Source organism: Ruegeria sp. CDSC068 (genome assembly GCF_059610545.1).
The window spans coordinates 1-57,671 of the sequence record NZ_JBXWNV010000015.1; the positions used below are offsets into that span (position 1 = coordinate 1).

Genomic DNA, 57,671 nt, shown 5'->3' on the forward strand with positions numbered 1-57,671 from the left:
TGCCCGGCCTGTGGGGGCACCGCCCCGGCTGACAGAACCACCACGTCCGTGAAAAAACGCGGCACTAAATCCCTGCGACGCAAGTGCTGTAACGATCCGGCGCTGCGCACGGTCCAGTTCCCAGGTTGAACAGAAATATCCACCATCTTTGCCGCTGTCGGAGTATCCCAACATCACCTCGATCACATTGCCACCTGACTTAAGGCTGCGGCGGGCAAGCGGAACATCCAGAACATCCAGCAGAATTGCTGAGGCGTTGCGCAGATCACCGATCGTCTCGAACAGCGGCACCACAGAAATATCAAGTGTCTCTGATCCGAACCCGGCATAGCGGGCGAGAAGATAGACACCCAGGATGTCGTCTGCCGAGCGTGTCATCGACAAGATGAATGGTCCGACAGCTTTGGGATCCGGCCCTGTTCGAACAGCGTGCATAAGGGCTAGTAAGGCTAGCAATTCCTGCGCCTGATCACTCAACCCGTCACGCTGAGGATACTGCAGGTTCTGGTCTGCCAACTCGGTGCGCAGACGGGTCGACCATTTGGGTGTTCCGTATTTGGGCGCAGGTTCGAATGCAGACCAGATTTCTGCCAGAACGCTAGTCGTCACAGTCGAATTCTGCCGTATGTCCAAGGTTGTGGTACGCAACCCGAATACGGTTGCCGCCCGGCGAAGAGGTCGGATATGCCGCCTTGTTAGAATATCGGCGTTTACTGCACAAAGCGCCTCATCAAGCGCGTCGAGATCACACTCGAACTGCGAGATATGCTGATAACCGGCACTTGTCAGTCTTTGGCGGACGGCATTCAGGGCCTGCCGAAACGGTTCGTTCGGGTTGCGGTCATTCTTGGGTGCGCGGTTGATAATTGCCTGCAACCGTTCACCGTGAGGTTCGGGCAGTGGTAGGATCAGGGCGCTAATGCTCAGTTTTTGCGCGGCTTTATCAAGAGCCTGACAGTAGAGATCAATCGCTGTCTCGCGCCCACGTTGCAGAGCCAGTTTGGTCATCTCAGAGGTTACATTCGGGTTGCCGTCCCGGTCACCGCCAATCCAGCTATGAAATCGGACGTTGGGCGTCACATTTAAAGTCTTACCCAAAACCTGCATACAGGCGTGATCGAACCGGTCGATGACCTGTGGTACAGCATCGAATATTGCGTCGCGGAAAAATTGCAAACCCCATTCGATCTCGTCACGTAAACTGGGACGTGACAAGCGTAATTCTCCGGTCATCCATAGTAGGTCGATCTCGCCTTCCAGATCATTCAACAATGTTGAACGTTCAATTGGCGTCCAGCGCTGAGATTCGAGGCTGACCAGGATACGATAAATCCGGCGGTGAATTTCAAGAACGGTGACGCGTTTGGCTTCGGTCGGATGAGCCGTTAGCGTGGGGCCAGTCATTAAACTACCTGCCAACTTTTCGGTTTCCCCAACACTAAGATTAAGGTCCGACAACACTTCGGCAAATCCACCTTCAACCGCTTGGGCACCTTTTTGGGTTTCGATTTGTCGACGATCCCGCACATCTGCGTTTTCGTCGATGATGCGCAAAAGCTGAAACCAGATCGACAGGGCCTGCAAATACGGGATTGCGGCCTGGCCAGTTGGAATGGGGGGCAGCGGCTTGGCTTCGGCCCAAGAAGCGACATGTGGCGCCCTTTTCAAAAGGATGTTTCGCCATAGCGTGCGCAATTCAGTCCGAAGACCGTCCGCGTACGCGGACGGTGGAAGCGACGGCTGGGTATCCTGAGCCAACGCTTGCATCAGATCACTTTGTCTCTTGGATTTTTGCCATTGAAGAAATCATTGAGGTTTTCAATGACGCGGAACCCCATAGCTTCGCGTGCTTCTTTAGTCGCGCTTCCGAGATGTGGCAGCATGACGAGGTTGTCACATTGCAGCAGGTCCGAGCTAATGCGGGGCTCGCCGTCAAAAACATCCAGCGCCGCGCCGCCAATTGTGTCGAACATCAGGGCTTGGATCAGGGCGTGCTCGTCGATGACCTCGCCGCGCGCGGTGTTGATCAGGAAGGCGTCGGGTTTCATCAAGTCGAGTCGTCGACCGTTGATCAGGTGCCGGTTTGCGGCCCCTCCGGGGCAGTGCAGCGAGACGAAGTCGCATTGCGGCAACAGCTCATCGACAGTATCCACCTGAGTGGCATTGCACTTGGCCAAAACGTCGGGCGCCACCTGGCTGCGATTGAAAATAACGACGTCCATACCAAAGCCGTGATGGGCGCGGCGGGCCATTTCCTGCCCGATGCGGCCATAGCCGATGATGCCCAGGGTCTTACCGCTGACCTTGGTGCCGACCAGATGCGTGGGCCGCCAACCGGTCCAGTTTCCGGCGCGCAGCTCGCGTTCGCCTTCGCCAGCGCGGCGCGCTACCATCAGCAGCAATGTCATCGCGATATCGGCGGTACATTCAGACAGAACGTCAGGCGTGTTTGTCACGGTCATGCCAAGCTCGCGGGCTGAGGGCTCGCAAATGTGGCTGTATCCGACTCCGTAATTGGCCAGAATTTTGGTCTGTGCTGCGGGGACGTCCAGCGCCTCGGCGCTGAGCGTATCGGTAACGGTGGGCAGCACCGCATCATAGTGTTTCAGGGCGTCGCGGATTTCAGCCGGGGACATCGGAGTATCCCCGGTATTGAGTACAGTGTTGTAGTCTTCGGCCAGTCGCGCCTCGACGGCGGCGGGCCAGCGACGGGTGACAAGGACTGAAGGTTTGGTCATCACGCAGCCTTTCCCATGACGCGGGCAATGGTCTTTCCAATCACAGCCGGGTTTTCAGCAACGGTCACCCCCGCCGCCGACAAGATTTCGACCTTCTCCGAGGCACTTTCGCCAAAGGCCGAGATGATCGCACCAGCATGACCCATAGTCCGACCTTTGGGCGCGGTCAGACCTGCAACATAGGCGACGACGGGCTTGGTTATGTTGTCGCGGATGTATTCTGCGGCCTCGGCTTCCTGCGGGCCGCCGATCTCGCCGATCATGGCAATGACTTCAGTGTCCCTGTCCTGTTCGAACCGCTCAAGGATATCGCGGAACGAAGACCCGTTGATCGGGTCGCCGCCGATCCCGACGCTAGTTGAAACGCCGATGCCGTGTTCTTTCAGTTGGGCTGCGGCCTCATAGCCGAGCGTGCCGGATCGACCGATGATGCCGACATTTCCGGGCAGATAGATGTGGCCTGGCATGATCCCCAGCAGAGCCTTGCCGGGGCTGATGGTGCCCGCGCAGTTGGGCCCGGTCAGCACCATGCGCTTGTCTTTGGGATAGCGGTACATGTACCGCTTGACCCGGATCATGTCCTGCGCCGGGATACCGTCGGTGATACAGACGCAATAGCGGATACCCGAATCTGCGGCCTCCATAATGGAATCGGCGGCAAATGGTGGCGGCACGAAAACAAGGCTGGCATCGGCACCGGTCGCCTCAACGGCCTGTTTGACGGTGTCAAAGACCGGCACGCCCTCGACGGTCTCGCCGCCCTTGCCGGGGACAACGCCGCCGACGACATTAGTGCCGTAGTCCAGCATGTCCTTGGTATGGAACCGTGCCATCCGTCCGGTAATGCCCTGAACGATAACACGACTGTCGCGGTCCAGAAGAATGCTCATTAGACAGCCCTCATCTTGGTGTTTTGGGTCAGATCGTTTTGCCACGCGCCAACAGCGCGTTCGGCGGCTTCCATCAGGGTGGTGGCGCGGATGATCGGCAATCCGGATTTGGCCAGAATTTTCTGACCTTCCGCGACATTGGTGCCGGCCAGCCGCACGATGACAGGGATTTCAAGCTCAAGTTCGCGTAGCGCCTGAACGACGCCCTCTGCGACCCAGTCACAGCGATTGATCCCGGCGAATATGTTGACCAGCACCGCCTGCACGTTCTTGTCTGACAGGACCAGACGAAAGGCCTTGGCCACACGTTCGGGTGAGGCGCCACCGCCGATGTCCAGAAAGTTCGCAGGTTCGCCCCCCGCCAACTTGATCGTATCCATCGTGGCCATGGCCAGACCGGCGCCGTTCACGATACAGCCGATATTGCCGTCAAGACCGACATAAGACAGGCCGCGATCCGCAGCGCGACTTTCGCGTGGGTCTTCCTGGCTTTTGTCGCGTAACTCTGAGATCTGCGGATGCCGGAACAATGCGTTGTCGTCAAAGCTCATCTTGGCATCCAACGCCAGAACCCGATCGTCACCGGTGATGACCAGCGGGTTGATCTCGACCATGGTGGCGTCCAGATTGCTGAAGGCGGCGTAGCAGCCCTGTAGCGTGCGCACCATTTGCTGCACCAATTTCGCCTCAAAACCCAGTTGAAATGCGATTTCGCGCGCCTGGAATTCCTGCAGGCCCACGGCTGGTTCGACGATCGATCGCACGATGCTGTCGGGGCGTTCGGCCGAGATATCTTCGATCTCCATGCCGCCTTCCGACGAGGCCACGATCATCACCCGCTGGCTGGAGCGATCCAGCACGAAGCCCAGATAAATCTCGCGATCAATCGGCACGGCGGATTCAACGTAGACACGGTAGATGCCCTTGCCTTCGGGACCGGTTTGATGCGTAACCAACCTACGTCCGAACATCTCGTCACAGGCTTCATGGATTTCGTTCTCGGTGTTGCACAGTTTGACACCTCCGGCTTTTCCTCGGCCTCCGGCATGGACTTGAGCCTTCACGATCCAACGATCGCCCCCTAGCTCGCGCGCCCGATATGCCGCTTGTTCGGGACTGTAGGCCAGCGCACCCGAAGGTACGGCGACGCCAAAATTCGAAAGAACCTCTTTCGCCTGATATTCGTGAATATCCATCTGCAATCTTCCTCCCGTTCATGCAGTGCGGTCAGGCCGCGATCGACGTGCCGTAGCGGCTTTCCAGCAGCGCTTCGATGGCTTCAAAATCCACTGTGCCACCCAGCTCGCGGATCGCCTCGCCAAACAGTTTTACGATGCGGCTGATCGATTGGTGGTTCAGTTGGTTCAGGATGCCGATGCGCACCTGTACCGGGGCGCTGAGTGTCGGCCAGATGCCAAAGCCACGCGCGCGGCAGTTCTGTACCAATTCCATTTCGCGGCCAGCCAGTTCTGTGGGCAGGTTCAGCACTACGAGGCTTGGCATGTCCGAAGTGACATCGCAGCCCATCGCGGTGACGGCGTCACGCAGGACGGCCTCATGCGTTTTGTAGGAATGCGCGCGTTTAGCCAGTCCTTCCTGCAAGGTCAGACGCAGAGATTCATGGAACGCGGCGACGGCATAGCCCGAATGGGTCCGGTGATAGGTGCCTTTCTCAACATCCTGACCGTCGACAATGCCCCAATGGCGGGCCTCGAAAATCGGATTGTGGACGTAAGAGTAAGCACCGGTTGTCTTCAGCGCCTCGATAAAGGCGTTGGTGAAGCTGACCGGCGCATAGGTCAGGGGCAGGCAGCATAGGCCTTTTTGCGGGCACGAAGCCCAGCCTGCGATGCCGGGGAAATCGTCGATACGAAAGTCTGCAACACCCAGCGAAGACACGGCATCAATCAGACCCATGGTGCCATGATTTTCACACGCATCCGAGAATCCCTGTACATCGTTGACACGGCCGGAACCGGTTTCCCAATGTGCCATGAAAGCCCATTTCGGCTTGTGTTCGGCCAATGCGACCTCGACCATCTCACCGGTCACGGGCTGGCCATGCGGAATTTCGATCACGGTGACGCTGGCCGCAATGGGATCAAGTGGATTGGCGGCATGTTCTTCAGGTGTGGCTGCCTTAATCCGAAGGGTCAGCGCGTCAATGCCGGAAAAGGTGCCATTGGTGAACGCAACCACCTTGTCGCCAGGCATAACGGCCGAGAACATAGTGTCCAGCGCGCTCCAACCGGTGCCAGCAACCGCGAAGGTATAGGTATTGTCGGTGCCCCAGATTTTGCGCAGCATGTGCTTGCATTCGATCATGCCGCGCAGGACGTCACCCTGCATGTGATCCGCAACACCCGCATTTGCAAAGGCATGCAGAACGCGGGCATCGGTATTGCCTGGTCCGGGTCCCGCAGCCAGTGTTTCCGGAATTTCGAGCGTCGGGTAGATTTGAAACGTCATTGGCGATCCTCCTCGGCGACGGGGTCCGTAATGCGCCCCGTCTGTCGCGTTACCGAAAAGAAAAGCCGATCCTTGCGTTAGGGCGCAACGTAACTTACTACTGCTTTAGGGTAGCTATTTGGGTGGGAAAAAACCTACCCATTCTGGCAAATATACCGATGTATACCGGAAACTTACCTACCCAACATGGTAGTTCTTGGGTAAATTAGGTGGAAAATCAATGCTCGACACAACGCCCCCTCCGATCGACATCATGCTCGCCAACAACAATTCTCTCGTCCTCTCGGCGATGTCCGAAATCTTTGAGAGAGACAAACGATTCTCGTTGGTGGCGACATCTGCAACTGCCGAAGGTTTCCTTGGGGCAGTCATGCGTGTGCCGGTAAAGGTCTGCGTAGTGTCCTGGGAACTGCCAGCTTTGGGTGCAGCCAAACTGATCGAAGTGCTGCGCGAACAGGAAAATGCACCGCGTTTTGTGGTCTATGGTGATGAGGCAGGTGATGTCCCTCGGCTGGCCATGCAAGCAGGCGCCGCAGGGTTTGCACCTCGTTCCGGTGAGGTTGAAGGCCTGCTGGAGACATGCGTTGATGTTGCCAAAGGTAAGATGGTTTTCCCATTTATCGATGTACGCACGGTGCAACATAGCCCTCTTCAGACCTTGTCGCGCAAAGAGCGGGCTATCCTTGAGGCACTGTCGAAGGGAATGTCCAACCGGGAACTGTCGAAAGAGTTACAGATTTCCACCAATACCGTGAAATTCCACCTCTCGAATATCTATGAAAAACTGTCAGTTAGAAACCGGGCGCAAGCCATCGCTTATTACTATTCAGCCAAATCTTCTTCAGATTAGGCTCGTAGGTGATGTGTCGAGACAAAATAGAAAAACCTGCTCATTGCAGCAAGGATGAACACCCGCTCCACTTGTACTTAAATGTACAAACCGGATTGGACTGGACGTTCAGCTATCTCATGAAACGCCCAAGGTAGCTTTGGCCAGAAGCGCGTAGGCGACCCAAAATGAGGTCGACCAAGTACCGTGTTACAAGAGGGTGCCCTTGCGCAACATCATGAATGCGTCGTCGGTCAATATCAGCGCTCAGATGAAGTCTGTCACATCATTTCTTCGATCTTGTGATGATCAAATGCTCTGCAATTGCCCGGCAAGACGTTGCCATACTTGCTCACTGAATTCTGACTGCACTGCAGCCAATCGGACCATTCTGATTGTAAGTTCTTGTGCAGGCAGAGCATCGTCAACGCGTACAAGCTGCCCCTCTGCAAGCGGACTGGCGGCCAAAGAATAGGGCAACCACGCAACGCCGATTCCATCCAGGGCATATTGTAGCATCGCGAGCGTCAGTGCGGTCTCTGCTCTGGAGGTGATTGTAATATGCTCAGGCAATCGCGGCGCGACCAATCGGGAAAACACTTGCCCAAGGAAGACATCAGGCGGGTAGACTATCGCGGGAACGGTCTCGCCAACCAATTCCTCACGCATTGCAGGCGCGCAAACCGGGATAAGAATATCTCTGCCAATCGTCTTGGCCTCAAACGCATTTTCGAGATCTCGCGCACTGCCATCCGAAATAGTGTACATGATCGCGAAATCGACCTCTTTTGAGATCAGCTGCAACAGACATTCGTCCTGATTTCCCGATCGGACTCGAACCGAGATAGCGTCATTTTCGGTCAAGGTGCGGACTACTTTTGGCGAAACGGTTGTCGTGAGAGCATGTTGGCACACAAGAGACAGAGACTTGTTGGCCCTATCACTCGCTGTTTTCAAAGTATGACGTAGTTTGTGCAGCCGCGTACTCAGCTCACGCAGCTCAGGCTCCAAAGCCTGTACACCCGGCATCAGAGATACGGGTTTGCGACGGCGATCAAATAGGGTCGCACCGATACTGTCTTCGATAAGCCGTACCCGACGGGTAAAGGCAGATTGGGTCAGCAACCGCTTGTCCGCAGCGCGGGCCAGAGATCCGCTGTCCAACACGGCCAATATATCATCGATCCATTCCAAACGCATGTGAACCAGTTACTGCAATGCTCAGTAATATGCAAACTTTGCAACATAGAAGCCACATTTCGAATTAGCGGAGCCGTATCTCACATAGTAAATTGACGGAAACCAATATTAGGAGCCATGTTATGCATCTCGCCCGCTTCCCCCGCCTTCACCTGGCTCATCTTCCGACACCGCTTGAACCGATGAAACGGTTGTCGAAAGAACTGGGTGTCGAGATATGGATCAAGCGCGACGATTGCACCGGCATGTCAACAGGCGGCAACAAGACCCGCAAGCTGGAATTCCTAATGGCCGAGGCGGAAGCGCAGGGCGCGGATATGGTTATGACGCAAGGAGCCACGCAAACTAACCACGGTCGTCAAACCGCAGCCTTTGCCGCCAAGCTGGGACTTGATTGCCATATCCTTCTGGAAGATCGCACCGGATATCAGGACGGAAACTACAACACGAACGGGAACGTGCTGTTGGATCATTTGCACGGCGCAACAACCGAAAAATTTCCCGGTGGTCACGACATGGCGGGCGAAATGGAAAAGGCCGCCGAGAAAAAACGGACAGAGGGCCGTAATGTCTATGTTATTCCCGGCGGTGGATCTAACCCGACCGGGGCACTTGGCTATGTGAACGCAGCCTTTGAACTTTTGGGGCAAGCCAATGACAGTGGTTTGCGAATTGATCGGCTGGTACACGCAACAGGTTCGTCGGGAACGCAGGCTGGGTTGGTGACAGGAATGTGCGCCATGAATGCGCAGGTACCGGTGCTGGGTATCGGTACAAGAGCGCCTCAACCAAAGCAGGAACAGATGGTTTATGACCTCGCCTGCAAAACAGCCGAAAAGCTGGGTTGCTCAGGCGTGGTAAAGCGCGAGGACGTGATGGCCAATACCAACTATGTGGGCGAGGGCTATGGCCTTCCGACCGAAAGCGGCATCGAGGCGATTGAGATGTTTGCCGAGCTTGAGGGCATTCTTCTGGACCCCTGCTACTCTGCCAAGGGCGCAGCGGGCTTAATCGACCTGGCCCGCAAGGGTGAATTCAATGACCAGCGGATCGTTTTCCTGCACACTGGAGGTGCTGCGGCCCTTGGTGGTTATGATTTTGCATTCGACCACAAAAACCGATGGGTGAATGTCTGAGCAATGACATTGCGCCCAATTGGCATTCTAGGTGGCATGGGTCCCGAGGCCACCATCCTCCTCCAGCGTAAGCTGGTGGAGGCCGTGCCAGTAAGTGATGACCGCGATCACATCCCGCTTCTGATTGATATGAACCCGCAGGTGCCGTCGCGGATTGATCATCTGATTGAGGGGAAGGGCGAAGACCCGGGACCGACGCTTGCCGCAATGGCACGCCGTCTTCAGGGCGCTGGCGCCGCTGCGCTGGCAATGCCCTGCAACACGGCGCATCACTACGCCGACGCGATCACGGATGCAGTGACCGTTCCTTTGTTGAATATGGTGAAACTGGCTGCGGATCATGCTGTCAGTGAACTGGGGGCCGGTGGATGCGTTGGCGTGCTCGCCTCACCCGCAGTGCGCCGTACCCGCCTTTTCGAAACGGCATTGCAAACCCGCGGGCTATCGATTGTCTGGCCAACGGATAGTGACAGGCTGCTGACGGCGATCCGCAGAATTAAGGTCGACGGTCCAAGTGATGACGCGCGTGAAACACTGCGAACGGCCTCAATTGCATTGGCCAAAGCGGGGGCAGATCTGCAACTTGTCGCCTGCTCAGAATTCTCGCTTATTGCCGATGGCGTCGCGGATGAGGTCAAAGCAGCGGACACGATTGATTTGCTGGTCCACGCGATCATTGAGTTTTCTCAAATAGGCTATCTTAGCGACGCAGACTAGAGAACTGCGCCGCGCACAGTAGCAGCTCGCTTTGGAAGATTGACGTCACAAACGTTCCCAAAGCTGGAGCGCGATTTGATCAAAGCCGGATGGATTGGAAAAGGCTGAAATTGTCAACGTCGCGCTCCACGCATCATCACCGACTGGCACTAGCAAGCCTTGATCAAGTTCTGCTGTAATTGCCGTTTCGGGCATCCAGGCAACGCCGCTTCCTGTCATCAATCGCCGCTTAATGGTCTCGACAAGGCTGTCGACATAGATCGTCTCGGTATTCAGGGATTTCCGATCAATGGTGTTTTCTACGACCATTCCCAGAAACGAAGACCGGTCATAGGCGAGATAGGGGATTGGCGGGCCGTCCTGTCGTGCAAGATCCCATCCCATAGTGCGCGCTGGTTCAACAGCCGCCACCGGCACCAGACGATCCTTTACCAGATCCTTACGTTCAAATGCGGCCTCATCAATCATTGGCGAGACTGAATGATGATAATAACAAAGCAGGATATCCACCGCGCCTTCGATCAAAAGATCACAACATGTGCTTAAGGAATCAGACAAGACACGTGTGCGTAATTCGGGGATTTGCCTCTGCAACTCGTCTATCCGGGTTGCCAGAAAATTAACGGCTATGGTGTGAAGAACCGAAAACCTGATGAACCGGCTATCGCCGCGATCGGCATCCCGTAACGATTGGCGCGATTCCGATAACTGAGACATGGCCGCCAGAGCAACAGGCAGGAACTGTTGTCCGGCCTCTGTCAGCTGAACAGGGTAAGTCGCTCGGTTGACCAGGGGCAATCCAACCCAACTTTCCAAAGCTTTGATTCTACGGCTGAATGCGGATTGCGTGATGTTTCTTTCGTCGGATGCGCGGGTGAAATTCAAGGTCCGGGCAAGACATTCAAAGTCACGTAGCCAATTCAGGTCCAATGTGTGCTCCAACATGTCAACAGACGTGCTAGGCCAGCATAACGCAAACTATGCAAAGATTGAATAGTTTGATGAAATGTTTGAATTGGCTCTGAGAAAAGCTCTTGATCTAGACTTCAGGGCAGGGTCTGGCGGTTGGTCTTCTTTTTTTTCCTTCCGTCCGATGTTGCAGCCAAAGAGATATTGGCTCGACCCTATTGCGCAATAGGAAAGTCGAACGACGGAAAAAACGACGCCGAAACACGGCGCATTTCAACAGAGGAGAAAACCATGAGAACCAATCTGAAAACGCTGGGAATCGCAGCCGCGGTCAGCATTTATGCGATACCGGCTTTCGCAGCCGAAGAGGTCAAAATAGGTGTGCCATCCTGGACCGGGGCGCAGGCCATTGCACACGTGCTGGGTGCGGTGGTGGAAATGCGTATCGGCGGCAAAGTTGAATATGTGCCCGGCAACAACGCCACGATTTTTCAGGCGATGGATCAGGGTAAGGGCGATATCGACGTGCACCCCGATGTTTGGCTGCCCAACCAGGAAAGCTTTACCAAGAAATATGTAGACGAAGCGGGCACAGTAACTCTGTCGTCGAACCCCTATGAAGGCAATCAGGGTTTCTGCGTTAGCAAGGATTTTGGTGAAGCCAACAACATAACCGATATTGCGGATTTAGGCCGCCCCGATGTTGCCGCGCTGATGGACAGTGATGGCAACGGAAAGGGTGAAATGTGGATCGGAGCGCCGGGTTGGGCTTCGGCCAATGTGAACGAAGTCAAAACCCGCGACTACGGTCTGCTTGATTTCATCGAACCGGTCCGCGCTGAGGAAAGCGTGAAGACCGCGCGGATCAAGGATAGCATCGCCAAAGGCGAAGGCTATGCCTTCTACTGCTACAAGCCACATGCGGTCTGGTACATGTTCGACGTTCAAATGCTGAGCGAGCCGACTTTCGACCCGGCAAAATACGTGATGGTTCAGCCCTCGGACGATCCGGATTGGTACAGCAAATCCAGCGTTGCGACCAAAGACGCGCTTAAGAACGTTCAGATCGCGTGGTCCAACACATTGCCGGACCGTTCTCCGGCAGTTGCTGACTTTTTTGCGAATTTCGCCCTGACGGCGGATGATGTTAGCGGTTTTGCCTATGAAATCAGCGGTAAAGGTCGTGATCCGGCAGAAGTTGCCCGCGAATGGGTCGAGGCGAACCCGGATCGCGTGGACGCCTGGCTGGGTCTCTGATCCCACTTCCAGAAAAAAGGGTGGCGCCAATTGTTGGCGCCACCCAAGCACAGTTCTCTGGGGGACACATGAGCGACGATACCGTTATTGAAATCTCGAATGTCTGGAAGATATTCGGCGGCAGGCCCGAGGTGGCGCTGCAGGCGATCCGCGATCGTGGGTTGGACAAGTCCCAAGTGCTGGCCGAATACAACTGTGTTGTCGGCGTCGCTGATGTCAGCCTTTCGGTAAACCGGGGAGAGATTTTTTGCATCATGGGTCTGTCAGGTAGCGGGAAATCCACTCTGGTCCGCCATTTCAACCGACTGCTGGAGCCCACTGCAGGTAAGATCGAAATCGAAGGCACCGATGTCATGGCCTTGGGGCCAAAAGAGCTTCAGCAGTTTCGCAACAACAAAATCGGTATGGTGTTTCAGAACTTTGCGCTGATGCCGCATCGGTCGGTGTTGGATAACGTGGCAATGCCACTGGAAATCCGGCAGGTCAGCAAGAATGAACGCATGCGTCAGGCTGCTGCTATTCTCGATATTGTCGAACTGGGTGCCTGGGGTTCAAAGTTCGCACACGAGCTGTCCGGTGGCATGCAACAACGTGTGGGCCTGGCTCGCGCGCTGGCAGCCAACCCGGATGTTCTTTTGATGGACGAGCCGTTCTCGGCCCTTGATCCTTTGATCCGGCGGCAATTGCAGGATGAATTTATCCGCCTGAGCAAGATCCTGAAAAAGACCACGATCTTCATTACACACGATCTGGATGAGGCGGTCCGCATCGGCAATCGGATCGCGATCATGCGCGACGGAAAGGTGGTGCAGATCGGAACAGCCGAAGACATCGTCATGAACCCCGCTGATGACTATGTGGCTGATTTCGTTGCGGGTATTTCACGCCTCAAAGTGGTGCGCGCCCATGCGGTCATGCGGCCAATTCCAGAACATATTGCGGCCCATGGGCCGCTATCGGCGGATGCCCCGCGCGTGAATGAAGGCGAAAATCTGAGCACGCTGATAAATCTGGCAATCGACAACAGCAGCGCAATTCTTGTGGAGGACGGCGGCGTGGATGTTGGCGTCATAACCCGTGCCGATCTGTTGCGCACCGTGATCGAAGGGACCGAAGTGTCATGAGCATTTCTGAGTTGAACCCGCTGGAAGATACCGAAAGCGAAGCGGCTCTTGCCTATGCCGAAGAGCGGCGTGAAAACATTCGCACCTTTGTGCGCACCAGCCCTGACTACTACATCCGTAATTTCGACAAGATTGGTGCGTCGTCCCGCTTTACGCCAACTTTCAATCTGATGGCCGGATTGTTTGGCCCGGTCTGGTTCGGCGCGCGGGGTCTGTGGTCATGGGCGTTACCATTTCTGATCCTCGAAACAATAGCATTTGTGCAGATTGCGCGAGGACTGTTCGGCGATCTGGCAGCCGAGGCAATGGAGCGTATTGCATCGATTGAAGGGACGCTTGAACTGCGTCGTCAGCAATTGGCGGCGGCTATCGAAAACAACTCGGACAAGATCGATGTCTATCAGCGAACGGTGGACTCGCTTGAAGAAAACATAGGGGGTATCCGTGCCGAGGCCGAGGCGATGGCCGCTGAAGGTCCTTACATCATTCTGACCGGCCTGATCATACTGATCATCGTCAAACTGATACAGTCTCAGGTGGCGAACTGGGCGCTTGAGGCACGTTTCTCGGAATGGTTATCAGACCGTTCGATACGCTCGGCCATGCCGGTATCGCAGATTGTGTTCAGCGCGATCTTCATGGCGCTGATCGTCGCCGCAGCGATGATGCACTACAGTTTCCCCGGGCGCTTTTCGCTGCTTAGCCATTTCCCGACAGACCCAAACATCCGCCTGACCAGTATCACGTGGGTGGAAGATTTCATCGCCTGGTGCGTACGCAACAGCGAGGCTTTTTTTGACGGGCTGACATTCGGAATCCGCACTTTGCTGGATGCGCTAGAAGTCATACTGGTCCAGACGCCATGGATCGTGATCGCGAGCCTGATCATTCTGCTGACCTGGCTGACCGCTGGCATTAGCACGGCGATCTATTCAGGCGCATTTCTGGCCTATATGGGCCTCTTGGGTTTCTGGGAAGGTGCCATGACCACGCTGGCCTTGTTGGGGACAGCGGCGTGTTTGTCTATTGTCATTGGTATTCCGCTGGGCATGTTTGCTGCACGTCGCCCACGGTTCTATGCGTTCATCCAGCCGATCATGGATTTCATGCAAACCATGCCGGCCTTTGTCTTCATGGTCCCCGTGATCGCGTTCTTTGGTGTCGGCAAGCCGGCGGCGGTCGTGGTCACCATGATCTTCGGCGGCACGCCAGTGGTGCGCCTGACCGTTCTGGGCTTGCGCGGTGTGCCCGAAAGCGTGCGCGAAGCGGCGATCAGCTTTGGCGCCAATAAGTGGTATCTGCTGACCAAAGTTGACCTACCGCTGGCAAGCCCGTCTATTCGGGCCGGTATCAACCAGACAATCATGCTGTCACTGGCAATGGTTGTCGTGGCTTCGTTGATCGGTGCTAAAGGGCTGGGTGAGGACGTTCTGGAAGCGTTGCAGTACGCGAATGTTGGCCAAGGTATCCTTGCAGGATTCTCAATCCTTTTCTGTGCCATGATCCTAGATCGGATTGTGCAGGGCGGCCGGAAATGACACCCGTTGTATTTGTCCATGGGTTCCTGGGCGGCAGTCGGCAATGGCAAGGGCAGGTCGATGCGTTGGCAGGTTACGATGTCGTCACGCTGGACTTGCCAGGGTTTGGTGAAAATGCGCAGCTTGATGCCCTCAGCAGCATCTTGGGTTTTGCTGATTGGGCGCTGAATGAGTTGAAGATGCGTGGCATCGAGAAATTTCACCTGGTTGGGCACTCGATGGGCGGAATGGTCGTACAGGAAATGATTGCCCGCGCACCCGAGCGTGTGGACCGTTTGGTTCTTTATGGCACGGGTTCTGTGGGTGTGCTGCCTGGGCGGTTTGAAACCATTGATACTTCAAAAACGCGCGCCTGCGCCGATGGACCGCAAGCGACGGCCCGACGGATTGCTGCAACCTGGTTTCTCGAGCGGGAACGGGCTGTGACCTATGAAGATTGTGCCGCGATAGCGGAGCAAAGCAGCCTGAAAGCCATACTCACGGGTTTGGATGCGATGCATTCCTGGAGCGGTGCTGAAAGCCTGTCGGCGATCCAGGCCAAAACGCTGGTTCTTTGGGGGGATCGTGATCGTACCTACCCATGGAGCCAGACTGAAAAACTGTGGCAGTCCATTCCAAACGCCAATCTTGCGGTGATACCAGAATCTGCACATGCGACACATCTGGAAAAAGCCGGACTATTCAACGGAGTATTAAGTGATTTTTTTGGTGCCTGCTGACCTATCGTGACCAAAGTAACCAAGCAATAAATGAAATTCTGCTGAAGATTTGGTAATACACGAGATTAATCGCCACCGGGGCAGCTGTGCAGTGAAACAATGTCTACTCTGAAAAATTGCATAGATCTGTTTTGGTCAACGTGAGTTTCGGGTATCTTCGTGGGCCAGAAGTTGATGTAACAACACTACTTCCCAGGCAAGCAAGTGTTCCGAAGCGACGCTTGAGTGTGAAATTCTCATGAATTGTTACAGACTTTCATTTCACAAACGCGCATTGCGTCGCGTTCGTTTAAGCGGCGTCCTCCTCCGGTGGTTCTTTGGCTCCGGTCATGAAAGCCACGGCGTCGGACATCGTGTAGTCCTTGGGATCAATCGTGCAGAGCCTTTTGCCCAGCCGGTGCACATGGATGCGATCAGCGACTTCGAAGACGTGCGGCATGTTGTGGCTGATTAGTATGATCGGAATGCCACGTGCCCGCACATCCTGAATAAGTTCGAGAACTTTCCGGCTCTCCTTCACCCCCAACGCAGCCGTCGGTTCATCCATGATAATGAACTTGGTCGCAAAGGCTGCGGCGCGGGCAACGGCCACACCTTGGCGCTGTCCACCAGACAGAGTCTCGACCGTCTGATTGATGGATTGAACGGTCATCAGGCCAAGTTCGGTCAGTTTTTCACGGGCGAACTTTTCCATCGCGGGGCGGTCAAGCTGACGTAGATACTTGCCCATGAACCCCGATTTCCGGATCTCACGCCCCATGAACATGTTGTCCGCAATCGACAGGGCAGGAGACATGGCAAGTTGCTGATAAACGATCTCAATCCCCATGTTCCGGGCGTCGATCGGTGAGGTGAAGTTCACCTTCTTCCCTTCGATCAGAATATCGCCCTCATCCGGGATCGTGGCGCCGCAGATGGCTTTGACGATGGATGATTTGCCTGCACCGTTGTCACCGATAACCGCGAGTATTTCACCCTGACGCAGTTCAAAATCGGAATGGTCTATGGCGGTCACATGTCCATAGCGTTTGACGATCCCACGGCCCTGGACGACTGGGGTAGTGTCTGACATTAGCCCGATACCTTTCTGATCCACTGGTCGACCGCGACCGCTGCGATGATGAGAAGTCCGATAAGAAGGAAGGTCCACTGCGCATCCGCGCCCAACAGCCTCAGACCTAAGGTGAACACGCCGACGATCAGTGCGCCAAACAGCGACCCCAGAATGGATCCGCGCCCGCCGAAAAGGGAGATGCCGCCGATCACGACCGCTGTGATGCTTTCGATATTGGCCAATTGGCCAGATGTTGGTGAGACTGACCCGATGCGGCCGATCAAAGCCCAGCCGGCAAAGGCACAGATCAAACCGGATAGCATGTAAACAGACATGAGTGTTCTGTGGACGTTAACGCCGGATAGCTCGGCTGCTTCCGGATCGTCGCCCACAGCATAGACGTGTCGCCCCCAGGCTGTGTGTTTAAGCGCGTAGGCCAATACAAAGATCAGGACGAGCATGAATAGGACGCCAACAGTGAATGTTGCACCGCCGATGCTGAATTTGGTGCCGAAAAATTGCAGAAATGGGGCGTTTGCCTCGATATCCTGGCTGCGTATCGTCTCGTTTGCGGAATACAGGAAATTTGTTGCGAGAATGATCTGCCACATTCCAAGCGTGACGATGAATGGGGGAAGTTTGACGCGGCTGACAAGCCAGCCGTTGAGAGCACCGATCAGGGTTCCGACGCCAAGTCCGCACATGACTGCGATAGGCACCGGTATGCCGTATCGGAACGAGAATTGTCCCATGATAACAGAAGAAAAAACCATGATCGCGCCCACACTCAAATCAATGCCTGCGGTCAGAATGACGAGGCTCTGTGCGGCGGCCACGATACCGACGATCTGAACTTGTTGCAGGATCAGGGTCATTGCGAAGGGTGAAAAGAATTTTGACCCCAAAAGCAGGCCAAAGATCAAAATCGCTCCGACCAGAACGATCAGAGGTACGAGGGACGGGTTGACGTGAAGCAGATGCTGAAGCTTGCCCAGCACACCACGCCGAGGATCGTCAAACTCTGCCACAGTGTCGGTTCGACTGGTGGCAGTTTCAAATTCTTGGGCGCTTTGGTTCGCTTCGGACATATCTCCCCCTTTTCGTGGCTGGCTTCGTGACCACGAAATCAGCTTACAGGAAGTTTCAGTTTGCTGGTGAAAGGAATGGTAAGGCGCCCTTGCGCGCCTCACCTGATAGGTCTGCGTTTAACCCCAGCAGAGCTCCAAACCTTCTGCGACCGAAATTGACTCCACGCCGTCAACGGGTTGATCGGTGATTAGAGCAACACCGGTGTCGTAGAAGTCTTTTCCGGGTGTATTTTCCGGCTTCGTCCCTTCGTCGGCCCATTTTTTGACGGCCTCAACCCCCAATGACGCCATCAAAAGCGGGTATTGCTGGCTTGTGGCCCCGATGACTCCGGCCTGTACGTTCTGTACGCCGGGGCAGCCGCCGTCGACCGAAACGATCAGCACGTCATTTTCACGTCCGATGGATTTCAAAGCCTCGTACGCGCCCGCCGCTGCGGGTTCATTGATCGTGTGAACTACGTTGATCGCTGAATCCTTGGCCAGAAGGTTCTCCATGGCACGGCGCCCACCTTCCTCGTTGCCGTCGGTCACGTCACTGCCGACCAGACGTGCATCCGTTTCGTCGCCAATAACATTGGGATCCGCCAGCTCCACGCCAAAGCCCTCAAGGAATCCTTGGTTGCGCAAAACGTCCACAGTTGGTTGGCTGACATTCAAGTCTAGCGTCGCGATCTTTGCGTCCGCGGCAGCATCGCCCATCTTGGCCTTTGCCCATTGTCCGATAAGCAACCCGGCCTTGTAGTTGTCCGTCGCAAATGTGGCGTCGGCTGAATCAATCGGGCTAAGGGGTGTGTCCAGCGCGATTACCAACACACCGGCGTCTCGCGCTTGTTTAACGGCGGGTACGATTGAACTTGTGTCGGATGCCGTAAGCAGAATTCCTTTTGCACCGTCGAGGATGCAGGTTTCAATGGCCTGAACCTGGGTCTCGTGGTCACCATCGATTTTACCGGCAAAAGCTTTAAGCGTCATGCCAAGCTCTTCGGCCTTGGCTGTCGCACCTTCTTTCATTTTCACAAAGAAGGGGTTGGTATCGGTCTTAGTGATCAGGCAGACGGTTTCCCCGGCAGCGTGAGCAGATGCAGCACCAAACGTGAGAACGGTCGCAGATGCGGCTAGCTTGAGTAGACTTCTCATATTCTCCTCCCAGAAAATTGTTGTGGCCCCGCGCGGCGCGCCGGCAAGACTCGCCTCCATCCCTTAATGAAGGTCCTGTTCAAGAAACTGTGATTCTGGCCTGCCTGTCAATAAATAAATAAAGTTTATTTATTAATTTGCCCGAGCGCCTTTTCATAAGAAAACAAGGTGGTTATGTTCAGGGTTATGGAGAAAGAGGCGCTAAAAATACTGACCGGCGGGGTAAGCCAAAGCGGTGTTCGCGATCATAATGAACGTCTGATTTTGACGGTTTTACAACGACATGGACCGACAGCAGGTGCAGATGTCGCACGGCTGACGGGCCTGTCCCCACAGACCGTATCAATCATTTTGCGCAAGCTCGAAAAGGACGAGATTCTCAAGCGTGGAACTCCTCTGCGTGGAAGGGTTGGTAAACCGTCGGTTCCCATGGAGCTCAACCCGGAAGGCATCCTGTCAGTCGGGATGAAGATCGGTCGGCGCAGCGCCGATCTGCTCTTGATCGACTTCACCGGCAAGCCCCGCCAACAGATTTCAACGACCTACGATTATCCGCTGCCCGAGGCCGTGTTCGGGTTTCTGGAAACAGGTTTGGAAACGCTTCTGGCCCATGAGCCCCAGAAACTTCGCGATCGTGTCTGCGGGATTGGTATTGGAACTCCATTCGAGCTTTGGAAATGGCATGATTTGTCGGGGCTGGCAGCCAAGAAATTCAGCTCTTGGAAAAACGTGAACTTCTTCTCCGAGGTTGCCAAGTTCAGCGACCTACCGGTATTTGTCGTCAATGACGCAACAGCCGCTTGCCACGCCGAGCACCTCTATGGCCGAGGGGCTGAATATCGCGATTATTTCTACTTCTTCATCGGTTCGATGATCGGCGGCGGGGTTGCATTGAATGGCACTGTGTTCGAAGGCAATCAGGGCAATGCTGGCGCGTTGGGTGCGATGCGCACCACAGGGCCATTGGGCGAAAGCCAGCAATTGATCGATAGCGCTTCGCTGTTTTTGCTTGAGGACAGGCTGATCGAAGCGGGTGTTGATCCGGGTATTCTTTGGAAATCGCCACAGGATTGGAGCAGCATTTCCAGGTATGTCGAACCATGGATTGGCACGACTGCACAGGAATTGGCCAAGGCCGCGCTTTCAATTTGTGCTGTCATCGACTTTGAGGCCATTTTCATAGACGGCGCGTTTCCGACGAATGTGCGGGAAGAACTGGTCTCACGCGTGCGCCGCTATCTGGTTAATCAAGACAAACGCGGATTGATCCCACCAGTTGTCGAAGCCGCTGCGGTTGGAAAAAACGCCCGCGGTATTGGGGCGGCCAGCAGCCCGATTTTCCGCCAGTTTTTATTGAACACGAATGCAGGGCTTTCTGGGATGTAACCGAAGTCCACGCGCTTGTTTCGCGCACGGTCAAGGACTTGGGTGCCAAGTCTGGGATACATTATTGGTCAGGACTCGCGGCCGAAATACAGGACCAAAACTAAGCGAAGACTTTGGCCACGTCATCGCTAGTTTCTTTTTCACGCGCCAGCATAAGAGCGATGCTTGTCAGTCCGAAAACAATAAATGGCAGCATCAGCAGATTTTCAAGCCTTGGGTATACGGCGTCAATTTCTGACAAACGTTCGAACAGATGTGTGTGAAAGACCAATGCCCGAGTGGTGAGCTTTATGATGAAGATCGCTGTTACAACGACAAAGAACTGCAGAACAATATTCCAAGTTCTGACGGGTTTCCCAAAATCTGCCACGCTAAGCCGCGATGAACCAAGTACAACTGCAAAAAACCACATGACGATGGAACATTTTACCGTAATCGGTGTTGTCGGGCTATTTAGAACAAAGATTGACCCCAAGATTATTCCACTGGTGGTAAATGCAAAAACAGAAGCGAGTGCGCGGGCAGAAAAATGAACTTTGCGCAGCGCGGTTAAATCGTCGGATACATCTTCATCAGGCATCGGCCAGAGCGCATGAAGGCTGCCCATAATGCCCAGACAGATGTACAAAGCTCCACATCCCAATGCGAGAACCGCTGCCATGTGGGCTGGAGCCAGCCAAGCCACCAAGGGTGCGTTAAATGCGACCACCCCTGTCAAAGTGATCATGACACCGCCGAACAGGCATACTGCAACCTGAATTAAGATATGTCGGGCCTTATAGGGCGCGACGATCTTTTCGTTCAATCCGGGTACGCTCAACAATGCGAGGATGGCGACAAGGCCGGCAATCGTGAAGTATGGAACAATGCCCAGATCGGATCTGGTATTCCAATCAAGCTGTTGCACCAGATACGACACTGACAGTGCGACTGTCAAAGTGGTGATCGCGATGACAATTCTCAGCAATAAACGATGAGCTATTAGTATAAACCAATTCATAGGTGGGGCTTACTCGGGAAACTTGGCTAAACTACGACGTGTTTGTTTCTTTGCGGCGCGACCTGAGTAACCAATCAATTTCTCAAGACCATTCCCAAAATCATGTTTGTTGAACGTTTCTTCCCAGGTTGGCATTGAGGCACCTGTCGTGGACGGTGCGCCGCGATCTGCGGTTTTCCTGGTTCCAGATTGGTGCGTAAGCGGTACTTAGTTTGACCCAGAAGGTCCTATAGGCAAACACTGACTCACGTCGCGGTTTTAGCGGTGTACGATGAAGGCATATGCCTCACCTTAAAGCTGCATTGAAACGCTACACGCTGACACAGAGATCTTGTGCCAAAACCAAGCGAGATCAGTTAACAACTTAAGATTGCGTGCCGGCTGGCATTCTACTATCGATATGCACATGAGCCGTTATTTGCGATTGATTTACTTAACCAGCATTTTCTTTGTGCCGCATTTGACAGCCGCCCTAGAGGCTACCGAAAACCCCGTTGAGATCGGCGAAAGTGGCGAAGCCTTTCTGAAGGCGATAAGATTAAGCCGTGTCGATGCAGATGTGGCCTACTTCGACCCGGCAAGCCCTCCGCCCCCAATGCAGACAACGCAAGAGCCGCGACCACCCTCTAGTTCAAACCAATGGTCGGTGGGCGGCGATGTGAATTTCGCGACACTGCTTATTTCCGCCGCGATCCTGATGATGATCGCTTTTGTCTTTGTCCGCTACGGCAGCGGCTTTGCCGTCACAATCGGGCGCGAGCGAGAGAATACGGAAAGCGGGCGTGACGGACGGGTGCCGCGTGCGGGGTTAGGAACGCCGCCCACTCCGGGCAGCTTGAATGCGATCCTGCGCATAGCGGACCGGCGCGAAGCTTTGATCCGGTTGGCGCAGGCTGCCCTGGGCGCGGCGATCAAAGCCAATGGGGTGCTGCTGCAGCGCAGCTGGACCGCGCGCGACGCGTTGCGCCACTTGCCAGAGGACCAACGGTGTCTTGGCGCCCTACGCAATTTGGTTCTGGCAAGCGAACGGGTGCATTTTGGGGGGCGGGACGTAAGCGAGGATGACTTTCAGGCCCATGTCGCGGATATCCGCCCGCTGTTGACTGAGGTCCCCAAATGAACTCCTCAGCGACCGAAGAAAAAAGGCGCGGCCCCAGAATTGAAACCCTGATTATTCTGGGTTTCGTCGCGTTGCTGCTGTTCACGATCTTTTACGTTATATCACAACGCCAGCAGGTGCTGAGAAGTTCTCCGACGGGGTTTGACGGCCTGCGGATCTGGCTAAACACGAATGAGGTAAGTGCGCAGAGCTTTCTGGGGGGCTGGCAGGTCGATCAGGATACCATTGGCCTGTTGGTGCTGCCGCTATTTGACACTGTGCTGGATGAGGATCGGGTTCATCCGCGCACAAAAGAAGAACTGCTGTTACAGCAGGATGAATACGATCTGCGGCTTGATGCGGTGCTGGAAAAGGCCAGTCGGGTACAGACCCTAGTGATCTTGCCCAAATGGCGCAGCGGGATGCGGCTAACCGGTCGGGCACATCCGGTCTTGATAAGTCGGCAGCAACAGATCGAAACACTGCTGCAACAGCTGACCGGTCAAAGGGGTGCTCGGATCGAATATGCGCGCACGCCTTTTACGGATTTCGACTATTTTGATGGCGAAGACGTTCGGCAATCGGCTCAGATCTATGCGGCACAACTGTTCACCGGGGCTGATTGCTCTCCGCTGATTGGTAACTCGGATGCGATGCTTCTGGCGGAATGCCCGCTGGCGGTCGGTGCGGGGGGCGCACGGGCGTTGGTCCTGTCGGACCCCGATTTGTTGAACAACCATGGGCTGCGCTTGGGCGATAATGCCATTGTCGCCCGCAATCTTCTGAGCGCGCTCGCCGACGAGCGCAACGTGATGATCGACTACAGCCGCGAGGTCTGGCTCTCGGACCCCGAAGAAACCGTGCGTTATGAACGTAGCTGGGCCGATCTGAAGCGATTTTTTGGCCCGCCTTTTCTGACGCTCTGGCTGAGCGGGGTATTGGTGTTGGCTCTGTTTATCTGGCGCTCATGGCAGCGTTTTGGCCCGGTGCAGGTTGAGGACGGTGTCAACACAGGCGCAAAATCGCTGGCGGTGCGAGCACGGGCACGTCTGATGCGGCTTTCGGATCAAGACGGGGCTTTGGCCGGTGAATACGCAAAGGCCCGGCTAGCGGCATCTGCGTCGGCTTTGTTTGGCCCGGCGCTTGCCCATCACTATGCTGAACCCAAGGTCTTTTTGGGCTATGTGGCGCGGCACAATCCGGATCTCTCTCGCGACCTGGAAACAGTGTTGAGGGATATCCGGAACCTTCCACATCGGATCCCACCGGCAGAGGCAATGCACCATGTGGACGAACTTGAAGCGCTATTGGAGCAGATAACGAATGACACTTGAAACATTGCGCGCGCGCTCGGACGCGCTGCGTGCCGAGATCGGGAAGACGGTGCTGGGGCAGGAGGATGTGGTCGAACTGCTTTTGGTCTCGCTTTTTGCGCGTGGCCATGTCTTGCTTGAGGGGCCGCCGGGCACCGCCAAGACCCTGTTGGCGCGCAGTTTTGCCGCTGCACTGGATCTGGAATTCGGGCGTATCCAGTTCACCCCCGATCTGATGCCAGGAGACGTACTGGGCACTTCGATCTTCAATTTTCAGACCAATGATTTCGTCCTGACGCGCGGCCCGGTCTTTACCCAGGTGCTTCTGGCGGATGAGATTAACCGAGCGCCTCCCAAAACGCAGGCTGCGCTCTTGCAGGCGATGAACGAACGGATGGTCAGCATTGATGGCAATGATCACTCCTTGGGCCGTGAATTCATTGTAGTCGCTACCCAAAACCCGATCGAGCAACAAGGTACGTACCCCTTACCAGAGGCGCAGTTGGACCGGTTTCTCTTTAAGCTTGAAATCGACTTCCCGCCCGAGGCAATCGAAATGGCGATCCTGCGCCAGCATGCCAATGCCCCGATCGAAAGCGGTATGGAAACGGATGTACTGTCGAAGACCCTGGATGCGGCCGCCCTGGCGGAATGCCGGGCACTGATCGACGGGATTATCCTCGATGACGATATTCTTGCCTACATCCTGCGGCTGGTCCGGGCGACACGGGAAAGCGCCGAGATTGCTTTTGGTGCCTCTACCCGCGCGGCAGATGCACTGGCAGCGGCTACGCGGGCACAGGCGGGGTTAAACGGGCGGGATTTCGCAATCCCGGACGACGTAAAACGGCTTTTCGTACCAGCGTTACGCCATCGAGTAGTTCTGGGTGCCTCGGCCGAGATCGAGGGCCGAAACTCTGCTATGGTTCTCGAAAACATCCTCAACCAGATCGAGGCTCCCCGCTGATACGCCCATCTACCAGATTGCTGAGCGCCGCCTGCGTCGCCCTTGTGTTGTCGATTCTGGGACTTGCATTTTTCGGCGGGTTGCGTGAATTGGCGCTGGCGCCGTGGGTCCTGTTGGCGCTTTTGTCAGCGGCGGATCTGCTGATGTCCTTCAGCCGTCGAAAGCAATTGGTTTTCGACATGCGGCCCGAGATTTTTGTGGGCGAAATACAGGCGCTAAAATTGCAGGTTCCGGACGCTCCGGAAGACTTGCAGGCGCGGCTAGAATGGCCAAAAGGATTGAGCGGGGCGACAGAGCTCGAGTTCAAGATCGGACCGGATGGGACTGGATCAGCCGAGATTGGCTGTCGCGGCGTGCGGCGCGGCATCTGGGCTTTCGAACATCTCTGGCTTCACTGGTCGTCACGCCTGAAGCTTTTTGATTTCGTGCCACGATTGGATTTCGCGCTGGAAGTTCGGGTGGTGCCCAATATCCGGATGATTCAGTCGGGTGAGATTGCCACGACGGTGCAGTCCACGCTTTATGGCGTGAAGGAAAACCGTGCCATTGGCGAAGGGTCCGAATTCCACCAGCTTCGTGATTTCGTACAGGGTATGGACGTTAAATCGATCGACTGGAAACGTTCAGCCAAACGGCGGGGGCTTGTAGCCAAAGAGTTAAGGGCCGAGCGCAATCACCACGTTATCGTAGCGCTGGATAACGGCTATCTGATGCGCGAAGAGATCGCCGGTTTGCCCAAGATTGACCATGCCGTTACTGCCGCGCTGGCCGTGGCCTGGGCGGCGGCAATTGGCGGTGATCTGGTGGGGTACTACGCCTATGACGTGCGTCCGCGATCTTTTGTGGCACCACGGGCGGGGCGACAGACCTTCGCGCGCCTGCGCAGCTGGACCAGCGAGCTGGCCTATGTAGGCCACGAGACCAACCATACCCTGGCCCTGACTGAATTGAATGCCCGCACCCCAAAACGCAGTCTGATCATCATTTTCACGGATTTCATCGACACGACTTCGGCCGAACTTCTGATCGAGAACATCGCCATTCTGTCAAAGCGTCATCTGCTAGTCTTCGTCACCATCCGCGACCCAGAGGTCGAGGCGCTAGTGGAATCCGCACCCAAGGATCTGGATGGGGTCGCCACGCTGGTGGCCGCGAACCAGACGATCAGCGAACGTCGTCTGGTGTTGGAAAGGTTAGCACGTTTGGGGGTTACGGTGCTGGATGCGCGTCCCGATACGGTGACTGCCAAGCTGATCTCGACCTATCTGGAAATCAAGGCGCGGGAGTTGATCTGATGGCAGAAAGCGACCTCATCCGCTCGGCCCGGTTCCGGAAAGAGCGAGAAGCCGACTGGCGTCGTCTGGAAACTTTGGTCACCCAGGCCGAGCGTGTCGGACTACAGCGAATGGATTTCGCGGCCGCTCGCGATTTGGCCGCGCTTTACCGAAATGCGACCACATCCCTGGCCATTGCCCGCGAAATTTCGTTGGACAAGGCGCTGCTGGACTATCTCGAAGCGCTGACCGCACGCGCCTATCTGTCAGTCTATGCCCCTCAGGAGCGTCTGGGCGGGCTTGTGCGCAAGTTTTTTGTCAGCGGCGCGCCGATTGCGATACGTCGATCCTGGTTGTTTATCCTGATTGGTTTCCTGTGTATGGGGCTGGGGGTTTTGGCGGGATATCAGATGTTTCTGGAAAACCCGGCTTGGTATCATGTTTTCATGCCGCCGGAACTGGCCGGAGGGCGCGGGCCAACATCTACTACCGAAGAGCTGCGGCAAGTGATTTATGATCAGGATCCCAGCACCTCGGGACTTGGGGCCTTTGCCACTTTCCTGTTCTCGCACAACACGCGCATCGCGATCTTTGTGTTTGGCCTTGGGGTATTCCTGTGTGCGCCGGCGGTCTTGCTGACCTTCTTTAATGGCCTGTCGCTGGGCGCATTTTATGCGCTGCACGTGGAACGCGGTCTGGGCAGTGATCTTGGGGGGTGGTTGTCTATCCACGGGGTGACCGAGCTGTCGGCAATCTGCATTGCATGCGGCGGTGGGGTGCAACTGGGGGCAGCGATCCTTTTTCCGGGGAAAAGAAGCCGCCGCGCTGCTTTGCGCCACGCGGGCCGGGATGCCGTAAAGCTTGCGCTGGTGGCGGCCTTTATGTTGGTGGTCGCTGCCCTTGTGGAAGGGTTCGGGCGCCAGCTTATCCAGGACAAAGCCATAAGGTACGTGATTGGCTGGGGGCTGGGACTATGCTGGCTGGCCTGGTTTGCCTTGGGCGGTAGGGTGCGGCGATGAAACTGTGGCGACGCAAAGACAAGACGGCAGCCCCATCGCTGGGTGAGCTGATCCCGCCCGAAGGTGTACCCATCCACCTTGAGGTGGCCGGGCTAGGGGTGCGCCTTGCCGCGCAGCTTACAGATGTGGGCATTACGCTGATCGCCGCCGTCGCAGTCCTGATATTGATCATGTCCCTGGGTATTGGCACACCTACGACGCTGCTTGCTATCGGCAGTCTTCTGTTCTTCGTGATCCGGGTGCCCTACTACGTCATCGCCGAACTGGCGTGGAACGGTCAGACATTGGGAAAGCGGTTGATGAAGATCAAGGTCGTCTCACATGATGGCCGATCGCTTAGCACGCATGCGTTGGTGCTCAGGAACCTTATGAAAGAGGCTGAGATTTTTCTGCCCGCAACCCTGCTGCTGACACTTGATACCTCATCACCCGTGGCCTCGGGGCTGGCACTGGCCTGGATACTGGGGGGGCTATTTGTGCCGCTGTTCAATCGTCACAGGCAAAGGCTGGGCGATCTGATGGCCGGTACACATGTGATCCACCTACCGGTGCCGGTGCTGTTGACGGATTTGGCTCAGGTTCCGGTCGGCGAGACGGCCGCAAAAACGCGTTTTACCTTTCTGGCGCATCAGCTTGATCACTACGGCGCATTCGAATTGCAGACCCTTGAAACGCTTTTGCGGGCGCAAGAGAAAAGGCGCGCGTCGGGTCCCTCTCAGAATGACAGGGCCACCATTGAAAGCGTGGTTGAAAAGATCCGCCAAAAGATCGGCTACGCGAACAAAGTTCCCGAGGCCGATCGGCTGAAATTCCTCCGGGCGTTCTATAATGCGCAGCGTGAACATCTTGAGAAACGCCAGTTGTTCGGCGAACGCCGCAGGGACAAGCACTATGCGGTCGACGATAACTCTTCGTAATTCATGTCAATAGCCGCCCCTTTTTTGCCCAAAAATTGGCTTGGAAAGGCCGCTCTCAAACTCAATTACCGGTGTCATAAAGATACTGAAGACAACCTTAGATGATCATCATACACTAGCCGAAACACAGAGTAGTATTGAGGATAAAACAGTGGCCAGCACAACAGAACACACGGGCAGCGAGGCGCTCGGCGTCGGGAGTATCGTGGGCGAGAGTTTCTCGATCCTGTTCAAAAATTTTATCACCGTCATCCTGCTAGCGCTGGTGCCGACGTTATTGAGCTCAGTGATTGCGGGTATGATGGTCGGGGCCGATGTGGCGTTGGGTGCGGCAGACCCCGATTTCAGCACCTCTTCCGGCGTCACCACCTGGGTACTGACGATTTTGCTGCAGGTCGTGTTCTATGCCCTGACGACCGCTCTGCTGGTGCAACTGGCATATGACGCCAAACTCGGACGCCGCCTGCAGGTGGGTCGTTATTTTGCACCAGCTCTGCAAGCTGCTATCCCGGTTGCGGTGCTGACGACGGTCGCAGGAATTCTGACCGGGTTTGCAACGCTTGCTTTGATCATACCCGGTCTTTGGGTTTATGCGGTTTTTTCGATGGTTGCGCCTGCCGTGGTGATCGAGAAAGCAGGATTTGGCGGGCTTGGGCGCAGCGCGGCTTTGACCAAGGGATACCGCTGGCCAATTTTTGGCGCTTTGCTTCTGATCGGTATCTGCGCCGGGATCGGTGGTTTCCTCGCCAGTTTCGCCGCCGGTTTGCTTGAAGGTGTCGGAAGCTGGGCAATGACGGCAGGTTTTTCAGTTGTTGCAGCTTTTGGTGCGGGGTTGAGCGGCATTTCAGTCGCTCTGATCTATGCCCGTCTGCGCGAGATCAAAGAAGGCGTGAGCGTCGATCAGATCGCATCTGTTTTCGATTAATCAAGTGAGGTTACAAAGGGTGTGATCACCCCTTGGAGGCCGAAGGCGCTGGCTTGCGCCTTCGGCCTTCTGATACGCTTGGCTGCATTGAACAGGTAGCGTGGATTCGCGCAATCCGTGCTTCATTTTGTAACCGAGGTTTTTGGGCTGGACAGTTTTTGACAATCTTGCTTGGCTGCGTTGCACCACTCTCATTTTTTAGGAGATTTCAATGCCCCAAGCATCCGACACCAACCGTCGCATAGTTCTTGCGGAACGCCCCACTGGTCGCCCGGACAAAAACACTTTGCGGCTTGAAATCACAGACATTCCAACACCCGGCAACGGAGAGATGCTGGTGCGCACGGTGTACCTGTCTCTGGACCCTTACATGCGGGGTCGTATGAATGACGCGAAATCCTACGCTGAACCGGTTCCGATCGGTGGGGTCATGACGGCTCAGGTTGTGGGGCAGGTAGTGGAATCGAACCTCGAAGGGTACGAAGCCGGAGACTACGTTTTAAACACGAGTGGCTGGCAGGATTATGCGATCTCAACTGGTGAGCAGGTCGTCAATCTTGGCAAGACGCCGGACAATCCGTCCTGGGCGTTGGGTATCCTGGGAATGCCCGGCTACACGGCTTATGCGGGGCTGCTGAAGATAGGCGAACCAAAACCTGGTGAAACCGTTGTCGTGGCGGCTGCGGCTGGACCGGTGGGCGCAACCGTGGGTCAGATCGCAAAGCTAAAAGGGTGCCGCGTGGTGGGTATCGCGGGTGGCCCGGAAAAATGCGAACACGTGGTAAAGAACCTTGGGTTCGACGCTTGTGTGGATCACCGCGCGGCGGATCTTTCGGGACAATTGCGCGACGCGTGCCCTGACGGCATTGATGTCTACTTCGAGAATGTCGGTGGCAAGGTGCTGTATGCGGTCTTACCGCTTTTGAATCCGTTTGCGCGTGTTCCGGTCTGCGGCGTCGTGGCCTGGTACAACTTGCCGGGTTTGCCGGACGGACCGGATATGGGCCCGGTGATCATGGGTACCTTGTTGCGGATGAAGGTCAAAATGCAGGGTTTCATAATTTTCGACAATTTCGGCCCCGAGGTTTACGCCGAGTTTGTCCGGGACATGACAGGATGGCTGAAGGACGGCTCAATTACGTATAAAGAGCATGTGGTTGAAGGTCTTGAAAATGCTCCGGTTGCATTTAACCAACTGCTGGCCGGAGAAAACTTTGGGAAAATGGTTGTAAAGGTGGATTGAGCCAGGGCAGTGAAAGTTGGTCCTTCCAACTCAGACCCTAATTCGTTCGCAAAACGCATGAGTGTCAAATTTCAAAACTATGTAGAAACCTGGCTCAGGACTCTCTGATCTTCGTCTGGGTGCATGATTCCTGATTGAAAAAATTCGAGCGGTGAATTTGCCAGACTTTTTCCGGCGGAGTGACGAGCGGTAGGCTCCGTCCGGAACCTTTCTGTCCCAAGTTTCAAAGTAAAGCTCGCGCCGATGACTGCTGGGTCCTGAGTGGACACGATCAAAGAAGCCCACGCGATCATTGAATCTGGCCGCATGATCGGCAAACTCGTTGTTGCATTTTAATCAGAAAGACCAATGCTCCATGACAAACGTCCGGAAACTTGATGGGGATTACGACTATATCATAGTCGGCGCGGGCACGGCCGGGTGCGTTCTGGCCAACCGCCTGACAGAAAACCCCAAAACGCGGGTGCTGTTGCTCGAGGCCGGCGGCTCAGACAATTACCACTGGGTGCATATACCGGTGGGGTATCTTTATTGCATTGGCAACCCGCGCACGGACTGGATGATGAAAACCGCCCCCGAGCCGGGCTTGAACGGTCGTTCGCTGGTTTATCCGCGTGGCAAGGTGCTGGGGGGATGCACCTCGGTCAACGGCATGATCTATATGCGCGGACAGGCAGCGGACTACGATCATTGGCGGCAGCTGGGCAATGCCGGATGGGGTTGGGATGACGTGCTGCCCTATTTCCTGAAATCCGAGGATCACCATGCCGGGCCCGCAGACATGCATGGGCACGGAGGGGAATGGAAGGTCTCGAAACAGCGCTTGGAATGGGGCATTCTGAAAGCCGTGCAGGAGGGCGCTAAGGAATTTGGCATCCAACCGCGCGCAGACTTCAACAATGGCAGCAACGAAGGGACCGGATTTTTCGAGGTCAATCAACGCAACGGTGTGCGTTGGAACACGGCCAAAGGCTTTTTGCGCCCGGCGATGAAACGGCCCAACTTGCGCGTTCTGACCCATGCTGAAACCGAGACGCTGTTGTTCGATGGCAGGCAGGTGACGGGCGTACGCTACCTGCACAAGGGCGTTCAATATGACGCCTATGCCGGGTCCGAGGTCTTGCTGGCGGCGGGCGCGATCAACACGCCCAAAATTCTGGAATTGTCAGGCGTGGGCCGGGGCGATGTGTTGTCTGAACATGGCATCGTCTTGCAACACGAAAGTCCGGGCGTGGGTGAGAACCTGCAGGACCATTTGCAAATCCGCACTGTGTTCAAGGTCAGGAACGCAAAAACCCTGAACACGATGGCGAATTCGCTGCTTGGGAAAGCAAAGATTGCATTGCAATACGGCCTGACGCAATCAGGGCCAATGTCGATGGCCCCCAGCCAATTTGGGATGTTCACAAAATCCAATCCCGATCTGGCCACACCCGACCTGGAATACCATGTGCAGCCGCTGTCCACCGACAAGTTGGGTGATCCGCTTCACCCTTTCCCTGCGATTACTGTCTCGGTCTGCAACTTGCGACCTGAAAGCGTGGGCACCTGCCATATTCAGTCGAAAGACATCGAAGAACAGCCTGATATTCGCCTGAACTACCTTTCGACTGAAAACGACAAACGCGTTGCAGCGAAATCCGTGCGACAGGCGCGGAAAATTATGACGGCGAACGCTCTGAAACCCTATCAGCCTGAAGAAATCCTGCCCGGCCCGGCGATGGAGTCAGAGGAAGACCTTGTGAAAGGTGTAGGTGATATCGCCACAACTATTTTCCACCCTGTCGGCACCTGCAAAATGGGCTCGGATGCAGCTGCTGTGGTCGGCGCGGATCTCAGGGTGCACGGACTGTCGGGATTACGGGTGGTTGACGCATCTATCATGCCAAAAATCGTATCCGGCAATACGGCCTCCCCGGTTGTGATGATTGCGGAGAAAGCGGCAGATATGATCCGCGAAGGAACTTGATAAGTGACGTATATTGCGCATTGCGGATGTAAGCCACGAAACCGTGCGGCATCTCCTTCTCTGCTCACCCCACTGAATGTTCCGAAAAGCCTCTGTTTCTCAGTGCGTTGCGCAAAGATCCATCCAGCAGAAGAACGGCTGGAATGACGAAGGCCATCATGCCCAGCCCAATCAAGACAAACCGGACTAGATCGTGGGCTTCCGAAAACAGATTTAGCCTGTCTGCGAAGAAAATGGGAATGCAAGCCAACGCAAGCGCCGGTAGCACTGCCCAAGACCTGCAGAGGATGATATGCCAGTGAATACCGGCGTAACGCTTCATGATGATTGCGTTGATCGAAAAGACAATGAGTGAAGCCACGACTTCGGACAACGCAATTGCGGTTATGCCGAAAGACGCCGCCGACAGGATCGCGGCAATCGTGATCCCTGAATACAACGCCATAATCCAAGGTAATTTCTGAACTTGACCAGCCAGCGTTAAAATCGCGGCGCTGGCATTGCCGCTGCAACGGATCAGCGCAGCAACAGCAAGGATACGTAGAACCGGTGTTGCGGGCTCCCAACCGGGTCCCAAAATCCCGGCTGTCAGCGTATCCGCCATGAGGAACACACCGATAAACAAGGGAACCGCCCCATAAAACAGAATGGGAAAGAAGCGCAGCGAAAGTGCCCCAAATCTAGACGTATCGCCATAAGCATCACGGCTGCGGCGGAAGAGATTCCATGACAGAATACGGGTCGGTTCGCTGACAATTTCTTCAAATGCCGCGACAATGCGCTGCGCCGCACGATAATATCCGGCTGAGGTTGCGCCCAAAAATCCACCAATAATCAGGGTTGCGAAATAGATACGAACATTTACCACCAGACGGGTCATTATGATCTTTTTGGAAAAGGCCACTGTATCCGTAAGCGTTTCACGCCCCATGATCTCGGGTGTGGTTTTACTTACAATCAGACCACTGACGCTCCAGATTACGGCGCCGCAAAGCCGTCCCCATGCCAGCGCCATAACGCCAAACCCTTGATACAAAGCCCAAATCGCGACGGCCAGGTTCGCAACGTCCGCAATCGGCGTGATCAGCGCTGCGGTCGTCAACCGGTCCTGCCGGACCAAAACGCCATTGTATGCAGCACCCATCGAAGTGAAAAACACACCGACTGACAAAACCTGAAGAAGCGGCTTGGCAACGGGGTCAGAAACTATGCCCCCGATAGCGCTGCCGCTCAAAACACCCATCGCAGCGATCGTAAAACCGCATAGAATTGCCACAAAGAGAGTTTCGCGAATGCGGTCCTCGGGCCCATGCCATTGCATGATGTACTCTGACCATCCTGCCATTGAAACTTGTGTCAGGATAACGACCATTGCCGCAGCCAACGCAAAAACGCCAAACTCGGCAGGAGTCATCATACGTACGGCCACCAAGAAGATCGCAAACTGCGTCAACTGGGTAAAAATCTTGGATACCGTGGTCCAAACCCCGCCACGCAACACGGTATCTTTTTTTTGGGCTGGCTGTGTCATTGGCTCAACCTGTCCGACGCACCGGTTCTGGCGTCAAAGTTGGGCCATTGTTGGCCGCCGCCATTCTCAGCAGGACAAGCAGATGACAAACCCAGCCAACATAGGCGACACCACGCGTCAAATCTATCGCAACGGGTGTTTTCCAAAACGTCCCTCCATTACGTGGCCACAGGGGCACGCAAACGTTCCGTCCCCCGAGTTGTGCTTGGGCTTTGCAGGATATCGCGGTACAGAGACAACAAGGCGTCGCACCAAGCTTGCGAAGACAATGAGATGTGGCGCGCGCCCGTTTTGGCATTCGAAGCCATTTGCGCGACCCAATCATCGTCAGCAGACAGGCCGGCCAATGCTGCAACCAGCGCATCCCGATCTCCGGCGGCAAAGCTCTCGCCCATCTCTTGAGCGCAAATGTCCCGACTAATTAGCAGGCTATCCGATGCCAGAACCGGAACGCCACATAACAAAGCTTCGACCGGTGCCAAACCAAATGGTTCGGGACCCAATGTCGGCGCTACCAGCATCCTGGCTTTGGCCATGGCGCGCTCCAACCCGGTTCGATCTTGCCAACCATCGAACCGGTGTTCGGGAAAGTCGACCTTTAGTTTCGCCAGATCCAGACCACTGCCCACAAACCGCATTTTGACACCGGCACACCGTGCGGCCTCGGCCAATAGGAAGACCCCTTTGTACTCGTGCAGATCGCCAACGTACAGAAACTCACTGTTCTGATGGCATGGCACCGGATCTGGAAAAAGAGGTTCTGACGGATTGGCTAAAGCGACTACCGGGCCGGGCGTGCCGTCCGGAAACAATCGGTGTTCCATACCCGGGTGGATTAGTAAGGTCGTGACGTCCGGCAATAACTTGCGTCGCGCTCGGTTTTGTAGCGCTTGCCGTGACACCCGCCAGATTTTCTGCCCGTAGCTACGCTTGTCACAGTTATGCAGTATGCATGACGCGGACATCGCAACGCGTGGACACGTGTTTTGCTGGCGAAAATCAAAAAACGCGCCATTGGGACAACTCAGAAAGTAGTCGTGGGCGTGCATGACTGCGCGGCTTCTCACCGGCTTAAGAGGGCACAAAAGCGACGGCGACAAAGTCTGATGATACCCATGGACATGGTAGATGGTGCCCGGGCAGTCATTTTTTTTGATCCAAGTGGCTAGCCGCCTTCTAACCCTACGATTCCAGAGCCCCGACGCGGCTGCGGACAGTCCACCCTGATCCAACAAGCTTTGACCACCCATAGATATCAGCTCGACCCCAGTCGGCATCTGCCCCCCATCGTCGCCACAAAAAAATGTAACAGGGATGCCCTGTCTCGCAAGCAACCGGGCCTGAAGAACCGCAAGCTTGGAAGCCCCTCCGCGAATTTTTGCGAAGTCACTAAGTACCACCACGCGACTTGGAGCTGGGTTCGTCATTCGAACCGCGCCACTTTCTCAGGGTTAATCCTGCCGCGCGCCAAGTCGCCAAAGGCATGCAGGTTTCCTTTCAAGCGCCCCAACCGATCAATTTCAGGCTCGGAATTGAAAGACCTGACAAAGTTGCTCGCCAAGTTTCTACACATGATGTTCAGAGCGCGATTAAACGCCATCGTCCCTTTTCTATGCAGATAAAGCGGGTTGGCAATTTGCGAGTACCCAACACGCAAGCCGCTTGATCGCCCAACCTTGGTTCCTAAATGGACACCTCGCAAATTGCTCGATCGAACGATGCGACCATGCGCAGACATCTGGCGTGAGAAATCTACATCCTCAAGCCAAGCGTAAAGCTTGAGCCGCGTATCAAAGAGTATTTTGTCCAACAAAGCTGGTGCAGCGCGCAGCGCCATGTTGCAGCCATAGCAATTGTAGACGTCAGTAATTTCAGAAGTAACGGTGGGCGCTGTTCGCGAGACCATTTCCAAACCTCGCAAGTGGCTGATTCCCGGGCCATGTATTCCATCTGCCAAAACTGTCCCTGTCGCCATGACGACGTCGGTCCGAGACTTGAACAGATGTTCTAGGTTGGCCAGATAATCCGGCGCCATTAGAAAATCGTCATCCAAATACAGCAGGACATCTTCTTCCTGCAGCATGCTCAAGGCTGTGTTTCGTTGAATGCAACAGCCGCGTTCGCTTTGAACGATGCAAACTGGGAATGGCAAATTGGCAATTTTATGCGCGTCAATATCGTCGGCCCGCGCAACAACTACGATCACGAGGTCTGGAAATCTTTTTTGGCGCGCTATGTCCAAAACTGTGGGAACCACAATATCCGGGCGATTTGTAGTCGGAATGGAAACAATTAAACGCATAACGCTAACACACTTTAGACATAATATTGCCGATAAACCGCCGCCACAGCCTGCCTTATTGACAGGTATTCGTACTCAGCGTAGCCGTGGTGGTAATGATGAAAAAGAAAAGTCGAGCATAGCAAATGGCCCTCGTTCACGAGAATAAAACGTTGCGTTTCAACATCATCGAAATGATCGAATCCGCGTCACCTAAGTTACTACGCAGGCTGGTGATTGGCGGTTGTCTCCTCTTCTGGTTAGTCGTGGTTTTGTTCGTTTTCTTCTGACCGCAACCCAAGATTTCGCTACCGAGCACCATCGCTCATGATCATCACTTTTATCGTCTTGAGAATGATTTTGAGGTCGCGTCCAAATGACCGGTTGTTCACGTAATAGACATCCATCTGTACTCTTTCGGCATAGGTCGTGTTGCTCCGCCCACTGACCTGCCAATACCCGGTAATCCCTGGTTTGACCGAAAGATAGTCACTGAAATGCTCGCCATAGTGCGACGCTTCTGCAGCAACGACCGGGCGAGGTCCGACAATCGCCATATCACCCACTAAAACGTTCCAGAATTGCGGCAGTTCGTCCAAGCTCGTCTTACGGAAAAACTCGCCGACCGTCGTAATCCGCGGGTCATCATCCAGTTTCTGTTGAGCTTCCCACTGAGCGCGCGCTTCGGCGTCAGATTCCAAGATCTTCGCCAAACGCTCTTCGGCATTCCGTGCCATCGTTCTAAACTTGAGGCAGTTGAATTCTTTGCCATCTCGGCCGATGCGTTTGTGCCCAAAAAAAATCGGCCCACCGTCCGTTATCAAAATAACAAGTGAGATCAGAATGAGAAAAGGAGAGAAAAAGATCAGCGCAAAAAATGCAAACAAACGGTCAAACAACGATTTGAGAATAGTGTCTGAACCACCGTTGTACTTCTTTAATCGACCAGAAGATGAGCCACCGAGCAATGAAGACTCCACCTCAGCCCCACGATTAAAATTCGTTCTCATTACACAGCCAATCGTTAATACAATACACAACACGCGCGACCCGAAAAACATTGGCCCGCATTACAATTCCCCACCATTCAAAGTATAAGTAAATCCCTGCCCAAGCCGCAACTTTTTTGTAAAATCGAGGAAGGGCAGCAGGCGTCCTGTGGATAACCTACTTCTTTAAGTCAGTTTGTCGCCATAAGATCAACAGTACTCAAGTTTACCTCCGGACTGTTCCTGACAAAAAAATCCACCAAAGCTATACACGATTCGAAAACCCTTCGGCAGATGCTGCAAAGGTCTCAGTCGTGTAGCCTTCGAAAACCTGTTCTCGGGCAACAACGCACAGCCCCGAAACCGCCATAAGAAGCAGAGTTGGATCCGGTGTCGTTGCTGAAACTAACATGGCTGTCAATAATGTCAGCGCGCAAACGCGACCAGCGCTAAACAACCGTAGCGTGCCGCGATCGGCTCCTGTAGCTGGCAAACCAATTGCGCTGAAAATGAACATCAAAAAAGCAATCGTTCCGGGAAAGCCCACACTTCCTAAAAGAACGGATGCAATGCCATTCCCCCGCACTGAGCCGACTCCGGCCCCAAGCCCCCAGGTTTGGAAGAAAGTATCAAACCCAGCCGCAGCCCACGCGCCGCGTTCCCGTCCTGATAGGGAATCTTGTTTGGAAAAAACCAAACGGTCTAGAATATCTGAAACGCTATCCATCACGAATGGCACCAGAAGTAACGCACTGATCGCAATGGCGAAAAACGAAACACCTATGACCATGAGATGCCCAAACCCACGAGACATACTGAAGCCCAGAAAAACTCTGAAATGCAGAGTCACGAAGAATACCCCTGCGGCAAGAGCGGCTATGCCTGTGCTGGACATGGCAAGCACGGCGCCAACAAAATTGGCTGCTGCCAAGATGCCGTGGCTTTGCGTTCTGACAACCAAGTAAGACATAAAAAAGTAAGTAAAGAACGCAGCCGAAGCGGCCCCATAAGCGGACGCTTCGGCATATCCTCCGATCACCCTACTGAACGGCCCCACCAGATGTTCGTTTAGAAGGGTATAGTCGGCAGTTCTGACTAGGCTCAAAACCGCATCGGCACCCAGAAAGTCTAAGAGTCCAAGAACCACGTTAAGCGAGGCGGCCCAAACCAGTCCTTTTTCAATGAACTCTGCCCCGCGCCGTCTGGCGACAAAAACTGTCGCTAGAAAGAAGGCAAAGGACAGCAGGATATAGACCGATTGCGCTATGTTGGAGTTTGTAGGCCGTAGTGGCAGCATTACAGAGCTGAAGAAGTTACTAACCTGTGGCCCTCTGTTTGTCACCGTCATCGGGAAAACAAGAAACTGCCCCTCGAACAGGCGCACTAGGACGATTCCGGAGAAAACAGAGTACAACGCAAAAACAAGAAGATAGACACCCGACGGGGGCAAACGGAATTCTGCGGACCCAGGCGCATGCGTAATCCGCCGTAAGATCAATAGAAAGATCGAAAGAATTGCCAATAAATTGGCAATGATCATTGAGAGACCACCGGCAACCAACGCTGCGAACATCCCAAATGGGATGACCGCTATGGCCATCAAAATCCCATTGTCAGCATTTCGTGCGCTGAGCCAAAGCCACAATAGCAAGAATGCGGCTGCAGCAGGATAAACAGCCATTTTCGTCCTCGCTTACAACCTCGGAGCGTGAACCCCGAACGGAACATCTATTAAATTGGTCAAATTCACTGTTTCGTCTGTTACTTCGACAAGCATCGTTGCCCGAATCGGTTATCGGCAAGCGGCATATCGAAAATCGTTCTCTGTCAAAGTAACTGAGCATATTCAGATCGCGAACCGAAAGCACTAACACTCCAAAATTCGAGCGGCAATTGCCAACTTTCCCTCATAATGTTTCCGAAATGTTAACAGTAACGAGCGCATTTTGCCTTTGGGTTTTCCCGAATCCGGTTTGAAAGTAGTTTGGCGGAGTATTTTCTTCGGGCTCAGAATTCATACTGGCGGTTTTTCTCGCTTTTTGTGCGGTGGTAAAATTTTGTTTAGATCACGAGAAACCCTAAAATTTAGCTTAAGTCTTTTGAAACGTGGGATTGGGCTCCCGGTTTCAGCAGCTTGGGCTCGGCTAATGACGACCGGCATTCGCCCCCCGGCCATGGTTGGCGCTTATCCAAACTATGCAACGGCCGCAGGTAAAGCCCACGGCAACGGGTATAATGATAAGGACGTGGCACAGGTGAACACCGACCTGATGCGCAAAACCGTTGTTTGGGATTATCCGGTCATTCATTGGATTAACGAAGTTTTTAGCGAAGGAATGCACCTGCTGGATGCAGGGGGGCATTTCGGGTCGAAATACATCGCCTTTCGGGATTTGTGTCCAATCGACAGGTTGCAGTGGACAGTTTACGATTTGCCCATAACTGTCGATCTGGCCCGCGCCGCACAGGAGAGTCAGGAGTTACCTGCTGAAATTGTGTTTCAAGACGACCTTGCGAAAGTTGGTCAGATAGACGTGTTGCTAGGGTCGGGCCTGATGCAATACTTGGATATTTCTCTGGCTGAATTGATCGGCAAGCTCGACGCCCCACCCAAATACATCTTGCTAAACAAAGTCGCGACTCGCTGTGGCCCGACCGTTGTAACTCTGGAAAAGATCGGGCCTGGCCGGGTGCCTTATCAAATCAGAAACAGAAATGACTTTGAAAAAAACCTAACCGAAATGGGCTATGTAATACGCGATCAATGGGACATCCCATCTCTTGGTCGTATCATTTCAACGCATCCCGGTTTGGGCCCAAGTGTCAGCCGAGGCTATTTTCTGGAACGACGTGAGTAGGCTCGGACGATCGGATCACCGGATCGCCACCGAAGCTCGACAGGGCCGCCTGTATCGCGCAGGGCCAACGCGCCGATCCAACCCGGCGCAGGTTCGAAATGAGTTAAAGTCCAACGTAAAGGGTCGTCGTCTTCAATCCGCGTCAATCGAGGAGGGACGTCGGGCGAGAGGGTCACGTCGAAAGAATCAAGGGGCATGTACAACCCATGCCCCAGTGATTTCAGAACAGCCTCTTTTCTGGTCCAGCAGCGAAAAAACCCTTGCAACCAATCCGACGGTTGCAAGCACGACAACTCGGCGTATTCCGCTGGAGAGAAATGATGTTTAGCCACCGCATCTTCGATAGGTCGCACCAACTCGATATCGAGACCCGGATGGGCATACGAGCACACTGCCAATGCAGCCCGACCACCAGAGTGACTGAGGTTAAACCCAGGGCCATTTTGCAAATACGGCTTGCCATGCGGCCCGTACTCAAACTCGACCGCCTTGGCGTCAAGACCAATGTAATCCGCCAAGATTCTCCGCAATCCGGCGCGACCTACAATGTACATGCTCCGATCACTGGATTTGACAAAACGATCGGCCCTTCGCAGTTCGTCAACCGACAGTTCCTTACTAAAATGATCAAGGTGTTCGTCTGCTTCTTCCAGAGACCACAGCCAAAGATCCACACTGAGCACGCAAAAAATCCTTCCTTCTAATACCGAAACTACTCGTGGCGAACCTAGCAAGTCGATAGGGTGTTTAAATGAAACGCAAGGTTGTTCTTGTTATCTGTTCCGTGATTGCAATTGGTTGTTTAGTCCTGATGGGCAAAACCCTTTTGGACAAAAACCGAAATCAAATCGCGTGGTGGGTACAAGCTGGTGCACCGGATTTAGCGGATGTTATGGTGACGGTGCCTGACGGCGTGCGCCTGGCGACGGATGTCTACCTTCCGGCTGAATCCGGCCCGCGCCCAACGGTTTTGATGCGCCTTCCCTACGGCAAACGAACCTACGGCGAAGTGCGGTTTTGGGTTGGAGAGCTGACGCGCCGGGGGTTCGCTGTGGTCGCTCAGGACATGCGCGGACGGTACGGATCAGAAGGGACATTCGCCCCATACCCCAACGAGGGTCCGGACGGCGCGGCCACGCTAGATTGGATCATTAATCAACCGTGGTCAAATGGACGGGTTGGAACACTGGGTTGTTCAGCTTTGGGTGAATCCCAACTCATGTTGGCGGCTCAAGGACATCCAGCCCTGCATGCCATAGTTCCAATCGCAGCAGGCGGCGCAATCGGGTCAGTCGAAGGGAAGAACGCTTATTTCAGTGCCTTTGAAGGCGGAGTCTTCAACCTGGCAGCCAGCGTCGGCTGGTTTGGTACAGAAGGCGGCAAAACCGCACCCAAGTCTGGTTATCATCCAATTGATCCGGGCGATGTTCTCGATGGACTTCCTGTCGACGGCCTAGTCGCACAATTGCGCTCGGACGAGACTGATTATGAAGCGTTTTTGCAGAACTTCGATAACCCTCAATACTGGCGGGACGCCGGCTATATCACCGGCAACGAGGCGTTCTCGGTACCTGCACTATTCATTGATACCTGGCATGATCCCGGAATAGATTCGAGCCTAACTCTGGCTGAAACTCTGCAAAATGCGGGCGCATCCGTAAATACTATCATCGGCGCAGGAACACATTGCAACTACCTCGGTACGGACGGTGACACGGTCGTTGGGGATCTACCAGTCTCACCGGATCGCCGCATCGGCTATGTTGATCTCATTAGCCGGTTTCTGGCTTGGCACCTGGGGGACGGACCCGCCATTGATTTACCCGAATACACCTATTTTACACTCGTGGATAACCAGTGGCGCGAAGCCAACAAATGGCCGCCTGCCGACGCAATTCAAAAGCAGCTATATTTGAGCGCAGGTCAGTCATTGCTCTGGAAAAAAAGCGCAATTTCAGACTTAAAGAGTAGCTTTTTGTCCGACCCCGAAAACCCTGTTCCCTCTATCGGTGGCCCGCTTTGCTGCACTGGAAATCCCGAGGATCGAGAAGGGCCCGTGTTGCAGAACTCGATCGAGAAACGAGACGATGTGCTGTTGTTCTCATCCGCACCGCTGGAACAGCCAATAACAGTCGCGGGCCCAATCCAAGCAAAGCTATGGGTCACCATTTCAACTCCGGATTCCGACCTAGTCTTGCGCATTTCGGATGTAGATACACAAGGAAATTCGCTATTGGTGCAAGAGGGCGCATTAAGGTTGCGATACAGGGGTGGATTTGAAACACCCGAGCTGATGACGCCAGGACAGATCTACGAAGTAACAGTCGACATGCGCCAAATCGCCTATAAGTTCGAAGCTGGTCATCAAATTCGGTTACATGTGGCCGGAACCAACTTTCCGCGCCTTTCAAGAAACACCAATACAGGCGGGCCAATCTATTCTGAAACAGAGGTCCGATCGACAGAGATCACTGTGCTCAGTGACACTAACGAACCCTCCGCGCTGATCCTGCAAACCCTGCCGAATTGAAATAGGTCAAAAACAGCGAAGCGCTTAGACGGCCCAATCACTAAGGACAGCGTCAACGACGTTGGAGAACTCACGTCGAAACCGTTCTGCACCGAACCCGCTTGCGTGTTCGCTAATGTCGCCGGAATTAAAATGCGCGCGTTCAAACCGATGAATAGTCTCCACAATAGAACTGCTTGATTGATCGTCGAAGAACAGGCCTGTACGGCCCTCAATAACACTGTCGCGCACACCGCCTTGGCCGTAGGCCAACACAGGTGTCCCGCAGGCCATGGCTTCGACCGGGACAATACCAAAGTCTTCTTCGGCTGGGAATATCAACGCTTTCGCAGTCTGATACAGACCCGGCAAGTCTGCACTGGGGACCCGACCTAGCAACCGAACATTTGGAGGAAGATTCTGCTCTAACTCGGACCGCTGGCTACCATCACCTACGACAACCAGTTGCCGGTCGAGATCACGAAAGGCCTCGATGACCAAGTCCGCTTTTTTGTACGGAACCAGTTCAGAGACAAACAAGTAGTGGCTGCGTCTATTGGTCTCGTCAGGTAGGTGGTAGGCATCAAGATCGACCGGCGGATGCACAACTTGTGCGTCACGATGATAGTAACGCCGTATTCTCTGTGCCACAAAATTGGAATTGGCCACAAACTTGTCGACTCGGGCCGCAGTGCTGACATCCCAAATTCTAAGCCTGTGCGCGAGATGCGAAAAGTACATCTTTTCAATCCGTGACAACCGCTTGCTGTAGGCACCGTACTGATCCCAGATGTATCGCATCGGTGAATGTGCATAGCAAATATGAGGCGTACCCGGTGGTGCGATGATACCTTTGGCCGGCCCGCTTTCGGATGAAATGATCAGGTCATAACCCGACAGATCCAGTTCTTCGAGTGCCCGAGGCATAAAAGCCAGGTACTTTTGATAGTGGCGTCGCGCGCCCGGAAGCCTGGCGATGAATGTTTCATGGATGGGACGGCTTTTTAGCCGAGGCGACAGTTTGTCTGGATCGGCAACATGCGTGAACAGGTCAGCTTGAGGAAATAGGTTGACCAATTGTTCCAACACGTGCTCGCCACCGCGCATACCAGTCAACCAATAATGAACAAGGGCAACTTTCATAACATCACTGTCTTACAAACACTCAAATCAATAGTTGTACTTGTACGAATAGCTCCCAAGATCACGCGCTGCTGCATCCTGGCGACGTACCATTGTCATCACCGTTCCAAACACCGGTTGCCCATTCTCCTCCAACCTCGCAATCGAGCTAAACACCACCTTGGCCGGTGTCTTGCCACTACGCACGGCGACCAGGGTTGTGTCGGCATGTTTGGTCAGCAGAATTGCATCTGACAAATACAGCACAGGCGGCGCGTTTACGATGATGACGTCGTAGCGAGCACTTACTCGGCTTAACAAGCCAGCAAACAGATTAGACGACAGCAAATCCGCAGCGCTCGCGGTTTCAGACGATGGTGAAATGACATCAACGCCAGCCAGATCGGATCGGATGGGTAAGTCCTTAATCTTTGCATTTCCATTAAGGTATTCCACCAAACACGGCCCGTCGGACGGTAGGTCCAATGTTTTTCGTACATCCGGATGCCGAAGGTCAGCATCCAACAACAAAACGGATGTTTTCGAAGTGCTGATTGCCCGCGCCAAAGCACAACATAATGACGATTTTCCTTCTGCCGGAACAGAAGACGTAATCATTATTACTTTGGGCTGACGGGATTTCCCCAGCCCGAACAGGCTCGTGCGAATGGTGCGCACGTTCTCCATGAACTGTGATTTTTCCACGCCTGACAGTTCTTGTCGCAGCCATCTGTATTTGCTTCCAAAATGCCGGACGTATGGGATCAAAGCCAGATTGCGGCGCTGTGTCAGTGCTTCCAATTCATCCGCTGTGTTCACCGGCGACCGCGCCAGATTTCGCAAGAATACGAAAGCAGTGGCTGCAGAAAGGCCGAAAACAAAGGCCGCGATCATGTGCAGGGTCTTGCGCGGACCAGAGGGGACAGACGGAACCTCGGCCTGACCAATAATACGCGCTTCTGGAAGCTGGAAATCCGCCTGTGCGCTGGTTTCCTTGAAGCGCGAAAGAAAGTTTTCGTAGACTAGACGGTTGGCATTCGCCGCCCGTTCCAGTTGCCCTAAACGTACCGAGGCCTTGGCCAGTGAATCCGCCCTCTCAGATACAACGGCGATCTGGCTCCTCAAAGCGTTCTCTCGATTGGTGGTCACGATAACGTCACCCCGCATTTCTTCGATCCTACGCCTCAATTCGGTATCAATCGATTGGTCAATATTCGCGATTTGCGCGTTAATTCGAACCATATCCGGATGCCGACGCCCGAGGGTGCTAGCCAATTGAGCCTGATTTGTCGCCAATTCTGTTCTTTGCTGGGTCAATGTTTCCAATAGCGGTGAGGTCACAACGTCTGATACTGCGCGTAAGCCGCCAAGATTTTGTAGCGCTTTAACCTGAGAGAGGCGCACTTCAGCATCCGCGCGCTCGGTTGAGCTGCCGACCAATTTAGTATTCAATTCGGCCAATAGCTGGCTGATGCTTTCTTCATTGCCATCCGCGATTTCGATCATCTCTGCCTTGAAATCAACCACCGCTGCGTCTGCAGCTTCAAGTTGAACGCTCAATTCAGCCAACCTGTCAGATAGCCAAGAATTGGCGCGCAATGTGGCATCCATTTTCGAGTCAAGCTGACTGTTAATGTACCGGTTTGCGATGGCGTTGGTTATGTCTGCAGCAAGCACCGGATCGGTGCTCTGGAAACTCACTCCAATCACATAGGACACCCCAATCTGCGTTACAGACAGATTGTCTCGCACCGCACTGATAATCCATGAACGTAGCGTTTCTTCGGGCAATCGCGCAGCGACCACATGTGGCGGATCGTCTCCGCGCAATAGACGTTTGGCCCGGCCGAATAGGCCTTCGCTGCGCTGTTGGCGGGGGTCGTATCGGGGATGCTCCAACAAACCCAATTCGTCAACAACCTGGCCAATCAGCACGTTCGACCGCATCGTCACGACCTCACCGGCCAGGACCGAGCTGTTCAGATTAAGGTCAGAAACCACTTCCTCGACAGGCGATACACTTTCTTCGCGCGTGTCGAGAATGATCTGCGAATAAGCGGTGTAAGTCGGAGGAACAAAGAGCAGATAAATGAACATCGCTACGGCGCACCCGATGGCCGCTGCGGAAATCAATCGTGCATTAACCCGTAAAATCGAGAACAGATACATCACGTCGATAGATTGGTAAGCTAGGAAACCGGCATTCGATTTGGCAGCGCGACCCACTTCGCGCGGGTTGGACGACTCCGGGTTTCTACGCACATTCATTGTAGTTCACCCAACGTTTCGGGTGGTTTCACCACGATAACCAGTAAGTCGCCCGGCGAAAGCTCGTCCCCGGGTCGCAACAGTAGCTTGCGAACCCCGTTGTCTTCGCGTCGGCGCACTTGGAATTCGAGCAGCATTTCGCTCTCCAAACCAGAGGCCGCGTTCATCCACTGGTCCAAAAGCCCCAATCTGTCTTCGATAGAATTTCTGTTTGAAATCAGCTTCTTGATCTCGTTCCAGATCCGCTGGGATTCGTTGAGCCGCTTCTGCTCCAGATCCGAAGCGAACTGGGACAATCGTCCCTTGAGAGTTGCAAGTTGCACCAATGCCTCGGACTGTCGCTCGCGTTGATCCAACAGACTGCTTTCTGCCTGGGAAGTCTTAAGCTCAAAGTCTCGGACATCAAATTTTGGGATCAAACCTCGGGCCGCCAGATCAATCATTCTCTCCAGTTCTGTCTGAGAAACATCCACAATCCTTTGCTGCACGACTTCGCGCTGCCGCAGGATGGCGATCTGGCTTTCAGCTTCGGACACGGCCTGCGTCAGAAGCTCATGTTGGGTTATCGCATTCCGCGTCTCCAACGTGATGACCTGATCTTCACTTGCTTTATGTTCGTCAAACAACTCTCGGTTCACTGCCGGGCGCAGGTCTGGCGGCAGGTTAGACCAATTCAAACTGTCCTCGCCTTTCAACAATGCCTGAGCCCGTGCATATTGGGCGGCCGACAATGCAAGATCGTATTCAAGGCTGTTCAACGTGCCTTTCAGATTTCTACGCTCTAGAACACGGGCTTCTTCGTTGTTTGCAGAAATCGCTGGACCCCCAGCCAAACCGACGGCTTGTTCTGCAGTCATGAAAGGCTGGTAGTCGAAGTTTCCCGGATTCTTAACATCCCCCAAAACCGAAATCGGCCGGAAACTTGCAACCGAAAGCTCGATCAAGGGGTCCACAAAAATTTCATTTTTTACGTAGGTGCGATGAATTAAATCCCTCGCATCGCCAACCGCAATAGAAGATACCTGTAGACCGCCGATGTAAGGTAACTGCACCTCACCATCGAGGCCTACAGTAAATCGCTGCGGTGGTTCATTATCATCGAGAATATCCAGCTCGAGCTCGTCACCCACGTTTATCAGATATCCATCAAAGGTTGTGGCCCGGCCAATACCGCCGACCATCACTGCGCTTACAAAAACGGAAACAGCGCACAGGCTACGCACGAGATTTCGCGCGGAAGCTAAATCAGAACCCTTAAGCCAAATCATCGAATCGCTTACAACTAAATAACAACTGTCACATGATAGCGAATAATTGTGCCCTGTCAGGAGCATTTCACCCCGTGAGTTGCGAAGTGCGGGCTTAAACTTATGATTGTTGTACGGCGCCTGTAGTATTTAGCGAGTTTTATTTGACTCGCGCGACTGCGGCAGAGAAACTTGGATTGTGTAATTAGTACCCGCATTTTGCCCTGTTCGCCGCATGCCGGGAGTTTTTTGGCTCGAAATAGCTTGCGAAACGTTTTTCCGCGTCCAGGGTGATTGGGTTTAGCGGAGCGATTTTATGAAGGCATTGAAGCAGCAGCAGATAGTCGGAACCTTTCCCACTTCTGTTACCCAAAAACGGTGCTGGTTTATGGAGCAGATTCACCCCGGTAATAAGGGACTGAATCTAGCCATACGGTGGGAATTGCGAGGACCGGTAACCAGCGACATGGTTCAAACTGCGTTCCAGAAGATCATCGACCGGCATGAGATTTTTCGAACACGTTTCGTAGAACAAAACGGGGAGCCTGTGCAGGAAGTCTTCGCACATGTTGAATTCAAACTCGATCTCGTTGATATCCTTAATGTCCCCAAAGCCGATCGCGCAGAGCGAATTAACTCGATTGCCATTGCACATTCAGAACAGCCATTCGACCTGTCTGAACCCTGTCTCTTTCGCGTTGCGATGGTTCCAATGGAAACTGAACGCGCAGCTCTATTGATTTCGGTACATAACAGCGTGTTCGACGGATACTCCATCGGTGTCCTGGGTCATGAACTGGGCGTACATCTCGAAGCGCTGCAGACTGGTACCGATCCTGATCTGCCAGAATTAACACTGCAGTACGGTGACTTTTCTATGTGGCTTTCTGATTACGAACAGAGCGGTGCCATGGATGAAGAGGAAGAGTACTGGAAGCAAACCCTCGGTGGCATGGAATATTTCGAACTGCCGCTTGATCGACCGCGTGCGGCCTCAGAGCCCGAGCCGAAGTCATTTGCCAGGGAACTTCCGCAGGACTTCGAAACCAACCTTTCTGAAACCGCAAAAGAGCTGGATACCTCAGTCTTTGCCCTGGGCGTTTCCGCTTTCAGCACGGCGCTAGAACGGTTTTCGTGCCGCAATGACGTAAGCTTTGCCATCCAGGTTGCAGGCCGAACAGAAATAGATTTGGAACCACTGATCGGGATTTTCACTAATCCCATCGTCATGCGCCTCGACATTGACGCAAGCAGATCAGTAATCGATCAAGGTCGCGCTGCTCGTGAGGTCGTAAATGGCGCCCTGGCACACCAGACATTGCCCTTCGATAAGCTGGTTCAGGTACTAAACCCACCGCGAGACCCGTTACGTATCCCGTTGGTTTCGATCATGTTTAACCTTCAGCGCGTTTTCTTAAACGAAAGAAAATATGGCGATATAGAACTGGTTTCGATTCAATCACACTCACCTGGTACGCTTTACGATCTCAATGTAAACATTATAGGTCGAAATTCAGGATGGCGTCTGGCGATAGACTACAATGCCAATCTGTTTGACGAGTCCACTATTCAGGCGTTTTCGGACCTTTTGCTCGAGGTGTTCCAAGCCTTGATGCGACGCGACCCCGCTCCGACCTCAGCGATAGCAGCAAATCGACCCACTAAGGTAAAAAACCCTCCGCTAAACCTGAATGGTTTTACGTCACTTGCAAAGCCAACACCGTCCCCGAACAACGTTAAACCTCGACTGGCCTCCTTGTGGTCCGACATTCTTGCGCTGCCTGTTGATCACGTCAACGGAGATTTCTTTGATCTGGGCGGTTATTCCGTACTGGCTTTGCAAATGTTGTCGCGCGTAGGAGAGACTTTCGAGACCAGACCAAGTCTGCACGCGTTTTTGAATGATCCGACTCTGGACGGGCTGGCCAATCTACTGGGACAGACCGAACCTGTTGCAACAAAGCATCCAACGCCGCGAGACGAAACAACGCCCGATTCAATCTGGTCTCTGGTCGAACTCAAATCCGCGCCAGAAACCGCGCCCATCTTGCTGACGGTTAATCAACCATTCCTTTATCAATCACTGGGCAAAGAGATCGGAGCAATTTGTGCTGTTGCCAATATCGGTATTGCTGATCGGGCGCAGCTCAATGCACTATCTCAAGCCGGATTCGACCCGGCGATTGACGAAGCGGCATCAATTGTTCAAGCCCGATATTCAGGGCGCGACATACTTTTGTGCGGGCTTTGCGTCGATGGTCGTGTCGCGTTTCGGCTAGCTAAGCAACTAACTGCTTTAGGCGAGCGGGTGCGTTGTGTTGGTATGATTGACACTTGGGCCCCCGGCGCAATTGGCAAGTTTACACGGTCTCAACGCATACGCGATAAATGGACCATTAGAATGCGCAGGCTTCGGTATTACCTAAGCCTACGATGGCGTGGAAAGATCAGTACAACAGATCTCCTCGGTCAGAACGATTTTGCACAGCGTATTCTCCAAGCAACAGGGCTCGCACCACCGGCGTCTCCAACCGAAACGCTGGTCGACGACACCGTGGATGCTTTAGTAAGTCAAACGCGGGCCTACAGCTTTGAACCCTATGACGGCGAAGTTGTTCTTTTTATCACAAGATCTCAGGCCATGGTTCCTGAAGATGGCGTATTGGGATGGTCGGAGCTGCTTTCGGCGGACACAGCTGTCTATCCGGTGAATGGCTGGCATGGTGACTCCCTCATGCGATCGGGCTTTGGCCGAATATCCGAAGTCTTCGATGCGAAGGCACGCCGATTGGAGAGCGACAGTGCAAAATGAAAAGCTTAAAGTCGCACTGGTAACACCACCGGGACTGCTAGGCTTGCAGGATTGGCAAGCGATATTGATCGACCGATTGCGAAGTGATCCCCGGTTTGAAGTTACGGGTCAGATTGTTGGCGGAATTGATCGGCGGGACCGTTCAGGAACACTTTTGATGCGCTTGTTAATGCGGGCCGAACAGGTTCTGGCCGCGCGACGTATTCTGCCTTATGATACTCAGCCGGCCGCAGATTTCCTTAGCACTCTACCGGTCACCCAAGATCAGGCCGACCTTGCGCTTGCGCTTGGCCCCGCTTCGCTGACAAAGTATCAGTTGGCCCAGCTCCGTTTCGGAGAATGGACAGTTGCATTTGGCGGTATGAGCGACCCATTCAAGGCTGCCATGACAACTGGAGCGGGCCGCGCCCCCCATGTCCAGGTCGAAATCCATTCGAGATCCTACGAAGACCCAACTCAACGGGTTTTTCGGCAAACCAGCTACAACCGCAAACCTGGCAGTGTTTTGACCGGAGCCTTTGTAGCTGAAAAGTCGATCCTCTTTCTGTTCCATGCAATGAATGAATTGGCAGAGCGTCGCAGTGTGCCTGAAACCAGGCAGCTTCCCGAGGCTACCAAGGCAAAACCTGACTTTGAATCCTCTCTCGTCTATGCATTCAACCTTGTAAGTGACGTGACAGAAAAACTGAAATCTGAACGCCTTGCACGAGCCGGACAAATCAGAGAGTCTTGGCAACTTGGCAGTTCATCCGGTCCGGTCTCAGGGTTTCATCCAGGAAAGGCAAAAGGCCTGCCGCGATCGTCTTGCATAATGGCCGATCCCTTCCTGTTCGAGCATCAAGGGCAACAATGGGTTTTTTTCGAAGCCATGAATGCCGAAGATATCAATGGTCGCATAGAGGTGGCGCGTCTGGAAGGAGACTGTCTCACCGAACCCGTTACCGCGTTGAAGTGTACTTATCACCTTTCCTTTCCTTTCGTGTTTCGGGCCGGAGACTCAATCTTTATGATGCCCGAAACCCAGGCAGCCAAACGCCTTGAGATATGGCGTTGCACCAAATTTCCAGATGAATGGGAATTGCATGCCACAGCATTCGAGGGTCAGTACTTAGCAGATTCCAGCATGTATCTTGGGGATGATGGGCGGTGGTGGCTGATTACCAACTTATCTGATCATTTCGCTTTTCAGGATCATTCCAGCGAACTGTATCTGTTTGAGGTCGATGGCCCGGATCTGAAAACGATCAAACCTCATCCAAAAAATCCGGTCGTGTTTGGGTCAAACTGCGCCAGAAACGCAGGGGCGATCATCCGGCAAGGGGATCGGCTATTCCGGCCGTCGCAAAACAACAGCCATGGCGTGTACGGTTTTGGCCTGAACCTCATGGAAATTATCAAGCTTGACGAAACAGAGTACGAAGAGCGGTTTATCCGGCAGTTCACGCCCAAGGATCGACCTGGTGTCAAAGGCATGCATCATCTGAGTGTTGCCGGTGGCCAGATCGTGATGGACTGGAGCAGCGCAGAATGAAGTGGAACCTCGCGATCTCAGTTGTGTTTCTGGCGGGATCAGCCATCGCCGACGAAGATGAGTTCAATCTTGGCGTACAAACGCATCTGGAACAGGGATGGAGCAGAGCCGCCCTCGATCTGGCGCAAGATCTGGGTGCGACGCACCTTCGTGATGAGATTGGGTGGGCCACGGCGGAACAACGACCAGGCGTTTACAATTTCGCGGTCGCGGACAAGTACATGTTGCCGCTGATTGAAAAAGGTATGGTACCGCTTATCGTCATCACCGACAGGAATCCTTTGTACGACAACGGTGATACGCCGCACAGTAAGGAGGGTCGCGAAGGTTTCGCCGCCTGGGTAAGCGCCATTATCAGCCACTATGGAGTCGATAATTTAAAGATCGAAATCGGGAACGAATTCAACTCGAGCGATTTTGTCAGAGGTCCATTTACCCAGAACCCACCGGCATATCTGGCTGCACTGGTTCGAACGGTACACACGCGCCTGGAGCAGGATCATCCCGATGCCAAGATCATCTGCAGCGGCTTAAACACAATTGCGATCGGGTTCTATCGTGAATTTTTTCGTCAGGGCGGCCTGCAAGCCTGCGATGCGATTTCCGTGCATCCTTATCGCGACAACCCCAATACCGTCCTGCCAGAACTGAATCGTCTGAAGGCCTTGATGCAGGAATACGGTGGAGAACGCCCAATCTACGTAACCGAGTTCGGCAATTGGTTTGAAGATCAGAATGATGCACCTGATTACATGATCTTGATGGTGACACAAATGGCGGCATCCGGGATAAACGACGCGTATTGGTATGCGTTGCTGGATGAGCCTTGGTGGCCCAATATGGGCTTGCGTACGCAAAACGCTGAAAAACGAAAACCCGCAGCGGACTCATTTGAGTTTCTACAGCGTGAGCTCCTGCCATTCGGCCGTCCTGTCGCAAGCGAAACGATTGAACCAGCGCGGATCTACGAATTTGGAAAAAACGGTGAAGCTTTCGTCGCGTGGGGCAGCGGCGTACTCGAAGTGAAAGGAGTGGCTGAGTTTTTTGACGCTCGCGGCCGCCCCATTGATCCTGTGAACACTCTGACAGATTCGCCAATTCTGATCATTGGACAGAATCTGAGTGTCGAGTTGTCAGTACAAACAGTACACGCGGACACGCGATACCAGTTCAATCAGCCACCATGGAGCTACTTTGCCAGACGCCCCAGCATCGGTCTGGTTCCGCTGGAAATCATCGATTGGTATTGGCCGAGCTACCGCGGCGCACCTGATCTTTCGCCTCTTCGCATCACTGACGATGGCGTGACGACCGCGCGGTTCAATGGCAAACCTTACACCGCCATAGAACGATTTACTGCACAAATGGATGGTCGATTTATAGTGAATGGGCAGTGGAAAGCCTCCTCAGAGACCGAACCATCGCGCCTGTCTATCTTGCACAAGGGAACACCTGTTCACGAGGCAGAAGTTACAAGTGATGGCTATGTTTTGCCCGAGATTGAATTGGAATTGCAATCTGGTGACACGGTGGATTTCGAAATCGCACCTAATGGCCCAAATGGCGATGGATCCGTAAAACGCCGGATCAAGATATCAGGGCCACCCGTTTCGCATCCGGGTGGCTCCGAAAATCGCTTATAGTCCCCGGCGGGCACCACGACGATAGGATTTCAGCGAAGGTTTGCGCGGTGCGCTGTCCTCCTCTGCCCGATTGTCAGCAAATGCGGCAAGGCGCGCAATTGAGGGGTATTCCAATAGGTGTCTCGCCTCAACGTTCAAATCAGCATCGATCATGCGCGCGGCAATACGGAATACTGTTAAGGAATCTGCGCCCAACGCGAAAAGTGTTTGCGACGTTGAAATTTGATCGATACCCAGAGCGTCTTCCCAGATTTTTGCCATTTTCTTTTCCGTCGGCGTACTGGGCTCAGTGTACAATGCGGTGACTGTCGCAACAACGTCCGGATCAGGCAGAGCTTTGCGATCCAATTTTTCGTTGCCGGTTTTGGGCAAATTACTGAGGAATACCCAAGCAGTCGGCACCATGTAGTGCGGCAGCCGTTCGGCCAAAGCCGTAGTCAGGCTTTCCGGTTTGGGATCATGTCCTGGCTCGGCAACGACATATCCGACCAGCTGCTTGTCTCCACGCGGCGAAGGACGCAAAGTCGCGGCGGCCGCCTGAACGCCGCGCACCGCGCGCATTGCCGTTTCAATCTCTCCAAGCTCGATGCGGAATCCGCGCAATTTGATTTGCCCATCATTGCGACCCAACACTTGGATTGTGCCGTCGACCAAACGGCGGGCAACATCGCCGGTCTTATACAAAAGACGTGGGTGCCCGTTCAGGGACACTTCACGAAATGCTGCTTGTGTTAGATCGTCGCGTCGGAAGTACCCCTTCGCCAACCCTGTACCACCAATGTTCAGTTCGCCCTCAGCCCCGATTGGCAACGGCTGGTCGTCAGGACCAAGCACATGCAATTCGGTATTGGCTATGGGATGACCAATCGTAATCAATTCGCCCGAATGAACCTTTGAAACAGCAGACCAGATCGTGGTCTCGGTCGGGCCATACATGTTCCACAGATCCGCGCCGCTTTCCATCAACCTCTCTGCGAGATCGGCTGGCAAGGGTTCACCGCCCGCCAACATGGTCAAACCTTTGTCAGGCCGTAACCCAGCTTCAAGAAGCATGCTCCACAGCGTAGGCGTGGCCTGAATATGCGTGACATCGCCACGCTTCAAGCGTTCGACCAATCGGAACCCGTCCAGAACGTCTTCTTGTGCCGCGATAACCACTCGACCACCCTGCAGCAACGGCAGGAACAGTTCCAGAACCGAGATATCGAACATCGTTGTAGTCACTGACAACATTACCGATTGCGGGTCGAAACCGGGTTCGTACGCCATAGACGTCAGGAAGTTGATCACCGAGCGATGGCCGATCTCAACCCCTTTTGGCGTGCCGGTAGAACCCGAGGTGAACATCACATACGCCGTTGGATCAACTCTATCTGCGATGATCAAAGGAATGCCACCCGCTCTTACTTGACTCATCTGAAGCTCAGGCAGATCAAGACCTTCAGCGCAGTCGGGTAGATTGGCCTGATCGTGCAGGACGGCAGAAACATCTGCCGTCTCAAGTATCATGCGCAGCCGCGATGCGGGTTGAGCGGGATCAATCGGCACGTAGGCGTTGCCGCTTTTCAGAACGCCGAGCAAAGCTGCCAGGCATTGTGATGACCGAGACATGGCCACGGCAATCCGGCCGCCGGACCCGCGGACAAGGGCCTGGATGTCAGCGGCGACCGCATCACTTAGCCGGTCAAGTTCCGTGTAGCTGAGCTGTCCCAGATTATCCTCAACTGCGATCGCGTTTGGATAAGTTTTGGCAGTTTCCGAAATTAGCCTGTCGAGCGTTGTCGCCTGTGGCAAAGCCTCGCTCGTTCGATTCACAGTCTTCAGCATCCACTCGAGCTCGTCGGCGGGCTGAACGTTAACCTTAGACAGAGGGCGCGCGGAATCCTCTGCCAGTTCGGAAAGAACTGTCTCAAAGTACTTCAACCAACGCATCACCGTGTCTTCGTTATAGACGTCAGTGTTGTAGTCGACATCCACTCGCAGACCGTCGCGACGTTCGATCACGTTAAAGAACAGGTCGAAATTCACAGCTGTTTTAGGGTTGGGTGCCGACGTCATGCTAAGCGGGCCCATATCTACGGCCTCGCCCAGTCGTTCCAGATTGAACTGCACTTCTGTGAGCGGCAACCGGTTCAACGTGCGCTCGATATTCAGATCGCGAACGAGTGTTCCGTAGGTATAATCCTGGTGGTCAAATGCATTCATAACCTGATCACGAACCTGCGTCAGAAAGTCAGCAACCGAAGCATTCCGGTCTTGAACGGCGCGGATCGGCAGAAAATTGACGCAGTGACCAACCATTTCGTTGTTGTCCAGCAAGGCCTGCCCGCCGGTTGGCACCCCAATGACCAGATCATGAGACCCGGTCAGCCGTCCTAATACAATCTGCAACGCGGCAAACAGCGTTGCAAACAGCGTGCAACCTTGCGCGGCACCGGCCTTACGGGCCGCTGACGCGACATCTCCCGATATGCGCGCCGTGCAAGTCGCACCGGAGAATGTTTTGATTGCAGGTCTAGAATGATCTGTTGGTATATCCGGCAATTCAGTAGGTTCTGAATATTGTTCTTCCCAATAGGCGCGCGTCGCCGGTCGCACATTTTTACCGGACTGAGTGGCGGCATAGGCAGCGAAAGACGGGGCCGGCGGAAGGTTCGCCGGCGTACCCGAAACCTCTGCTTTGTAAAATGCCACCAGGTCCGAAGCCAGTACGTTGTATGACCAGCCGTCGCATACGATATGGTGTGCATTGATGATCAGAACATGTTCTTCCGCCGACATCCGTGCAACGAAAGACCGTATGGGAGGCCCCGAAATCAAGTCGATTTCAATCGAAGAGTCTTCGCGCACGAGGCTGGCCAACGCAGCCTCTGAATCTTCTTTGTCACTCAGATTATGAAGCGTAAGCTGCAGTTCGAATGGATCGACAATGTTGAACGTCTCACCGTTTTTGGCAAAGACCTGACGCAACCCATCATGCCGTTCAATTACACGGTTAAGCGCCCGTTGTAAGGCGTCTTGGTTCAATGAACCCGTTAGACGGAACGAGGCGCTTTCATTGAAACTGCACGACGCTTTCTCTCCCAGTTGACTGGTCATCCAAACTTCGCGCTGTGCTTCGGTCAGGGGGATACCTTCGGTTGGCGGTTTGGCTACCGGCGTTGTAGCGACGGGTTTGGCTTTCCCGTCGCCGACAAGGATACCAACGCTTCTGAGCGCATCGACGGATTGTTCAAACGCGTTCACAACCGCATCGAAGTCCTGTTCAGTATGGGCAGTCGTAAAGAAGCAGGCATACCCGACCTGAACATGGATACCGGCCATCTTCATGAGCGGGTAAAACAGGGCGGCATTGGGATCGAAGTCCATTAGTTTTGGAACAAACCAGCTTGAATAGCTTTCGACCAATTGCGGCAACCCGCGCGCTACAAGAATGGCATTCATCCTGCCGACTGCATCAGCCGTGCGGGCGGCCGTGCGCTGCCAAAGATCGGACCCATTTGTGCCCATATGTTCTAGCGTTGCGTCCACCGCGGCAACAATCAACGGATGGCGAACGAACGTTCCCGCAAAGAAGGTTGGAGAAACTTCCGGGACCGAGTCATCACCGAACTGCCACATGCCGCCGTCGAGTGCATCCATAAACCGGGCTGAACCCGCCAGCATGCCAATTGGCATACCGCCTCCGATTACCTTGCCGTAGGTTGCCATGTCGGCCTGGATATCCCACTCGCCCTGCATTCCCCGGGCACCAACCCGGAAACCGGTCACAATTTCATCCATGACCAAGGCCGCACCGCTTTCGTGTGTGATATGGCGCAGTTCACGCACAAATTCCTGAGGGCGTAGGTTTGGGTTCCGGCTCTGTACTGGTTCGACAACAATAGCAGCGACTGAGCCAATATTTTCGCGAATCCATTCGATGCTTTCTGGCGCGCCATACGGCAACACAACCATGTTGGACAGGCTCGAGCGCGGAATTCCCGGTGTAATCGGCAGAGCCGCAGGGTCGCCACCACGTGACTTGCCTTTGACCAATACTTCGTCGAACTGGCCATGGTAGTCACTGCCAAATACCACGATCTGGTCGCGGCCTGTTACCGTTCGTGCAATGCGCATTGCTGCCATCACAGCCTCGGACCCGGTGTTGCAGAAGGTAGCACGCTCATGACCTACAAATTTTGCAAAGCGTTCCAGAACTGGGCCGGCGAGATCACATTGCGGCCCAATTGCAAAGCCACGTTCCATCTGACGTGATACAGCATCAATGACAAAATCCGGCGAATGGCCAAAAGCTATAGGCCCGAAACCACTGACCAGATCTATGAATTCATTCCCATCGATATCCCACAGGCGCGCACCTTTGGAACGATCGGAAACGATCGGGAACACCAACTCCTTCCATTCAGCGCGAAACCCTGCTGCCGTGCGTGGGTCGGCCATCACAGACCGGTATGTCTGTACATACTCTTTGGATTTGGCGTGTCGCTGGCTGTAACTGGTTGCCAAGTCTCGCGCAAAGGCCAGTTGCTCGGACGTAAGGTCGCCGCCGGCTGCATTGGTTGCACGTCCGATCGAAAAGGTGCCTTTGCTCGCCGCATTTTTGGGCAGCGCAGGAACTGCTGGTTTAATCGCTGTCTCAACTTTTGGTGTACTGGTCACAGCAGTAGGTGCCGCTGTCTGAGCTCCAGACAAAGCCTGAAGCTGTTGTGCAAAAAGTGACTGCATGGCAGCGACCTGCGCCTGCATGACAGCAGCGACTGACCCATCACCAATCGGTGCGGCGGGCACAACTGATGGTGGCAATACCGCAGGAGCCACGGGTTCCGTAGCGCTTTGCGTGACCGTTTGTGTGGCCTCCGGTTCAACCGAGGGAACAGCCGTTTCGGGGGGTAGGCTTTCATCCAGGTAATCAACGAGCGCCTCAGCGGACGGATAGTCGGACATCAATTGCCGGAATGTC

The 57,671-nt window shown here is 54.3% G+C and carries 43 protein-coding genes (1 of these 43 running past the window's edge); 22 read left to right on the plus strand and 21 right to left on the minus strand.

Annotation, left to right across the window (positions count from 1 at the left end; translation table 11 throughout):
• From AC2FID_RS21235 to AC2FID_RS21255, 5 genes are all read right to left on the minus strand, one after another.
• Window positions 1-1,668: phosphoenolpyruvate carboxylase (locus AC2FID_RS21235; protein WP_496838588.1), on the minus strand; the 1,668-nt coding region annotated here is incomplete at its 3' end.
• 98 nt (window positions 1,669-1,766) lie between these two features.
• Complete coding sequence (locus AC2FID_RS21240) at window positions 1,767-2,738, minus strand: 2-hydroxyacid dehydrogenase (protein WP_496761479.1); 972 nt, start codon at window positions 2,736-2,738, stop codon at window positions 1,767-1,769.
• On the minus strand, window positions 2,738-3,628 hold the full coding sequence (gene sucD / locus AC2FID_RS21245) for a succinate--CoA ligase subunit alpha (RefSeq protein ID WP_496761480.1): 891 nt from the start codon (window positions 3,626-3,628) through the stop codon (window positions 2,738-2,740). Before sucD ends, AC2FID_RS21240 begins: the two co-directional genes overlap by 1 nt.
• Window positions 3,628-4,824 (minus strand): malate--CoA ligase subunit beta, encoded by a 1,197-nt coding sequence (locus tag AC2FID_RS21250; RefSeq protein WP_058273745.1) that lies wholly within the window; start codon window positions 4,822-4,824, stop codon window positions 3,628-3,630. The genes sucD and AC2FID_RS21250 overlap by 1 nt, the downstream gene beginning before the upstream one ends.
• A gap of 31 nt (window positions 4,825-4,855) precedes the next feature.
• Entirely contained in the window at window positions 4,856-6,097 is a 1,242-nt protein-coding gene (locus AC2FID_RS21255) for a pyridoxal-phosphate-dependent aminotransferase family protein (protein ID WP_496838590.1), read from the minus strand.
• Window positions 6,098-6,317: 220 nt separating this feature from the next.
• Between AC2FID_RS21255 and AC2FID_RS21260 the strand changes: the two genes are divergently transcribed.
• Window positions 6,318-6,947, plus strand: coding sequence for a response regulator transcription factor (locus tag AC2FID_RS21260; RefSeq protein WP_058273743.1), 630 nt, complete (start codon window positions 6,318-6,320; stop codon window positions 6,945-6,947).
• A 288-nt stretch (window positions 6,948-7,235) separates the two neighbouring features.
• Here the strand turns inward: AC2FID_RS21260 and AC2FID_RS21265 are convergent, their stop codons facing one another.
• The gene (locus AC2FID_RS21265) at window positions 7,236-8,126 is read right to left on the minus strand and encodes a LysR family transcriptional regulator (protein WP_282169677.1); all 891 of its coding nucleotides are present in this window, start codon (window positions 8,124-8,126) and stop codon (window positions 7,236-7,238) included.
• A 122-nt stretch (window positions 8,127-8,248) separates the two neighbouring features.
• On the opposite strand from AC2FID_RS21265, the gene cuyA reads away from it, so the two are divergent.
• A complete protein-coding gene (gene cuyA, locus AC2FID_RS21270) occupies window positions 8,249-9,262 on the plus strand; it encodes a D-cysteate sulfo-lyase (protein WP_496699944.1) in 1,014 nt (337 codons plus the stop codon).
• 3 nt (window positions 9,263-9,265) lie between these two features.
• Window positions 9,266-9,979: a cysteate racemase gene (gene cuyB / locus AC2FID_RS21275; protein ID WP_496838591.1), complete on the plus strand. Its 714-nt coding sequence runs from the start codon at window positions 9,266-9,268 to the stop codon at window positions 9,977-9,979.
• 45 nt (window positions 9,980-10,024) lie between these two features.
• Here cuyB and AC2FID_RS21280 read toward each other — a convergent pair whose 3' ends face one another.
• Window positions 10,025-10,924, minus strand: coding sequence for a LysR family transcriptional regulator (locus tag AC2FID_RS21280; RefSeq protein WP_496699942.1), 900 nt, complete (start codon window positions 10,922-10,924; stop codon window positions 10,025-10,027).
• A gap of 255 nt (window positions 10,925-11,179) precedes the next feature.
• Between AC2FID_RS21280 and AC2FID_RS21285 the strand changes: the two genes are divergently transcribed.
• The 4 genes from AC2FID_RS21285 (at window position 11,180) to AC2FID_RS21300 (ending at window position 15,526) form a co-directional block, all read left to right on the plus strand.
• Window positions 11,180-12,145: an ABC transporter substrate-binding protein gene (locus tag AC2FID_RS21285; protein ID WP_108859040.1), complete on the plus strand. Its 966-nt coding sequence runs from the start codon at window positions 11,180-11,182 to the stop codon at window positions 12,143-12,145.
• A 68-nt stretch (window positions 12,146-12,213) separates the two neighbouring features.
• Window positions 12,214-13,269 (plus strand): quaternary amine ABC transporter ATP-binding protein, encoded by a 1,056-nt coding sequence (locus tag AC2FID_RS21290; RefSeq protein WP_282119240.1) that lies wholly within the window; start codon window positions 12,214-12,216, stop codon window positions 13,267-13,269.
• Window positions 13,266-14,807: an ABC transporter permease gene (locus tag AC2FID_RS21295; RefSeq protein WP_496838593.1), complete on the plus strand. Its 1,542-nt coding sequence runs from the start codon at window positions 13,266-13,268 to the stop codon at window positions 14,805-14,807. The genes AC2FID_RS21290 and AC2FID_RS21295 overlap by 4 nt, the downstream gene beginning before the upstream one ends.
• Window positions 14,804-15,526, plus strand: a complete 723-nt coding sequence (locus tag AC2FID_RS21300) for an alpha/beta fold hydrolase (RefSeq protein ID WP_496758296.1) — start codon at window positions 14,804-14,806, stop codon at window positions 15,524-15,526. Before AC2FID_RS21295 ends, AC2FID_RS21300 begins: the two co-directional genes overlap by 4 nt.
• Window positions 15,527-15,815: 289 nt before the next feature.
• Here AC2FID_RS21300 and AC2FID_RS21305 read toward each other — a convergent pair whose 3' ends face one another.
• The 3 genes from AC2FID_RS21305 to AC2FID_RS21315 all read right to left on the minus strand — a co-directional run bounded on the left by AC2FID_RS21305 (window position 15,816) and on the right by AC2FID_RS21315 (window position 18,805).
• Window positions 15,816-16,598, minus strand: a complete 783-nt coding sequence (locus AC2FID_RS21305; RefSeq protein WP_282119243.1) for an ATP-binding cassette domain-containing protein — start codon at window positions 16,596-16,598, stop codon at window positions 15,816-15,818.
• Window positions 16,598-17,668 (minus strand): ABC transporter permease, encoded by a 1,071-nt coding sequence (locus AC2FID_RS21310; RefSeq protein ID WP_109310884.1) that lies wholly within the window; start codon window positions 17,666-17,668, stop codon window positions 16,598-16,600. Before AC2FID_RS21310 ends, AC2FID_RS21305 begins: the two co-directional genes overlap by 1 nt.
• 117 nt (window positions 17,669-17,785) lie before the next feature.
• Window positions 17,786-18,805 carry a sugar ABC transporter substrate-binding protein gene (locus tag AC2FID_RS21315; protein WP_109311180.1) on the minus strand — a complete coding sequence of 340 codons (1,020 nt, stop codon included), beginning with the start codon at window positions 18,803-18,805 and terminating at the stop codon, window positions 17,786-17,788.
• Window positions 18,806-18,991: 186 nt separating this feature from the next.
• Here AC2FID_RS21315 and AC2FID_RS21320 point away from each other — a divergent pair, with 186 nt between their 5' ends.
• The gene (locus tag AC2FID_RS21320) at window positions 18,992-20,191 is read left to right on the plus strand and encodes an ROK family transcriptional regulator (RefSeq protein ID WP_496838620.1); all 1,200 of its coding nucleotides are present in this window, start codon (window positions 18,992-18,994) and stop codon (window positions 20,189-20,191) included.
• 100 nt (window positions 20,192-20,291) lie between these two features.
• Here the strand turns inward: AC2FID_RS21320 and AC2FID_RS21325 are convergent, their stop codons facing one another.
• A complete protein-coding gene (locus AC2FID_RS21325) occupies window positions 20,292-21,191 on the minus strand; it encodes a hypothetical protein (protein ID WP_496838596.1) in 900 nt (299 codons plus the stop codon).
• A gap of 406 nt (window positions 21,192-21,597) precedes the next feature.
• Between AC2FID_RS21325 and AC2FID_RS21330 the strand changes: the two genes are divergently transcribed.
• The 9 genes from AC2FID_RS21330 to AC2FID_RS21370 all read left to right on the plus strand — a co-directional run bounded on the left by AC2FID_RS21330 (window position 21,598) and on the right by AC2FID_RS21370 (window position 31,917).
• Complete coding sequence (locus tag AC2FID_RS21330) at window positions 21,598-22,311, plus strand: DUF4129 domain-containing protein (RefSeq protein ID WP_496699937.1); 714 nt, start codon at window positions 21,598-21,600, stop codon at window positions 22,309-22,311.
• Entirely contained in the window at window positions 22,308-23,624 is a 1,317-nt protein-coding gene (locus tag AC2FID_RS21335) for a hypothetical protein (RefSeq protein WP_496838598.1), read from the plus strand. The genes AC2FID_RS21330 and AC2FID_RS21335 overlap by 4 nt, the downstream gene beginning before the upstream one ends.
• On the plus strand, window positions 23,614-24,570 hold the full coding sequence (locus AC2FID_RS21340; RefSeq protein WP_282119247.1) for an AAA family ATPase: 957 nt from the start codon (window positions 23,614-23,616) through the stop codon (window positions 24,568-24,570). Before AC2FID_RS21335 ends, AC2FID_RS21340 begins: the two co-directional genes overlap by 11 nt.
• Before the next feature lie 44 nt (window positions 24,571-24,614).
• Window positions 24,615-25,865 (plus strand): DUF58 domain-containing protein, encoded by a 1,251-nt coding sequence (locus AC2FID_RS21345; protein WP_496838600.1) that lies wholly within the window; start codon window positions 24,615-24,617, stop codon window positions 25,863-25,865.
• Window positions 25,865-26,863 (plus strand): stage II sporulation protein M, encoded by a 999-nt coding sequence (locus AC2FID_RS21350; RefSeq protein ID WP_496838602.1) that lies wholly within the window; start codon window positions 25,865-25,867, stop codon window positions 26,861-26,863. The genes AC2FID_RS21345 and AC2FID_RS21350 overlap by 1 nt, the downstream gene beginning before the upstream one ends.
• On the plus strand, window positions 26,860-27,780 hold the full coding sequence (locus AC2FID_RS21355) for an RDD family protein (RefSeq protein ID WP_282119250.1): 921 nt from the start codon (window positions 26,860-26,862) through the stop codon (window positions 27,778-27,780). The genes AC2FID_RS21350 and AC2FID_RS21355 overlap by 4 nt, the downstream gene beginning before the upstream one ends.
• A gap of 151 nt (window positions 27,781-27,931) precedes the next feature.
• Complete coding sequence (locus tag AC2FID_RS21360) at window positions 27,932-28,705, plus strand: hypothetical protein (RefSeq protein ID WP_282119251.1); 774 nt, start codon at window positions 27,932-27,934, stop codon at window positions 28,703-28,705.
• Window positions 28,706-28,916: 211 nt separating this feature from the next.
• The gene (gene curA / locus AC2FID_RS21365) at window positions 28,917-29,948 is read left to right on the plus strand and encodes an NADPH-dependent curcumin/dihydrocurcumin reductase (RefSeq protein WP_496699932.1); all 1,032 of its coding nucleotides are present in this window, start codon (window positions 28,917-28,919) and stop codon (window positions 29,946-29,948) included.
• A gap of 355 nt (window positions 29,949-30,303) precedes the next feature.
• Window positions 30,304-31,917 carry a GMC family oxidoreductase gene (locus AC2FID_RS21370; RefSeq protein ID WP_496838604.1) on the plus strand — a complete coding sequence of 538 codons (1,614 nt, stop codon included), beginning with the start codon at window positions 30,304-30,306 and terminating at the stop codon, window positions 31,915-31,917.
• A gap of 64 nt (window positions 31,918-31,981) precedes the next feature.
• Here the strand turns inward: AC2FID_RS21370 and AC2FID_RS21375 are convergent, their stop codons facing one another.
• The 5 genes from AC2FID_RS21375 to AC2FID_RS21395 all read right to left on the minus strand — a co-directional run bounded on the left by AC2FID_RS21375 (window position 31,982) and on the right by AC2FID_RS21395 (window position 38,399).
• A complete protein-coding gene (locus AC2FID_RS21375) occupies window positions 31,982-33,448 on the minus strand; it encodes an oligosaccharide flippase family protein (protein WP_496838605.1) in 1,467 nt (488 codons plus the stop codon).
• Between the two features lie 158 nt (window positions 33,449-33,606).
• Window positions 33,607-34,308 carry a glycosyltransferase gene (locus tag AC2FID_RS21380; RefSeq protein ID WP_496838606.1) on the minus strand — a complete coding sequence of 234 codons (702 nt, stop codon included), beginning with the start codon at window positions 34,306-34,308 and terminating at the stop codon, window positions 33,607-33,609.
• 563 nt (window positions 34,309-34,871) lie between these two features.
• Window positions 34,872-35,750: a glycosyltransferase family 2 protein gene (locus tag AC2FID_RS21385; protein WP_282169661.1), complete on the minus strand. Its 879-nt coding sequence runs from the start codon at window positions 35,748-35,750 to the stop codon at window positions 34,872-34,874.
• Between the two features lie 287 nt (window positions 35,751-36,037).
• A complete protein-coding gene (locus AC2FID_RS21390; protein ID WP_496758314.1) occupies window positions 36,038-36,739 on the minus strand; it encodes a sugar transferase in 702 nt (233 codons plus the stop codon).
• A 244-nt stretch (window positions 36,740-36,983) separates the two neighbouring features.
• Window positions 36,984-38,399, minus strand: coding sequence for a hypothetical protein (locus AC2FID_RS21395; RefSeq protein ID WP_496838608.1), 1,416 nt, complete (start codon window positions 38,397-38,399; stop codon window positions 36,984-36,986).
• 265 nt (window positions 38,400-38,664) lie between these two features.
• Between AC2FID_RS21395 and AC2FID_RS21400 the strand changes: the two genes are divergently transcribed.
• Window positions 38,665-39,576, plus strand: coding sequence for a methyltransferase, TIGR04325 family (locus AC2FID_RS21400; RefSeq protein WP_282169658.1), 912 nt, complete (start codon window positions 38,665-38,667; stop codon window positions 39,574-39,576).
• On the opposite strand, the gene AC2FID_RS21405 is transcribed toward AC2FID_RS21400, so the two are convergent.
• Window positions 39,552-40,259, minus strand: coding sequence for a 4'-phosphopantetheinyl transferase family protein (locus AC2FID_RS21405; protein ID WP_496758320.1), 708 nt, complete (start codon window positions 40,257-40,259; stop codon window positions 39,552-39,554). The two genes, AC2FID_RS21400 and AC2FID_RS21405, sit on opposite strands and share 25 nt — an antisense overlap.
• Window positions 40,260-40,327: 68 nt before the next feature.
• On the opposite strand from AC2FID_RS21405, the gene AC2FID_RS21410 reads away from it, so the two are divergent.
• Entirely contained in the window at window positions 40,328-42,106 is a 1,779-nt protein-coding gene (locus AC2FID_RS21410; RefSeq protein ID WP_496758322.1) for a CocE/NonD family hydrolase, read from the plus strand.
• Window positions 42,107-42,130: 24 nt separating this feature from the next.
• Here AC2FID_RS21410 and AC2FID_RS21415 read toward each other — a convergent pair whose 3' ends face one another.
• From AC2FID_RS21415 to AC2FID_RS21425, 3 genes are read right to left on the minus strand one after another with little or no spacing between them, the layout of a single operon-like run.
• Window positions 42,131-43,228 carry a glycosyltransferase gene (locus tag AC2FID_RS21415; RefSeq protein WP_496699923.1) on the minus strand — a complete coding sequence of 366 codons (1,098 nt, stop codon included), beginning with the start codon at window positions 43,226-43,228 and terminating at the stop codon, window positions 42,131-42,133.
• A 27-nt stretch (window positions 43,229-43,255) separates the two neighbouring features.
• Window positions 43,256-45,475 (minus strand): GumC family protein, encoded by a 2,220-nt coding sequence (locus AC2FID_RS21420; RefSeq protein WP_496758324.1) that lies wholly within the window; start codon window positions 45,473-45,475, stop codon window positions 43,256-43,258.
• Entirely contained in the window at window positions 45,472-46,809 is a 1,338-nt protein-coding gene (locus tag AC2FID_RS21425) for a polysaccharide biosynthesis/export family protein (protein ID WP_496758326.1), read from the minus strand. Before AC2FID_RS21425 ends, AC2FID_RS21420 begins: the two co-directional genes overlap by 4 nt.
• A 229-nt stretch (window positions 46,810-47,038) precedes the next feature.
• On the opposite strand from AC2FID_RS21425, the gene AC2FID_RS21430 reads away from it, so the two are divergent.
• From AC2FID_RS21430 to AC2FID_RS21440, 3 genes are all read left to right on the plus strand, one after another.
• Window positions 47,039-49,534: a condensation domain-containing protein gene (locus AC2FID_RS21430; protein WP_496838610.1), complete on the plus strand. Its 2,496-nt coding sequence runs from the start codon at window positions 47,039-47,041 to the stop codon at window positions 49,532-49,534.
• Entirely contained in the window at window positions 49,524-51,065 is a 1,542-nt protein-coding gene (locus AC2FID_RS21435; RefSeq protein WP_496838612.1) for a glucosamine inositolphosphorylceramide transferase family protein, read from the plus strand. The genes AC2FID_RS21430 and AC2FID_RS21435 overlap by 11 nt, the downstream gene beginning before the upstream one ends.
• 221 nt (window positions 51,066-51,286) lie before the next feature.
• Window positions 51,287-52,708, plus strand: coding sequence for a glycoside hydrolase 5 family protein (locus AC2FID_RS21440; protein ID WP_496838614.1), 1,422 nt, complete (start codon window positions 51,287-51,289; stop codon window positions 52,706-52,708).
• Here AC2FID_RS21440 and AC2FID_RS21445 read toward each other — a convergent pair.
• Window positions 52,703-57,671, minus strand: the 3' portion of a protein-coding gene (locus AC2FID_RS21445; protein ID WP_496838616.1) for an amino acid adenylation domain-containing protein. It continues 4,874 nt past the right edge of the window; 4,969 of the gene's 9,843 nt are visible here — the last part of the coding sequence; its start codon lies off the right edge, out of view; its stop codon occupies window positions 52,703-52,705. The two genes, AC2FID_RS21440 and AC2FID_RS21445, sit on opposite strands and share 6 nt — an antisense overlap.

Bases quoted from the DNA above. Each gene is read 5' to 3' on its own strand.
- AC2FID_RS21440 (WP_496838614.1), top strand. From the start codon at position 51,287: ATGTTGCCGCTGATTGAAAAAGGTATGGTACCGCTTATCGTCATCACC.
- AC2FID_RS21395 (WP_496838608.1), bottom strand. From the start codon at position 38,399: ATGGCTGTTTATCCTGCTGCAGCCGCATTCTTGCTATTGTGGCTTTGG.
- AC2FID_RS21305 (WP_282119243.1), bottom strand. From the start codon at position 16,598: ATGTCAGACACTACCCCAGTCGTCCAGGGCCGTGGGATCGTCAAACGC.
- AC2FID_RS21410 (WP_496758322.1), top strand. From the start codon at position 40,328: ATGAAACGCAAGGTTGTTCTTGTTATCTGTTCCGTGATTGCAATTGGT.
- AC2FID_RS21375 (WP_496838605.1), bottom strand. From the start codon at position 33,448: ATGACACAGCCAGCCCAAAAAAAAGATACCGTGTTGCGTGGCGGGGTT.
- AC2FID_RS21390 (WP_496758314.1), bottom strand. From the start codon at position 36,739: ATGAGAACGAATTTTAATCGTGGGGCTGAGGTGGAGTCTTCATTGCTC.
- AC2FID_RS21250 (WP_058273745.1), bottom strand. From the start codon at position 4,824: ATGGATATTCACGAATATCAGGCGAAAGAGGTTCTTTCGAATTTTGGC.
- AC2FID_RS21240 (WP_496761479.1), bottom strand. From the start codon at position 2,738: ATGACCAAACCTTCAGTCCTTGTCACCCGTCGCTGGCCCGCCGCCGTC.
- AC2FID_RS21385 (WP_282169661.1), bottom strand. From the start codon at position 35,750: ATGCGTTTAATTGTTTCCATTCCGACTACAAATCGCCCGGATATTGTG.
- AC2FID_RS21370 (WP_496838604.1), top strand. From the start codon at position 30,304: ATGACAAACGTCCGGAAACTTGATGGGGATTACGACTATATCATAGTC.
- AC2FID_RS21285 (WP_108859040.1), top strand. From the start codon at position 11,180: ATGAGAACCAATCTGAAAACGCTGGGAATCGCAGCCGCGGTCAGCATT.
- AC2FID_RS21335 (WP_496838598.1), top strand. From the start codon at position 22,308: ATGAACTCCTCAGCGACCGAAGAAAAAAGGCGCGGCCCCAGAATTGAA.
- AC2FID_RS21255 (WP_496838590.1), bottom strand. From the start codon at position 6,097: ATGACGTTTCAAATCTACCCGACGCTCGAAATTCCGGAAACACTGGCT.
- AC2FID_RS21350 (WP_496838602.1), top strand. From the start codon at position 25,865: ATGGCAGAAAGCGACCTCATCCGCTCGGCCCGGTTCCGGAAAGAGCGA.
- AC2FID_RS21295 (WP_496838593.1), top strand. From the start codon at position 13,266: ATGAGCATTTCTGAGTTGAACCCGCTGGAAGATACCGAAAGCGAAGCG.
- curA (WP_496699932.1), top strand. From the start codon at position 28,917: ATGCCCCAAGCATCCGACACCAACCGTCGCATAGTTCTTGCGGAACGC.
- sucD (WP_496761480.1), bottom strand. From the start codon at position 3,628: ATGAGCATTCTTCTGGACCGCGACAGTCGTGTTATCGTTCAGGGCATT.
- AC2FID_RS21315 (WP_109311180.1), bottom strand. From the start codon at position 18,805: ATGAGAAGTCTACTCAAGCTAGCCGCATCTGCGACCGTTCTCACGTTT.
- AC2FID_RS21320 (WP_496838620.1), top strand. From the start codon at position 18,992: ATGGAGAAAGAGGCGCTAAAAATACTGACCGGCGGGGTAAGCCAAAGC.
- cuyA (WP_496699944.1), top strand. From the start codon at position 8,249: ATGCATCTCGCCCGCTTCCCCCGCCTTCACCTGGCTCATCTTCCGACA.
- cuyB (WP_496838591.1), top strand. From the start codon at position 9,266: ATGACATTGCGCCCAATTGGCATTCTAGGTGGCATGGGTCCCGAGGCC.
- AC2FID_RS21280 (WP_496699942.1), bottom strand. From the start codon at position 10,924: ATGTTGGAGCACACATTGGACCTGAATTGGCTACGTGACTTTGAATGT.
- AC2FID_RS21415 (WP_496699923.1), bottom strand. From the start codon at position 43,228: ATGAAAGTTGCCCTTGTTCATTATTGGTTGACTGGTATGCGCGGTGGC.
- AC2FID_RS21340 (WP_282119247.1), top strand. From the start codon at position 23,614: ATGACACTTGAAACATTGCGCGCGCGCTCGGACGCGCTGCGTGCCGAG.
- AC2FID_RS21425 (WP_496758326.1), bottom strand. From the start codon at position 46,809: ATGCTCCTGACAGGGCACAATTATTCGCTATCATGTGACAGTTGTTAT.
- AC2FID_RS21300 (WP_496758296.1), top strand. From the start codon at position 14,804: ATGACACCCGTTGTATTTGTCCATGGGTTCCTGGGCGGCAGTCGGCAA.
- AC2FID_RS21355 (WP_282119250.1), top strand. From the start codon at position 26,860: ATGAAACTGTGGCGACGCAAAGACAAGACGGCAGCCCCATCGCTGGGT.
- AC2FID_RS21265 (WP_282169677.1), bottom strand. From the start codon at position 8,126: ATGCGTTTGGAATGGATCGATGATATATTGGCCGTGTTGGACAGCGGA.
- AC2FID_RS21325 (WP_496838596.1), bottom strand. From the start codon at position 21,191: ATGAATTGGTTTATACTAATAGCTCATCGTTTATTGCTGAGAATTGTC.
- AC2FID_RS21420 (WP_496758324.1), bottom strand. From the start codon at position 45,475: ATGAATGTGCGTAGAAACCCGGAGTCGTCCAACCCGCGCGAAGTGGGT.
- AC2FID_RS21260 (WP_058273743.1), top strand. From the start codon at position 6,318: ATGCTCGACACAACGCCCCCTCCGATCGACATCATGCTCGCCAACAAC.
- AC2FID_RS21330 (WP_496699937.1), top strand. From the start codon at position 21,598: ATGAGCCGTTATTTGCGATTGATTTACTTAACCAGCATTTTCTTTGTG.
- AC2FID_RS21290 (WP_282119240.1), top strand. From the start codon at position 12,214: ATGAGCGACGATACCGTTATTGAAATCTCGAATGTCTGGAAGATATTC.
- AC2FID_RS21310 (WP_109310884.1), bottom strand. From the start codon at position 17,668: ATGTCCGAAGCGAACCAAAGCGCCCAAGAATTTGAAACTGCCACCAGT.
- AC2FID_RS21430 (WP_496838610.1), top strand. From the start codon at position 47,039: ATGAAGGCATTGAAGCAGCAGCAGATAGTCGGAACCTTTCCCACTTCT.